At 52.7% G+C, this 57,671-nt stretch carries 49 protein-coding genes (2 of these 49 running past the window's edge); 9 read left to right on the top strand and 40 right to left on the bottom strand.

Annotated features, from left to right (window positions below; translation table 11 throughout):
- The 5 genes from CCY01nite_RS13810 to CCY01nite_RS13790 form a co-directional block, all read right to left on the bottom strand.
- On the bottom strand, window positions 1-340 hold the start of the coding sequence (locus CCY01nite_RS13810; RefSeq protein ID WP_146862557.1) for a SusD/RagB family nutrient-binding outer membrane lipoprotein. It extends 1,358 nt beyond the left edge of the window; the window shows 340 of its 1,698 coding nt (coding positions 1-340); the start codon lies at window positions 338-340; its stop codon lies off the left edge, out of view.
- 18 nt (window positions 341-358) lie between these two features.
- Window positions 359-3,661, bottom strand: a complete 3,303-nt coding sequence (locus CCY01nite_RS13805) for a SusC/RagA family TonB-linked outer membrane protein (protein ID WP_186831046.1) — start codon at window positions 3,659-3,661, stop codon at window positions 359-361.
- 569 nt (window positions 3,662-4,230) lie between these two features.
- Window positions 4,231-5,811, bottom strand: a complete 1,581-nt coding sequence (locus tag CCY01nite_RS13800; RefSeq protein WP_146862551.1) for a SusD/RagB family nutrient-binding outer membrane lipoprotein — start codon at window positions 5,809-5,811, stop codon at window positions 4,231-4,233.
- A gap of 27 nt (window positions 5,812-5,838) precedes the next feature.
- On the bottom strand, window positions 5,839-9,144 hold the full coding sequence (locus CCY01nite_RS13795) for a SusC/RagA family TonB-linked outer membrane protein (RefSeq protein ID WP_146862548.1): 3,306 nt from the start codon (window positions 9,142-9,144) through the stop codon (window positions 5,839-5,841).
- 790 nt (window positions 9,145-9,934) lie between these two features.
- Window positions 9,935-10,966 carry a LacI family DNA-binding transcriptional regulator gene (locus tag CCY01nite_RS13790; protein WP_146862545.1) on the bottom strand — a complete coding sequence of 344 codons (1,032 nt, stop codon included), beginning with the start codon at window positions 10,964-10,966 and terminating at the stop codon, window positions 9,935-9,937.
- A 302-nt stretch (window positions 10,967-11,268) separates the two neighbouring features.
- Between CCY01nite_RS13790 and CCY01nite_RS13785 the strand changes: the two genes are divergently transcribed.
- The 4 genes from CCY01nite_RS13785 to CCY01nite_RS13770 all read left to right on the top strand — a co-directional run bounded on the left by CCY01nite_RS13785 (window position 11,269) and on the right by CCY01nite_RS13770 (window position 14,551).
- A complete protein-coding gene (locus CCY01nite_RS13785) occupies window positions 11,269-12,144 on the top strand; it encodes an AraC family transcriptional regulator (protein ID WP_146862542.1) in 876 nt (291 codons plus the stop codon).
- Window positions 12,145-12,367: 223 nt separating this feature from the next.
- Entirely contained in the window at window positions 12,368-13,237 is an 870-nt protein-coding gene (locus tag CCY01nite_RS13780) for an SPFH domain-containing protein (RefSeq protein ID WP_146862539.1), read from the top strand.
- Window positions 13,238-13,283: 46 nt separating this feature from the next.
- Window positions 13,284-13,469 (top strand): type II toxin-antitoxin system antitoxin, encoded by a 186-nt coding sequence (locus tag CCY01nite_RS13775; protein ID WP_146862536.1) that lies wholly within the window; start codon window positions 13,284-13,286, stop codon window positions 13,467-13,469.
- A 347-nt stretch (window positions 13,470-13,816) separates the two neighbouring features.
- Window positions 13,817-14,551 (top strand): SMI1/KNR4 family protein, encoded by a 735-nt coding sequence (locus tag CCY01nite_RS13770; protein WP_146862533.1) that lies wholly within the window; start codon window positions 13,817-13,819, stop codon window positions 14,549-14,551.
- A gap of 10 nt (window positions 14,552-14,561) precedes the next feature.
- Here the strand turns inward: CCY01nite_RS13770 and CCY01nite_RS13765 are convergent, their stop codons facing one another.
- Together CCY01nite_RS13765 and CCY01nite_RS13760 are read right to left on the bottom strand one after the other, a co-directional pair.
- The gene (locus tag CCY01nite_RS13765; protein ID WP_186831045.1) at window positions 14,562-16,877 is read right to left on the bottom strand and encodes a M1 family metallopeptidase; all 2,316 of its coding nucleotides are present in this window, start codon (window positions 16,875-16,877) and stop codon (window positions 14,562-14,564) included.
- A 19-nt stretch (window positions 16,878-16,896) separates the two neighbouring features.
- Window positions 16,897-17,469: a HupE/UreJ family protein gene (locus CCY01nite_RS13760; RefSeq protein ID WP_146862530.1), complete on the bottom strand. Its 573-nt coding sequence runs from the start codon at window positions 17,467-17,469 to the stop codon at window positions 16,897-16,899.
- Between the two features lie 46 nt (window positions 17,470-17,515).
- On the opposite strand from CCY01nite_RS13760, the gene CCY01nite_RS13755 reads away from it, so the two are divergent.
- Window positions 17,516-18,004: a DUF6702 family protein gene (locus CCY01nite_RS13755; RefSeq protein ID WP_146862527.1), complete on the top strand. Its 489-nt coding sequence runs from the start codon at window positions 17,516-17,518 to the stop codon at window positions 18,002-18,004.
- A 30-nt stretch (window positions 18,005-18,034) separates the two neighbouring features.
- On the opposite strand, the gene flxY is transcribed toward CCY01nite_RS13755, so the two are convergent.
- The 30 genes from flxY to CCY01nite_RS13605 all read right to left on the bottom strand — a co-directional run bounded on the left by flxY (window position 18,035) and on the right by CCY01nite_RS13605 (window position 49,001).
- On the bottom strand, window positions 18,035-19,324 hold the full coding sequence (flxY, locus tag CCY01nite_RS13750) for a flexirubin biosynthesis putative acyl-CoA ligase FlxY (RefSeq protein WP_146862524.1): 1,290 nt from the start codon (window positions 19,322-19,324) through the stop codon (window positions 18,035-18,037).
- Window positions 19,325-19,333: 9 nt separating this feature from the next.
- Window positions 19,334-19,705, bottom strand: a complete 372-nt coding sequence (gene acpS, locus CCY01nite_RS13745) for a holo-ACP synthase (protein ID WP_146862521.1) — start codon at window positions 19,703-19,705, stop codon at window positions 19,334-19,336.
- A gap of 46 nt (window positions 19,706-19,751) precedes the next feature.
- The gene (locus CCY01nite_RS13740) at window positions 19,752-21,428 is read right to left on the bottom strand and encodes a C45 family peptidase (protein WP_146862518.1); all 1,677 of its coding nucleotides are present in this window, start codon (window positions 21,426-21,428) and stop codon (window positions 19,752-19,754) included.
- Between the two features lies 1 nt (window position 21,429).
- Complete coding sequence (locus tag CCY01nite_RS13735; RefSeq protein ID WP_146862515.1) at window positions 21,430-22,938, bottom strand: phytoene desaturase family protein; 1,509 nt, start codon at window positions 22,936-22,938, stop codon at window positions 21,430-21,432.
- Complete coding sequence (locus CCY01nite_RS13730) at window positions 22,931-26,791, bottom strand: trifunctional MMPL family transporter/lysophospholipid acyltransferase/class I SAM-dependent methyltransferase (protein WP_146862512.1); 3,861 nt, start codon at window positions 26,789-26,791, stop codon at window positions 22,931-22,933. The genes CCY01nite_RS13735 and CCY01nite_RS13730 overlap by 8 nt, the downstream gene beginning before the upstream one ends.
- Entirely contained in the window at window positions 26,791-27,966 is a 1,176-nt protein-coding gene (locus tag CCY01nite_RS13725) for a DUF2062 domain-containing protein (protein ID WP_146862509.1), read from the bottom strand. The genes CCY01nite_RS13730 and CCY01nite_RS13725 overlap by 1 nt, the downstream gene beginning before the upstream one ends.
- A gap of 3 nt (window positions 27,967-27,969) precedes the next feature.
- Window positions 27,970-28,332, bottom strand: coding sequence for an ApeI family dehydratase (locus tag CCY01nite_RS13720; RefSeq protein ID WP_146862506.1), 363 nt, complete (start codon window positions 28,330-28,332; stop codon window positions 27,970-27,972).
- Complete coding sequence (lolB2, locus tag CCY01nite_RS13715) at window positions 28,332-28,958, bottom strand: flexirubin biosynthesis protein LolB2 (RefSeq protein WP_146862503.1); 627 nt, start codon at window positions 28,956-28,958, stop codon at window positions 28,332-28,334. The genes CCY01nite_RS13720 and lolB2 overlap by 1 nt, the downstream gene beginning before the upstream one ends.
- Window positions 28,936-29,565 carry a flexirubin biosynthesis/transport protein LolA2 gene (gene lolA2 / locus CCY01nite_RS13710; RefSeq protein WP_146862500.1) on the bottom strand — a complete coding sequence of 210 codons (630 nt, stop codon included), beginning with the start codon at window positions 29,563-29,565 and terminating at the stop codon, window positions 28,936-28,938. Before lolA2 ends, lolB2 begins: the two co-directional genes overlap by 23 nt.
- Entirely contained in the window at window positions 29,558-30,346 is a 789-nt protein-coding gene (locus CCY01nite_RS13705) for a polysaccharide deacetylase family protein (protein WP_146862497.1), read from the bottom strand. Before CCY01nite_RS13705 ends, lolA2 begins: the two co-directional genes overlap by 8 nt.
- The gene (locus tag CCY01nite_RS13700) at window positions 30,340-31,401 is read right to left on the bottom strand and encodes a beta-ketoacyl synthase N-terminal-like domain-containing protein (protein WP_146862487.1); all 1,062 of its coding nucleotides are present in this window, start codon (window positions 31,399-31,401) and stop codon (window positions 30,340-30,342) included. The genes CCY01nite_RS13705 and CCY01nite_RS13700 overlap by 7 nt, the downstream gene beginning before the upstream one ends.
- A gap of 5 nt (window positions 31,402-31,406) precedes the next feature.
- On the bottom strand, window positions 31,407-32,600 hold the full coding sequence (locus CCY01nite_RS13695) for a beta-ketoacyl-[acyl-carrier-protein] synthase family protein (RefSeq protein ID WP_146862485.1): 1,194 nt from the start codon (window positions 32,598-32,600) through the stop codon (window positions 31,407-31,409).
- Entirely contained in the window at window positions 32,597-32,857 is a 261-nt protein-coding gene (locus CCY01nite_RS13690; protein WP_146862482.1) for a phosphopantetheine-binding protein, read from the bottom strand. Before CCY01nite_RS13690 ends, CCY01nite_RS13695 begins: the two co-directional genes overlap by 4 nt.
- A gap of 20 nt (window positions 32,858-32,877) precedes the next feature.
- Window positions 32,878-33,495: a beta-ketoacyl synthase N-terminal-like domain-containing protein gene (locus CCY01nite_RS13685; RefSeq protein ID WP_146862479.1), complete on the bottom strand. Its 618-nt coding sequence runs from the start codon at window positions 33,493-33,495 to the stop codon at window positions 32,878-32,880.
- The gene (locus CCY01nite_RS13680) at window positions 33,488-34,738 is read right to left on the bottom strand and encodes an NAD(P)/FAD-dependent oxidoreductase (RefSeq protein WP_146862476.1); all 1,251 of its coding nucleotides are present in this window, start codon (window positions 34,736-34,738) and stop codon (window positions 33,488-33,490) included. The genes CCY01nite_RS13685 and CCY01nite_RS13680 overlap by 8 nt, the downstream gene beginning before the upstream one ends.
- A gap of 20 nt (window positions 34,739-34,758) precedes the next feature.
- On the bottom strand, window positions 34,759-35,826 hold the full coding sequence (locus CCY01nite_RS13675) for a methyltransferase (protein ID WP_146862473.1): 1,068 nt from the start codon (window positions 35,824-35,826) through the stop codon (window positions 34,759-34,761).
- A gap of 165 nt (window positions 35,827-35,991) precedes the next feature.
- On the bottom strand, window positions 35,992-37,125 hold the full coding sequence (locus tag CCY01nite_RS13670) for a beta-ketoacyl-[acyl-carrier-protein] synthase family protein (RefSeq protein ID WP_146862470.1): 1,134 nt from the start codon (window positions 37,123-37,125) through the stop codon (window positions 35,992-35,994).
- On the bottom strand, window positions 37,122-37,547 hold the full coding sequence (locus CCY01nite_RS13665; RefSeq protein WP_146862467.1) for an acyl-CoA thioesterase: 426 nt from the start codon (window positions 37,545-37,547) through the stop codon (window positions 37,122-37,124). The genes CCY01nite_RS13670 and CCY01nite_RS13665 overlap by 4 nt, the downstream gene beginning before the upstream one ends.
- A 20-nt stretch (window positions 37,548-37,567) precedes the next feature.
- Window positions 37,568-38,203, bottom strand: a complete 636-nt coding sequence (locus CCY01nite_RS13660) for a hypothetical protein (RefSeq protein WP_146862464.1) — start codon at window positions 38,201-38,203, stop codon at window positions 37,568-37,570.
- Window positions 38,204-38,216: 13 nt separating this feature from the next.
- Window positions 38,217-38,651 (bottom strand): hotdog family protein, encoded by a 435-nt coding sequence (locus tag CCY01nite_RS13655; RefSeq protein WP_246129929.1) that lies wholly within the window; start codon window positions 38,649-38,651, stop codon window positions 38,217-38,219.
- A gap of 1 nt (window position 38,652) precedes the next feature.
- Entirely contained in the window at window positions 38,653-39,333 is a 681-nt protein-coding gene (locus CCY01nite_RS13650) for a lysophospholipid acyltransferase family protein (protein WP_246129928.1), read from the bottom strand.
- Between the two features lie 200 nt (window positions 39,334-39,533).
- Window positions 39,534-39,791, bottom strand: a complete 258-nt coding sequence (locus CCY01nite_RS13645; RefSeq protein WP_146862459.1) for an acyl carrier protein — start codon at window positions 39,789-39,791, stop codon at window positions 39,534-39,536.
- A gap of 132 nt (window positions 39,792-39,923) precedes the next feature.
- Window positions 39,924-41,144 (bottom strand): beta-ketoacyl-[acyl-carrier-protein] synthase family protein, encoded by a 1,221-nt coding sequence (locus tag CCY01nite_RS13640; RefSeq protein WP_146862456.1) that lies wholly within the window; start codon window positions 41,142-41,144, stop codon window positions 39,924-39,926.
- A 78-nt stretch (window positions 41,145-41,222) separates the two neighbouring features.
- On the bottom strand, window positions 41,223-41,951 hold the full coding sequence (gene flxB, locus CCY01nite_RS13635) for a flexirubin biosynthesis SDR family reductase FlxB (RefSeq protein ID WP_146862453.1): 729 nt from the start codon (window positions 41,949-41,951) through the stop codon (window positions 41,223-41,225).
- Window positions 41,952-41,993: 42 nt separating this feature from the next.
- A complete protein-coding gene (gene flxA, locus CCY01nite_RS13630; RefSeq protein WP_146862450.1) occupies window positions 41,994-43,565 on the bottom strand; it encodes a flexirubin biosynthesis tyrosine ammonia-lyase FlxA in 1,572 nt (523 codons plus the stop codon).
- A gap of 37 nt (window positions 43,566-43,602) precedes the next feature.
- Entirely contained in the window at window positions 43,603-44,889 is a 1,287-nt protein-coding gene (locus tag CCY01nite_RS13625) for a hemolysin family protein (protein WP_146862447.1), read from the bottom strand.
- A gap of 23 nt (window positions 44,890-44,912) precedes the next feature.
- Entirely contained in the window at window positions 44,913-45,644 is a 732-nt protein-coding gene (locus tag CCY01nite_RS13620; protein ID WP_146862444.1) for a ZIP family metal transporter, read from the bottom strand.
- A complete protein-coding gene (locus CCY01nite_RS13615) occupies window positions 45,641-46,216 on the bottom strand; it encodes a phosphatase PAP2 family protein (RefSeq protein ID WP_146862441.1) in 576 nt (191 codons plus the stop codon). The genes CCY01nite_RS13620 and CCY01nite_RS13615 overlap by 4 nt, the downstream gene beginning before the upstream one ends.
- A complete protein-coding gene (locus tag CCY01nite_RS13610) occupies window positions 46,209-46,964 on the bottom strand; it encodes a class I SAM-dependent methyltransferase (protein WP_146862438.1) in 756 nt (251 codons plus the stop codon). The genes CCY01nite_RS13615 and CCY01nite_RS13610 overlap by 8 nt, the downstream gene beginning before the upstream one ends.
- A gap of 9 nt (window positions 46,965-46,973) precedes the next feature.
- The gene (locus CCY01nite_RS13605; protein WP_146862435.1) at window positions 46,974-49,001 is read right to left on the bottom strand and encodes an LTA synthase family protein; all 2,028 of its coding nucleotides are present in this window, start codon (window positions 48,999-49,001) and stop codon (window positions 46,974-46,976) included.
- Between the two features lie 142 nt (window positions 49,002-49,143).
- Between CCY01nite_RS13605 and glmM the strand changes: the two genes are divergently transcribed.
- The 4 genes from glmM (at window position 49,144) to CCY01nite_RS13585 (ending at window position 52,797) form a co-directional block, all read left to right on the top strand.
- Entirely contained in the window at window positions 49,144-50,526 is a 1,383-nt protein-coding gene (gene glmM / locus CCY01nite_RS13600) for a phosphoglucosamine mutase (protein WP_146862432.1), read from the top strand.
- Window positions 50,527-50,636: 110 nt separating this feature from the next.
- Window positions 50,637-51,089: an Xre family toxin-antitoxin system antitoxin gene (locus CCY01nite_RS13595; RefSeq protein ID WP_186831044.1), complete on the top strand. Its 453-nt coding sequence runs from the start codon at window positions 50,637-50,639 to the stop codon at window positions 51,087-51,089.
- Window positions 51,089-51,553 carry an RES family NAD+ phosphorylase gene (locus CCY01nite_RS13590; RefSeq protein ID WP_146862426.1) on the top strand — a complete coding sequence of 155 codons (465 nt, stop codon included), beginning with the start codon at window positions 51,089-51,091 and terminating at the stop codon, window positions 51,551-51,553. The genes CCY01nite_RS13595 and CCY01nite_RS13590 overlap by 1 nt, the downstream gene beginning before the upstream one ends.
- A gap of 116 nt (window positions 51,554-51,669) precedes the next feature.
- On the top strand, window positions 51,670-52,797 hold the full coding sequence (locus tag CCY01nite_RS13585) for a cysteine desulfurase family protein (RefSeq protein WP_146862422.1): 1,128 nt from the start codon (window positions 51,670-51,672) through the stop codon (window positions 52,795-52,797).
- 279 nt (window positions 52,798-53,076) lie between these two features.
- On the opposite strand, the gene CCY01nite_RS13580 is transcribed toward CCY01nite_RS13585, so the two are convergent.
- From CCY01nite_RS13580 to CCY01nite_RS13570, 3 genes are all read right to left on the bottom strand, one after another.
- A complete protein-coding gene (locus tag CCY01nite_RS13580; RefSeq protein ID WP_146862419.1) occupies window positions 53,077-55,023 on the bottom strand; it encodes a PAS domain-containing hybrid sensor histidine kinase/response regulator in 1,947 nt (648 codons plus the stop codon).
- Window positions 55,024-55,135: 112 nt separating this feature from the next.
- Entirely contained in the window at window positions 55,136-57,172 is a 2,037-nt protein-coding gene (locus tag CCY01nite_RS13575) for an ATP-binding protein (protein ID WP_146862416.1), read from the bottom strand.
- 72 nt (window positions 57,173-57,244) lie between these two features.
- Window positions 57,245-57,671, bottom strand: the end of a protein-coding gene (locus tag CCY01nite_RS13570; protein ID WP_146862414.1) for an endonuclease/exonuclease/phosphatase family protein. The gene runs 491 nt beyond the window's last position; only the last 427 of its 918 coding nucleotides appear in the window; its start codon lies beyond the right edge, outside the window; the stop codon is at window positions 57,245-57,247.

Genomic DNA, 57,671 nt, shown 5'->3' with positions numbered 1-57,671 from the left:
CATTGATCATCTTTTCGATCTCCACCAGGTTGCGGCCGATGGTCGTATAAAAAGCGTTGTAGTACCCGTTCACGTTCTGCGGGCCGTACATGCCGGCGGTGTTGCCGTCCGGGTACGCCACGGTGAACTGCATCCAGCGCATCAGGTATTGATAGTTATCGTAGAACCATTCAAAATCCCTGTCTACCATCGCTTTCTGCGAAGTGGTGATCATATACTCCGGCGGCAGCGTGGGCGCCACTTCCGGGTCTGTATTATGTTCGGCAAAATCCTTGGTACAGGCGCTTGCAAAGGTTGCCATCGCCAGTACACCGATCCCTATTTTATGTTTAGTGTTCATTGTCTTCTTTTTGATGAATTAGAAACCAAGTTGTACGGTCAGCGCCATGTTGCGCACAAAGGGAGCGCCGCCATATTCGGAGAAGGCGCTGGTCTTGTTGTTACGCAGGCTTTCCGGGTTGATGTCGTCCGGCAGGTTGTTGTACAGGTAACCGAGGTTGCGGCCTACCAGCAATACCCGCGCTTTGGTCAGCTTCCAGCGTTCCACCATTTTGGTGGGGAACGTATAGCCGATGGACACTTCGCGGAGCGCCACATAAGACGCATCAAATACGGACGCCTCGCGGATACCGATGCCCCACTCCCCGATCATGCTGTAATAGTTGTAGGGTGACAGCGGTTTCACATAACCGGCTTCATATGCTTCGCGGTACGTCATGCCACCCACTTCCTGCTCTGCGCCGGCGGGGGTTTTGATCGTTGTGCCGTCCGCAAATACGCCGTCCGGGATCATCCCGTCGTTACGCTGGCGGCCTTCATTGTCCGTCCACGCAAGACCGCCACTGGCGGCATCACGACCGGCAAGCGTGCTTTCCACCGTACCACGGCCTGTGCCGTATTGATGGGAAGCGGAGAAGATATCTCCACCAATGCGTGCCTGCAGCAGGAAGCCGAGGGAAAAGTTCTTATAGCTGAAATTGTTGCTCAGCCCCAGGTTGAAGTCAGGCGTGATATTGCCGACCTCGGCATAGCCGCGCTGGAACTGGTATGGGAAAGAGCTGGAAGCAGTGATCACCGGCTTGCCGTTCTTGGAAGGATCGGTGGATTGATAACGCGTATAGCCGTAATTGGTAGTGATCACGCCGTAAGGTTTGCCCACCTGCGCGATCACGCGCACATCCTGGTCATTGCCCATTTCGTAGGTGCTGATGCCTTCGCCGAGGGAGATGATCTTGTTGGTGTTGCGGCTGCCGTTCAGGTTCACGTCCCAGGAGAAATCCTTTCCTTCAATGGGCCGCGCGTTGATGGCGATCTCCACACCCTGGTTCTGGAAGTTGCCGGCATTGATGAAGCGCTTGGCCACACCGGATTCGATGGCTACGTCCAGGTTCAGTATCTGGTTTTTGATGTTCGTTTTGTAGTACGCTACGTCCACGCCCAGCCTGTTATTGAGGAACCGTACGTCCGCGCCGAACTCGATGGAGTTGGCCATGGAGGGTTTCAGGTTTTCGTTCGGGTAGATGTCCTTGTTATACAGGTAGTAGAGCGGCATGCCGGTGGAGAGGCTGCCACTGTTCCAGAGCTGTTCCATCTGGTAGCCGGAGTTCAGCTGGTAGGGGTCCGTATCCCCGCCCACTACCGCGTAAGATGCGCGCAGCTTACCGTAGGTGATGAATGCGGGCAGCTCACCCTTGAAGGTTTCGGTAAATTCCCAGGCACCGCTCACAGAGGGATAGAAGTAAGAATAGTTACCGCCGCCACCGGGGTACATCAGGGCGGAAGACCAGTCGTTACGCCCTGTCACGTCCAGGAAGAAGGCGTTCTTGTAAGACAGGCTGCCGGAAAGGAACAGCGAGTTGATCTGCTTGCGTGGCAATATCTTGTTGTTGCTGGCGTCAACGGGGCCAACGCTGTTGGTAATGGTGTACTGTCCCGGTATGCGCAGGCCGCCGTTTGTGCGGGCGCTGTACTGGTTGCCGATGCCGGAGTTCCATGTTTCCGCGCCGAGGTTCACGTTCAGGGTAAAGTCGTCGTTCCTGAGCTTTGGAGAGAACATGGCCATACCGGTGAAGGTGTATTGCGTTCTGTTGGTGCCGGAGATCGCGTAGAGGCCGCGGGAGCCGCCGAAGTTGGGGCCCCAGCCGAGCTCGCGGCGGTCGTCCGTATTCTGTTCGTTACTGAAGTTACCGCGCAGCAGGAATTTCAGCCAGTCGTTCGCCGTAGCGGTCAGCGACAGGTTACCCATGAGCAGTTTTTCGTCACGTTCCCAGCGGTCGTTGTCCAGGCTGAACCAGTAATCCGCGCCGGGATGGGTGGGATTGATGTCGTTCAGGAGGTCCTGCTGCAGGGTGGTCCTGCCCAGGCCGCCGAGATAGCGGGCGCTCCAGTAGGCGGGATCGTAGTTACGCGGAAAAATGTAGATCCATTTTCTGCCGGCGTTCTGCGTGGTGTAGTCACCGCCCTGGCGGGTAGGGTTTAGCGTATTGCTGAAAGCATACGTGATGCCGCCTTCGGCGGACAGCCATTTGGAGATGATAGCGGAAGACCGCAGGGAGAATGAATTACGGGAGAATTTATTGTTCGGTTCAACGCTGTTATTGTCCAGGTGGGAATACGAAAAACGGAAGTTCGCTTTATCCGTACCGCCTTCTACCGCCACGTTGGTGTTGAAATATTTACCGAGCTGATAGTTGTACATCTGATTGTCCGGCATAGGGCTGTAGGGCGCGAACTCGCCGTTGGGGAGCTTTGCCATCTGGCCTTCCATTTTCGGGCCGAAGCTGTTGCCACTCCACTGCACTACATCCCGTCCATCTCCATCTTTATTGAAAAAACCGGTAGTACCTGCGCCGTAGACATTCTGCAGGGCGATGGGTGCGCGGTAAGCGTGCTCGAACTGCACCGTCTGGCTGACATCTACGCCAAGACCTTTGCGGGTAATCCCTTTCTTGGTGGTGATGAGCACCGCGCCGTTGATCGCGCGGGAACCGTACAACGCGGTAGCGGCGGCGCCTTTCAGGATGGAAACGCTTTCGAATTCATCCTGGTTGAAATTCTTCAGCACGTTGCCGAAGTTCACAGCATCGTCGGCAGCTTCGTTTTCAAAGATCACGCCGTCGATCACAAAGATCGGCTGGTCTTTTCCGTTGAGTGACTTGGCGCCGCGCAGCACAATGCGGTTGGCGCTCTGCGGGCCGCCTGCCGCGCCGGAAATGTCCACACCCGCTACCTTGCCCTGCAGGGCGGCTACGGGGTTGATGGCGTTCGTTTTTGCGAGTTCGGAGCCTTTCAGCTCCGTCATGGCGTAGCCGAGCTTGCGGGTCTCGCGTTTGATGCCGAGCGCGGTGACCACTACTTCATTCAGGTTTTTAGCATCTTCCTGCAGCACAATGTTGAGTGCGCCCTCGCCGGCCTGCGCTTCCTGTGCTACATATCCCATGAATGAAAAAACCAGTGTTGCGGAGGGTTGCACACTGATCCTGAAAGAACCGTCAGCGGCGGTCATTGCGCCGTTCTGTGTTCCTTTTTCCTTTACCGTTACGCCGGGCAACAGGGTGCCGTTGGCATCCTTCACCGTACCGGTAACTACTTTCTTGTCCTGCGCCCACATGCGGGGAACAAAGAAAGTCAGCAACGTGGCGAGAAAAAGAATTCTTCGCATAGCTTCCTTAGATTTTAATTTGATGAACGTGAATTGATAGTTATCCTTTATTGATTGAATGACAATCCCTGTCCGCAGATCTCCTGCAGAAAAAATTGCCCGCAACATGCAAAGCCATGCTGAACCGGAACCCTGTAATTAGTCCGGACTACATACCCGTTGGCTGATAGATGGAATGAATTGATTGCTGTTCACTGCTACCTTCTTCGTTCATAAGCAAGCAAGTCTACGTTTATACTCCGTTATTCATCAAGCCGGAAAATATCAGCAGTAAAACGATTTAGCGTTTTATCCAATAAAAAAATCTGTATATCCATCGACAACATTTTCATCTACACGTACAGATTTGGCTCTTTGAAAACGAACAGCTGCAACTTACCTAATCCTGTTAAATAGACAAAAGAAAATTTAACTTTTTTTTCAGGTTATGTTCATATTCCGTTAACGATCCGCAAAATAATATCAGGTTATGCTGATTTAGTATTCATCATTGTTCATCGGCACAAAAAAAGCCCCGGGCAAAAATACCCGGAGCTAAATCTAACTATTCAACGTTCAGCAAAAAAACCTTATTGTGTATCCCAGAAGAGCTTTGTTCCCAGTTTGTCGTTTGCCTGCACGGCCTCGTAATTGGCGGTGTTGTAGGTGGCTTCGGAAGCGGGGTACTGCCAGCGCATGGGCGGCTGTTTCTGCGCGTTGGCGTTGTCTACTTCAAAGCTGAAAGTAGGCGCGTCCAGCCGGCGGATCTCCGCCCAGCTTTCCGTGGGCTGCAAAACGCTGTAGTGCAGCCATTTCTGCCGCGCGATCAGCTTTAGCTTATCGGCATCCGTGAGGGCGAGCGTCCAGTTCACGCCGGGCGCCACCAGGTAGGCCGCTACTTCCGGATCGGTGTAAGGCGTGAGTGCGCCGGCGGTATTGTCGTTGCTCAGCGTGCGGAGCCAGTAATAATATTTGATGGATTCCTTGATGCCGTCTTCATACGCCGTCCGGGCGCTGACGGGGTTTCCTGCTTTCAGGTAATATTCGGAGAGCATGAAATTCACTTCCGCGCCGGTCATCAGGATGCCGGGGAAGAATTCGTTGCGGCTGAGGGTGGAGCGGTTGTAGATGGCCATGGTGCCTCCCGCGATGAGCGCATTCTGCGTTGATCTTGCGGCCATCGGATCAAGACCGTTATATACGCCGCCGGCATTAGCGCCAGGCTCAAACATGGCGCGGAGCCTGGGGTCGCTGTTCGCCTTCATGTGATCGATCATCACTTTGCCGGCGATGTTGCCGTTCCAGTCTTCCAGCCCCGTTCTGAATCCTTTGGCATTGAGATCGGTGTTCAGGTCGAAGATATCGATACGGATATTTTCTGCATTGGTTTTCGGCAGCGGGTAAGACGCGGCGTTGCCGAGTATCTGCGCGATCTCTGTGCCGGCCCTCGCCTGGAAGTTCGCCGCACCGGACACCCTGGTCAGCATCCGGAGGCGCAGGGAATTGCAGTACTTCTTCCACAGCGTCAGGTCGCCGTTGTTAACAAGGTCCATGCTTTCAAAACGCGCAACCAGCGCCGCGGGAATGGTCACCGTGCCCAGCTCGTCCGCAAAGCCCTTGAGGTCGTCCAGCATTTTTGTGTATATCGCAGTAGCATCGTCATACTTTGGATAAGAGTTCTGATAGTTGCCGCCATTGGTGCTGAGCATGCCGGCCTCAGACCAGGGAACACCGCCGTGGAGGTCTACCACGCGCTGTGTCAGATCGTAGAAATAGATGGTTGCCGTAATCATGTAGATCCGCATGTTGGACTGGTCTTCCGCAGGCAACGCATTGTAAACTTTCTCCAGTTCCCGGTATTGCGCGAGCACATTGTAATAATTGTTCCAGCGGTCGGTCACGGCAGCTGCGCCGGGTACGTACTGGTTGTCCACGTTCTCCCACCCTACGGCCTGCGTAAAACGGTTGAGGGTGATGCGAAGTATAACGAAGTAGTTCCAGTAAGAGGGCACTACATATTCCCTGCTGGCGTATATCATGCCCGCATATTGTTTCTCCACGGAAGAGGTCGCTACCTTGGAGGGATCGGTATAGCTGTCGCGGAACTCCTTTTTAGAGCAGCTTGTGCCCCAAAGCGCTATCGATAACAGAATGAATAATATCTTTTTCATAAAAATTCTTTTTGTGCTGAATGAGGATTAGAAATTGGCCCTTACCATAACGCCCATGGTCCTGGTGCTTGGGTTCGTTCCGGCATTGGTCAATGTCTGATGCCATCTTGAACCGGCCGTGGTCTGTTCAGCATCCAGGTCTTTCAATGTGCGGTAGAGGTAGAAGAGGTTCCTGCCGAAAACAGACAGCTGAAGCCGCTTCGCCCCGATCTTGCCCGCAATGGCGGTCGGGAAATTATAGCTTAGTGAAAGCTCCCTCATTTTCACGTAAGAGTTCTTCTGGATATACAGCTCGTAACGGGATTTGCTGTATTGCGGGCCACCCCAGTTGTAAGTGTTCCAGTAGTAGTATGCCTGCGAGATCACGTTGGTGTTCGTCTGGCCGTCGTTCGTCACACCTTCCATCAGCATGCCGTCGTTGAATACCTGCTCGCCATTGGGGCCTTTGGGCTGATCGGTGAGGATGCCTTTGCCGCCTGCGTCCCGGTAATAGCTGAGGCCGCCGTGCGCTTTGTCCATATAGTTCAGGCTTTCTTCCAGCAGGCCGCGGCTGATCATCCAGTTAATGCCGGTAGGCATCACATATCCGCCGAGGCGGTAATCCAGTACAACTTCCAGGGCAAGGGATTTGTAGGTGAATGTATTGATGAACCCGCCTACTACTTTCGGCATGGCATTCCCTACTTTCACCATTTTTTCATCCAGCTTGTACAGTCCGTCCGGGTCCACGATTGGATTTCCGTTGTCGTCCCTTGCGATGGGATGCGCATAAAAATCACCCATCGGCTGGCCTACTTTGGAGATCAGCTGTGCGGCATTACCATCGTAATCCGCGTGCAGCAATTCATCTGAACCGGTAGCCAGCTTTTCCACTGTATTCCTGTTCAAAGCGAAGTTGAGGTTGACATCCCATCTCATATCCTTTGATTTTACAGGAGCACCTTTCAATCCCACTTCAATTCCGCGGTTGCGAAGGGTGCCAATGTTGGTCAATACCGAGGTTGCGCCGGATGATGAAGGAATGGTCAGCGGCAATATCTGATCAACGATCCTGGCGTTATAATACGATACGTCCAGCCCTATCCTGTTGTTAACAAAGCTCATTTCCAGGCCGAACTCATATTCTTTTTTCACTTCCGCCCTGATGCCATCATTACCGAATGAAGAGGGGATCGTGGTATAGATAACAGGCTGACCACCTGATTTCTGCACACCGAGCGTATTCTGGGTATAGGCAATATTGGCCTGATAGCGGTCCGGATAGTTACCCACCATGCCCCAGGAACCACGCACTTTACCGTAGCTGATGAAGGCCGGCATTTTCCACGCATCGGAGAAAACAAAGCTACCGTTTACAGACGGGTACAGGAAGCTGTTCTCGCTCGGATGCATGGTAGAAGTGCGGTCGCTGCGGAGTGTAGCTTCCAGGAACAGGTATTCCTTGAAAGAGAGATTGGCAGTGCCGATAAAAGCATCTCTTACGACGGAATAACGTGTAGCACTCCCGCCAGGTGTATTGACGGAGGCTGCTACATCAAACCAGTTCTCCACACTGAGGCCGCCGTTGGTTTCCCTGGCCACCGTGGAACCGGTTTCCTTGGTAGCAGTATAACCGCCCATCACGTTCAGCTCCAGGTCAGAAGAAAGCTTCCTATTGTAAGTCAGCAGCACGTCTCCGTACAGGATTGCATTTTCATAGTTGGAGATTTTGAAGAAGCCCGAATTGCCGAATGCCAACGGTATCTCTGTGGACTGGCGACTTTCCGTTTTCATGGAAGTGAAGTCCGTAGCGAGCCTTGCCCTAAGTTTAAGATCGCGGACAATTTGCCAGTTATTCGTCAGGCTGGCGATTACACGGTTGCTCAATTCTTCTTCGTTGTGTTCCTTCACCCTCCAGATATATTCTCCAATATCACCTCTGAACCCTGGATGGATGATATTTTCATCCGGCGTGAGACTTTGTTCTGTACCAGTCCTGTAGCGGTACCCTTTGCTGGTCTTGTAATTGTCTAAGTACCAGTCCGCGTTGTCGAACCGACCGATCATACCCGTGAAGTTGTTGATCATCCGGTCTACAGAATACGGACGGTTCTTGGTTCGCTGGTTGATGAAATTCACCAGCAGGTCTACATTCACTTTGTTGCCTAACCGCAGGCTGCTGTTCAGGTTAGCGATGTTCTTGGAGTTATCCGCTCCAAGGCTCACGCCCTGGTTATCCTGGCGGGTGAGTGAGAGCCGGACATTACTGTTGTCGCTGGCTTGGGAAACAGCAACCGTTGCGGCAGAGTTATTCGCTGTGCGGAACAATCCTTTGTAATTATCTTTCTGCGCTTCGTAGGGGATCACGCGCCCGTCCCAGGCCAGCGTGGGCTTTCCATCGAACGGTGCGCCGAAGTTGATCGTAAAGTTGGGAAGACCGCGTGTTTCATTTGTACCATCACCATCCAGGTCAAAATACACGAAGCCTTCCGCATCCTGACCGCCGTTGCTCACATGTATGGGAGCGCCGGGCCCTCTTACATTTTGATAACGTGGCAGGAACGCCACCTGGTCAAAGTTGTAGTTGGCGTTAAAGTCCACACTGAACCCTTTTGCTTTTTTAGTGGTTACGAGCAACACGCCGTTCACCGCTTCGGAGCCGTACAATGCTGCGGCAGGAGCGCCTTTCAGCACGGAGATGCTTTCAATATCTTCCGGGTTGAGGTCCAGCAGGCCGTTGCCCCTAAGACGCTGGTCACCCCAGTAGTCATTGTTTTTTACTTCGCCATCACGAATAGGTACACCGTCCAGCACGATCAGCGGCTGGCTTTTGCCGGTGATGGAGTTAATGCCTCGGACAGTAATATTGGCTGCGCTGGTGGCCCCGCCGGGGGTAGCGCCGATGCGGACGCCGGGCGCTTTACCATATAACGCCGTCGCGAAATTGGGAGAAGCCGTTTTTGTAAGGTCTTCCCCTTTTACGGTGCTTACCGCATATCCCAGCGCTTTCTGCTGCCGGGTAATGCCGAAAGATGTTACCACCACTTCCTGCAGATCGCCCGCGGAAGGTTCCAACAGAATGGTCAGATCATCGCCGCTGGCGGTCAGGGATTTTGATTTATAACCGATGAAAGAAACTACCAGGGTTGCATTGGGAGGTACTTTCATGCTGAAGCGGCCGTCCTCTCCCGTAAGCGTTGCGTTGGTCGTTCCCTTTTCAACGACGGTAGCGCCGATCAGCCCTTCACCCGTTTCGTCCCGTACCACGCCCCTGATTGTTTTTTTCTCCTGCGCCATCAACATGGTACTGCATGCGAACAAGCACAGAAGCACTAATAGTAGTGATCTTTTCATTGTTATCTGATTTAAGAATTGAAATAAACTAAGCTGTTGAATGATACATGTACGCAACGTCACAGCACAGCGGTGCCTGTACCGGGAGTGGCGGATGCACAGGCCCGATAGCATGAGTTGATCCTGCTTTACATGTCTGAATAATTCACTGGTACAGCCACAGCCTACATACGGGAATTGCACAAGAGATCGTGCGCGACCCTGTAAGCCGGACTGATGCTGATTCTGGTTGAGTGTTTACGTTTTGCTGAATGTTTTTTTGTTAAAAAATCTGTTTCGATTTTTTTGCTGAGAACGTCGTTAGATTTGGAAAAAACAGTCGACTGAAGTTGAAGTGTTAGTTAGACTTAAGTTTAGTTTACATGAATTGCTGAATAATGCTACCTCGATTTAATTGCGTTTACGTTTTTGTCAGATTAAAAAATGATCCCGGTTGCTGATTGCCGGCCTACGTGAAATTCCTTCTCAATTTAGTCCTGCACATCGTCTAAAAGTGAGGGCCTGCGACTATTTGGCCCGGCGGCGAACTACTGCCGATCCTGTTTGCATATCGTTAGGTATAATTAATAATCTTTGCTCACTGAAATGTTTACCTGTCGGAAAAGAACCGCTGCGGATTCCTGATGTTCTAATGCCGGTTCAAAAATTCACTGTTCGATTTTGGCTCATAATCACAATTCAAACATAGCCAACTTTTTGTTAAAAAACAAAACCTCGGGCAGCTTTTTTTAAAAAATGTAGAAACTTTTTAAAAAATGATAAAAGTAGACCGACTTACTGCAAAATAATATTACCGGGCAAGGGTTGCTTTTCCGCAGGACTCCCGTTTGAGCAGCGTTGCGGGCAGGATGACCTGGTTGATCTGGCTGACGTTGCCGTTCAGTTCGCCCATCAGCACCTGGATGAGGTTCCGGGCAATGTCGTTGATCGGTTGGGCTACGCAGGTGATGCCGGGCGTATGCAGCCGGAAAAGATCGTGATCGTCGAAGCTGATCACGGCTACGTCCTCTCCTATCTTCAGGCCCAGTTCCTTGATGCTTTCAATGCCGTAGATGCCGAGATAGTTGGTGCTGAAGAATATCGCGTCCAGGTCGGGAATGCCTTTGATAAAGGATTTGATCTGTTCCAGCGCTTCTTCCTTGGTAGCGGTGAAGGGGATCTTTTTCAGCATTTTCCGGGGAAAGCTGGCGTTATGCGCTTTCATGGCGGCGGTGAAGCCGTTGAGGCGCTCCTTCATCTGTATCTGTTCGGAAGTGGTGGTGACCAGCGCAATCTTTCCATAACCGAGGTTGAGCAGGTATTCGGCGGCGTCAAAAGCGCCCTGGAAGTTGTTCACCATTACATAATTGGTGGGGATCTGCGGAAGATAACGGTCCATCAGCACCATGGGCTTGCGGGCGTTCTTGAGGGACTCGATCTCTTTGTCGAGATTCGGTGTAGGCGTGATGATATAGCCGTCTACCTGCCGGTATTCCAGCACTTCCAGCAATCCTTTCGCTTTGGTGAGATCGTCTTCCGTGCTGCCGTACAGCACTTTGTATCCGAATTTGTCCGCTTCTTCCTCCACGATCTTTGCTACGTTGGCGAAGAAGTGGTTGGCGATGTCTTCCACGATAAGGCCGATCGTTTTGGTCTTGCCGGTTCGTAATCCCCTGGCGAGCTGGTTGGGCTTGTATTTCAGCTTGCTGGCCAGCTTGAGTATTTTCTTGCTGACCTGGTCGCTGATCCTTTTTTCTTTTGCTTTGCCGTTCAGTACGAATGACACGGTGGTTGGTGAAACACCGGCTTGCTTCGCGATATCTTTAATGGATACTCCTTTCATATTGTGGTTCGAGGGTCGTGCTAAAGCTTAATCGATTTAGCAAACGACAAGGTACATAAAATATCATAAATCTGAAAGAAATCCTGCCGGAACGCCTTCGCACAGTGCGTTTGCGCGAAAAATAGCCACCGGCAAGAGCTTAAACGGGATTTGCTAAAATTATGCTAAAACTTTGAGAATTCGGTCAAGATATTTATTCCGACTTGTACTTTTTTAACATAAATTTGATAATTTGGCAAAATAGAATTTAAAATGGCAGACGTTCAGCCAGCTTTTTCATAGGACTAAAACAATAAGGAAGCATGAAACCCATTCTTATTAAAGTGGGGGCCTTTGCCGACAACCAGATCACCATTATTGAGCGATGCGATCCTTTTTTTAATACACCTTTCCATTTCCATCCCGAATGCGAGCTGGTGTATGTTACCGAGAGTCATGGCAAACGAATTGTTGGAGACAGCATTGAAAGCTTTGATGTAGGCGACATGGTGTTCCTGGGGCCTAATATCCCGCATGTATGGTACAATGATGAAGCGTATCATCATCACAACGAAGCGCTGAAGGCGCGTTCCGTTGTTATCTATTTTCCGAAAGATATTTTCGGCGACAAATTTTATGGTCTTCCCGAAACCAAAGCGCTCTCCGATCTCTTTCACCGTGCGCAGCGCGGCATGAAGGTCATCGGCGACACGCAGGAAAAGCTGAAGGAAGAAATTCTCGAGCTTCCCAAAAAAGAGGGACTGGAAAGGATCATTTCGCTGCTGAACATTCTCAAGACCTTGTCCGAGACCAAAGACTGCTACTACCTTGCCAGCACCGGGTATTCACATGCCTACAATGTAAAGGACAATCACAAGATCGACGAGGTATTCAAATATGTGATGAACAATTTCTCCAAGGAGATCTCCCTGCAGGACGTGGCGGGCATTACCAACCTTTCGCCGCAGTCATTCTGCCGGTTCTTTAAAAACCGTACGAAGAAATCCTTTGTACAGTTCCTCAACGAGGTGCGCATCGGGCATGCCTGCAAGCGCCTGACGGAAGAGGACTGGTCTATTGCGGAGATCGCTTATTCCTGCGGGTTCAAGAATCTGTCCAACTTCAACCGCTTCTTTAAAGAGATCGTTGGGAAAACGCCGAAGGAGTACAAGAATGAATTACGATTGAAAGAAAACTGATCTGACAGTCTTCAATAATAACCGGAAGCCGGCCCTCCCACGGGCTGGCTTTTTTTTATGGTTCCCGCGATTTAATCGTTTCCCCCGATCCGGCATTAGTACCGGCGGCGCCGGCATGTTTCTGTGTGTATGGGTTTTTCGCTTTAAAAAAAATATGTTTTGAAATCCCGAAAAGAAAATTATATTTGATATCAAATTGATATCAAATTAAAATATCCCCATTATGGAAAAGATAATCAGGCCGATGTCCGGCTACCTCGCTTTTGTATTATCCATTCTCAGTTTTTTTGGCGGCATTTACGCCGTGGTGCAGGCTTCGCGGTATGACAGCGGGGGGTGGACGGTCCTCGCCATCCTTCTTGCCATTGCGTTCATTTTTATTTCCAAAGGCATCATGATCGTGAACCCCAACCATTCCCGCGTGCTTACTTTCTTCGGCAAGTACGTAGGCACGGTAAAGCAGAACGGGCTGCTGTGGGTGAACCCTTTGTACCGTTCGCAAAACATCTCGCTGCGCGCGCATAACCTGAACGGACAAACGCTGAAGGTGAACGACAAAATGGGCAATCCCATCGAGATCGCTGCGGTGATCGTATGGCAGGTAAACGACACGTACAAGGCGGCGTTTGAAGTAGAAGGATTTCAGCAATATGTACAGGTGCAGAGCGAAGCGGCAGTCCGCCATCTCGCCACCAGTTGTCCGTATGACCGGATGGAAGACGAAACAGCGGAGATCACGCTGCGCGATGGCGGGGAGAAAGTGAATGAGCTGCTGGAACAGGAGCTGAACGAGCGGCTCTTCGCTGCGGGCATTATGGTGCGGGAAGCGCGCATCAGCCACCTGGCCTATGCTCCTGAAATTGCGGGCGCCATGCTCCAGCGCCAGCAGGCCACCGCTATCGTGGCGGCGCGCAGCAAGATCGTGGAAGGTGCGGTAGGCATGGTAGAAATGGCACTGGAACAATTATCGCGCAAGCAGATCGTAACGCTGGATGAGGAACGCAAGGCGGCCATGGTGAGCAACCTGATGGTGGTGCTTTGCGGTGAGAAAGCGGCAACGCCCGTGTTGAATACGGGATCATTGTACCAGTAAACGATCACCGGAAATCAGAAAAAATAATCTATATCAATAAACGTTCATGGCTGCGAAAGAAAAAAAATCATTTGTGTTGCGGATAGACGGCGCTACTTACGATGCGTTGGAGCGGTGGGCGGCCGATGAGTTCAGAAGCGTGAACGGACAGATGGAATGGATCGTGGCGAAGGCGCTGAAGGAAGCGGGGAGGGTGCCGAAGGGGAAGGATAAGAAGGATGAGAAAAAATAGCGTTGTTCGATCAAACAGAGGTACAAAATAAGAATGGTTAAACATACTTATTTATTAGGTACTTCAAAACAAGAGTATTTAATTGTTCTTATTTCCCTTATTGGGGGCACAATAAGGGTGGATAATGTACTTAATCCGGGGTTCTTGATGTTTCCGGGCTTTTTGAAAGTTTTTAGGGAGATTTTAGTGCTTTTCAGGATTAAAACAAGGGGTTTCTAAGGGATATGAAGTACTTCGGAGGCGGTAAAAAGGGGTTCGTAAAGAGAAGAAAGTACTTCGGAAGTGATAAATAAGGGATTGAAAGTATAAAAGATGCCTGTATTTACTTATTACCTAAACCTAATGATATGACTGCACTTGAAACACTCAAATCCATCCTTCCGGAAGTATACATTTCCGAAGACGAAGATGAATATCAAATTGAGCTAAAACCGGGTTTGACAGATCAGCAAATTGAAACACTCGCCCGGCAATTTCCAACGGGACGAATACCAGACGATATTCGCGAGCTTTTAAAATTCTCCGCCGGATTTGAGTTTTTCGGGCTTGATGGAATAACGTTTGACGGAATCGGGCAATTCGGTTTCGAAACGATTTTCCCTGTTTCCATTCAACTGGCCGGAGACGGATATGGAAATTTCTGGGTTTTGGATATCGACAAGAATGGAACATGGGGACGTGTCTTTTATGTATGCCACGATCCTGCGGTTGTAGTCAGGCACTCCGACAACCTGGCTCAATTCATCGGGCACATACACGAGTTCGGAAAGCGCGGCAGTAACTCTCACCTCGATATTATCCACGAAAACAACGTAATAAAAGTATGGAGAAAAGATACTTGCCTTATTGATATTGAAACGGCCAGACAATCGGCAGATATAGTGTTGAAGAATTTTGCACAATCACTACCTGATGGTTTTGTAGTAGCTGACCTGCGTAACAAGCCTAATGGGAGCGGCTTTTCCTGGGGAAAACCCGGGATGAACGTTGACAAAACAGTCAAGCATGCAACGGAACTGATATGGGGAATAGAAAAGCCCTATAAAAAAGGGCTTTTCTCAAGATTATTCAGATGGAAATAGGTTTGCAATGCTATTGCCTGGCCCGCTGCATCGGGTTCCCACCACTGGAAGTCCCCCGCGCCGGCGCCTGCATCCTGAACAGCTCAAACTTTGATGGCACCGCCTGCCGCGGCCAGGAGTTATTCAGCTCATCAATGTCCGCGGTTTCCCTGTAGGGGTCCAGCCGGATGGACGCCACCTCTTTATCTTTGGCAAATACTTTCGTTACCATGTTCTCATTATGCCGCCAGATGTAAGCGGAAATACGGTCTACTTCCTTGGTACCGTCTGCATACGTCCATTCAATGATCAGCGGCATCACGTTACCGCCAACATTGGAGAAAGTCAGCTCGTAGAAATTCTTTTTGCTTTCATATAAACGTTTCTCTTCGGGCGTCAGCGATGCCTGCAGCTTCTTGTAGGCGTCTGTCTGGTCGGGGGTTACCGCGTAGCGGTCCCATTTGTTGTAGAAATCCTGCAGGCTGGTATCCTGCTCTACCGCGAACTTTACGCCTGCGGCTTTGTTGCGTTCCTGCGCAATATGTTGGCTGCTTTGCCCGGCGGCGCTTTGTGCTGCGGGGTTTTCAACAGCCGGATTTTTAGAATCCATCCGGTACCATTTCACGCTGTCCAGCGAAATATCCACCGGCTCCGTGCCAAAGAACCACCCGCGCCAGAACCAGTCCAGGTCCACCGCAGAAGCATCTTCCATGGTGCGGAAGAGGTCTGAAGGAGTGGGATGTTTGAAGGCCCAGCGGCGCGCATATTCCTTGAATGCATAATCGAACAGCTCGCGGCCCATGACCGTTTCGCGCAGGATGTTCAGCGCGGTGGCGGGCTTCGCATAAGCATTCGGACCGAACTGCACGATGTTCTCCGAATTGCTCATGACGGGTTCCAGCAGGTCTTTCGGCATTCGCATGTAGTCGGTGATCAGATGCGCGGGGCCGCGGCGGGAAGGATAATTATTGTCCCACTCCTGCTCTGCCAGGAACTGACAGAAGGTATTCAGCCCCTCGTCCATCCAGGTCCACTGCCGCTCGTCGGAGTTCACGATCATGGGAAAGAAGTTATGCCCTACTTCATGGATGATCACGCTGATCATGCCGTATTTGGTGGCTTCCGAGTAGGTGCCGTCTTTCTCCGCGCGGCCGTAGTTAAAGCAGATCATCGGGTATTCCATGCCGTTCGCGGCTTCTACGGAGATAGCCACGGGATAAGGATATACGATGGTATGTTTGGAATATACTTTCAGCGTGTGCGCTACCACTTTAGTGGAATACCGGCGGTACAGCGGATAGGCTTCCGGGCCGTAATAGCTCATCGCCATTACCTTTTTGCCTTCCACATTGGTAGCCATGGCATCCCAAACGAGGCGGCGGGAAGAAGTCCATGCAAAGTCGCGCACGTTCTCCGCTTCGAATACCCATGTTTTTTTGCCGGAGGCTTTTGATTGCATAGCGTTTTGCGCTTCCGCCAGCGTCACCACTTCCACCGGTTCGTTCGCGTTCTGCGCCTGCTGCCAGCGCTGGAACTGCGCGGGCGTCAGCACCTCTTTATAGTTGCGGCATTCGCCGGTACCGCCTACAACGTGGTCCGCGGGCACGGTCATCTTCACTTTAAAATTGCCGAAGGTGAGCGCGAACTCTCCCCTGCCGGTGAACTGTTTGTTCTGCCAGCCCTGGAAGTCCGAATACACGGCCAGGCGCGGATACCACTGCGCCATGGTGTAAAGCGCGTTGCCATCTTCAGGGAAAAACTCATATCCGCCGCGGCCGCCGAGCGTCATGCGGTTGGGGATCTTGTACCACCAGTCCACATGAAACCTGATCTTCTCACCGGGCATCAGTGTTTTAGGCAGATCGATCCGCATCATGGTCTGATTGATGGTATAGGGCAGCGCTTTGCCGGAAGCATCGGTCACTTTCACGATGTTCACGCCATGTCCCTGCTCCATGCCGAGCAGGCTATTGACCTGGCGGGTGCTCATCCGGTCGTTCATTTTGCTGTCGTTAAAGCTGTTGTTATCGCTTTTCGGATCATGTTCATTTTCATCCAGCTGCAGCCAGATATAAGTTAACGGATCGGGGGAATTGTTATAATAGGTGATCGCTTCCGAGCCGGTCAGGCGTTGCTGCTGCTCGTCCAGTTCCGCGGAAATATCATAGTCCGCCCGTTGCTGCCAGTACTTCGGTCCCGGCACGCCGGAAGCGGAGCGGTAGATATTCGGATCTGCGAGCAGGTAACCCAGCTGCTCAAAACGGTTCCCGTGATTGGAGCCGGGATTCTGCCCCTGCGCCAGCATTGGAGCCGCTGCAAACAGGAAAAGCAAAATTTTGTTCCTCATAATCGATTCAGATTTTTATTTATATTCTATCGATGCACATCATAAAAGCAATACCAAAAATGGCGGCAGACACGAACTTCGTCCATTCCCGCCTGTTGACGCCTGCTACCCGTACGATCAGCTGCGCAAGCAGGAGGATGACCAGCACGATCAATATCTGCCCGAATTCCAGCCCGAGGTTGAACGCCAGCAAAGGCTCCACGACGTCCGCTTGCGAACCGAGCATGCTTTTCAGGTAATTGGAAAAGCCCATGCCATGTATCAGCCCGAAGAACAGCGCGAAAAAGTAATTGAGCCGCATGCCGGCGGGTTCGTCGGATTTTCTGAAAACGTTACCCAGTGCGGTAATTACGATGGTAACCGGGATCAGGAATTCGATGAGCGCCGAAGGTACTTTGATAATATTCAATACACTCAATGCCAGTGTGATGGAATGCCCGACGGTAAACGCCGTTACCAGCACCAGCACTTTCTTCCAGTCTTTCAGCAAGTAAATGGCGCACAGCGCAAAAACAAATAATATATGATCGTATCCGTTTAAATCGACGATATGTTGCCAGCCTTCCTGAAAATACAAGCCGAATTCCTGCATGGAATAGATTTTTGTAACTTCGTAAATATAAAATTTTAGCGGGCAAATGGGTGTATTTTTATGTAAATGGTTACTGCCGGTGTGGATGAGCGCTGTTCACCCGTTCTATCTGAGCGTTACGGAGATCCGCTATAATGGCCAGCGGCAGGCGCTGGAAGTAAGCTGCCGCATCTTTTCGGACGACCTGGAAAATGCGTTGAAGAAGTACAATCATGTAACGTTGGACATTATCCGGCCAAAAGACCGTCCCGCCGCGGACTCCATGGTATCCCGGTATATCCGGCAGCATTTGCATATCAAAGCCGACGGAAAACCCCTCTCCCTCCAATACCTCGGCTACCGCATCGAGGACGATGCCACTTGGTGCTTCCTCGAAGTGCCGGCGCTAAAACCGCTGAAGCAGCTAGACCTGCAAAATGATATCCTCTATGCGGAGCACGACACGCAAAGCCACATGATCCACGTCATCGTGCAGGACAAACGGCAAAGCACCAAGCTGGACAATCCAAAGGCTGAAGCGAGTTTCCGGTTCTAGTCCGCTGCTCCCAAAGAGCAACCTTTTGGGCTACCGGTTATCCAAAAACTTCACCGGCTTCCTGCTCCCCTCCGGGAACTGCATCTTCAATATCTCCTGCACGCTGCCGTATTTCACCTGCGGTATCACCCGCAATTTCGCCTGCAGGTAGGATTTGATCCTCCTGTCGATATCCTCCGATTCCTCCACCGGCGCTACATGCAGCAATATTTCATCCGTGCCGATCTCGTTGGAGAACACCTCCACCACGAACTCCTTCACTTCTTCCATATCGCTCAGCAGGTCGTACAGCGCGGGCGGGTACAGTGTGGTGCCTTTGTATTTGATCATTTGTTTGCGGCGGCCTATGACGGGGGACAAACGCTGGGTCTGCCGGCCGCAGGAACAGGGTTCTTCGTAGTACTGGCAGATGTCGCCGGTCTTGTAACGCAGCAGGGGCATGGCTTCCACGCCTAAGGTGGTGATGGTCACCTCGCCGGGCGTGCCGGGCGGTACAGGCTGGTCCTGCTCGTCCAGCAGCTCCACGATCAGCAGTTCGGGGTGGTGATGGCCACCCTGACCGGCTTTGCATTCCGTGAAGGCGGTTTGCATTTCGGTGGATGCATAGGTGGAGAACAGTTGTATATTCCATTTATCGGCGATCTTTTTGCCGAGGAGGTTCAGCGAAAAATCCACGTTGCGGATGTTCTCGCCGATGCAAACGGCTTTTTTTACTGAAGAGGCATTGATATCGATCTGATGCTCTTCCGCGAAAGCGATCAGTTTGAGTATAAAAGAAGGTACGGCCACGATGACGGTCGGCTGAATGCGGCGGATGTTCTCCCATTGCAGGGAAGGCACCCCCGGCCCCACGCGCAGCACGCCCGCGCCGAGCTTCCGGATACCGGAATAATACGCCATGCCGGCCATGAACTGCCGGTCCAGCGTAAGCATCAGCTGGTAGATATCTTCATCCGTGCCGCCGGCGCAGGAGAAGGAAATATATTCATTGTACGTGAGGCGGTCGAGGTCCTTTACCGTCAAAGGAATGATCACCGGCTTGCCCAGCGTGCCGGAAGTGGTGGTATATTCCGCGATCTTGCTTTTGTGCACACACAGAAAATCCCAGTTCCGCTGCTGCAGGTCTTCCTTGCTGACGGTCGGGATGCGGCTGAGGTCTTCGATGCCGCGGATCTCGTCCGTATTCACTTTATGCAACGCGAACCATTCCCTGTAAAACGGTGAGAACTGCCGCAGATAGCCCAGCAGATGCCGCAGCTCCTTTGCCTGGAATTGCCGGATAGCGGCGGGGGATTGCAATTCGATGTCTGGTATGTACATAATATCTGGTTACAGGATCACCACGGTGGCCATGGCGACGGATTTCACATGCGAAAGGGAAACGAGCACCGAGGCTATCTGGCGTTGCGACAGCAGCTGCCGGGCTTTACCAAGCAGGTATATCTCCGGTTTGCCGGCTTCGTTGTTGCGGATCTCTATTTCGTGGAACTCCGCGCCGCTGCCGGCCCACCCGGTGCCGAGGGCTTTGAGGAACGCTTCCTTCGCCGCAAACCGCGCCGCGTAGCTTTCGTACTTGCTGGCCTGCTTTTCACAATAGGCGATCTCCGCCGGCGAAAACACCAGCTCCCGGAAGCCCTGCCCTTTCTCGATGCTGCCGGCTATGCGGTCTACTTCAACGATGTCAGTTCCGATGCCTTTCATGCGTATTCAATTTTCAAATGCATCTTCGATCTGCGCGTACGAAGCTTCACAACTCCTCCTCACACTGCGCGATCCGTTTTATTACATGATCCTTCTCCGCTTTCGTCGCGATCTCCTTCGTCAATGCCTGCTCGTAATATGTTTTAGCCTGCCGGTAATTCTCCTGTTTGTAACAGTAATCGCCGGCCAGCACATAAGCGTGGTAATACTGCGGGTTGTCCGCGATCATGCGCTCCACGTCCACCGGGCGTTTCTCCGCAAAAGCGGCCTTCCACGCCCTGAAATCCCTGAACTTCCGGTATTCATCGGTCTGCAGAAAAGTATCCGCCGGAATGATGTTCGCGCTGTCGTATATCTCGCGATCTGTCTGCAAGCCGTTCATCGAAAAGACCTTGTTCAGGTCGTACGACACAAACGCTCCCAGTTGCCAAGGCGCGGTAGACACCCATACTTTCAGCTTTTTTGGTTCGAAAACGATGGAGTGATGCGCGATCAGCTGGTTGATGGCTTTCTCGTTGCCCATCCCGATGTCCGCGCCATGCAAACCTTTCTGGTCACGGAGGATCGCCACGGTTTTCTCCACGGTGTTCTTTCCGTTCTGTTCCAGCAATTCCTGCAGGCGGGCGTAGCGGTATGGCGATGCGCTTTCCGCCAGCTGTTGCTTGTTCGCTTCCGAAGCGCCGAGGGTCTTGCCCTGGAAGTGGTTGGCGCAGGATATCTCGTTGCTCCGGGGATCGTAGAGGTCCAGCGTTTCCGGCGTTTTCTCGATGAGCGCCGCGCGGTTGTCCAACGCGGAGCCGATCAGGAAAGATTCGGACACGAACATCTTCCTTTTCTTCGCAATATCGTACGCTTCCTGTATGTTCTTTGCGTATTGCAGTATTTCCCGCGCCACGAGCGACACCGGCGTGGCCGAGCCGGAAGGCATGTCCGTTTTCGCGGCATTGATCGTGACGGTCAGGCCCTGGTCGTTCATGCCGGACACAACGCCGGTAAATCCCGCCCAGGTCACCATCATGAAACGGTAGCCTTTGTCCGGCTTATAAAAAGCAATGATCTTGTCTTCCGCAAATTTATCCCCCACATAAAAATCAAAATTACGCCCGATGATCAGGTTACTGTCCGCCGAACGATCGTTCCAGGTGCCGAAAGACGTACAGCCCACCAGCGCCATGCTTTGCAGGGCGTGACCAATATCGTGCGCGGCATGATAATTCATGATGCGCTGGTAATTGGTGCCGATGAAATCATATTTATCCGATGCGGCGAAGGATACGCCGTAGATCTCTTCCTTGAACTCCTGCGGCACGTTCTCCGCGAGGTGGCGGTTGAACCAGCCGATGAAATACTTCAGGAAGTGCTGGTAACTTTTAGAGGGGATCATCTTGCCGATCTGTTCCGTAAAATGGTCCTCCTGCCGCTGTACCAGCTCCTGCGTCAATTTTCCATATACCACGCCCCTTTCAAAAGGTTTTCCTTCCACATACAATTCATACAGGCCGCTGCGGCTTTTACGGAACCAGTTGTTCTTCAATGTAAAAGCGGTACTATCCAGCTGGGTGCGTTTCCATTGCAGGCTGCGCTGGTCGGCTATTTTCGGCGGCTGCATCCTGGCTACGCTGTACAGATAGATGAACAGGCCGATGATCAGCAGTATAAAAAAGCCGGTCAGGTATAAAAAGCCTTTCCATATTCCTCTCCAGATTTTCTTTACGAATGCCATATTACGCTGTCTTGATCTCGTGCAACAATTTCTCCATGTCCAGCAGCTCCGCGCAGGTGACCACGGCGCTCATCGTCACGCCCAGGATGCCGTGCATGTTCAGGTTCTGGCCTGTAAGATACAAATTCGAGAGCTTTGTGCGGGCGGCAATAAATGTCCGCAGCGGGTCCCTGCTGTCTTTCATCACCCCGTACATCGATCCGTCCGCCGTGCCGATGTAATCCCGGAATGACAAAGGGGTGGCTACATAATAATTTTTGATGCACTGGCGGAGCACGGGGAAGCGCTTCTCCACCATGTCCAGCACCTTTTCGGCTTTCCGCTGCTTGAAGGCTTCGTAGTCTTCACCGCGAGGGGCTTCCTGCGAAGCGGTGTTGAAAGTATCGGCCCAGGGCGCCACTTCGCGGATGTTCATATACGCCATGATGGACAGGCCGTTGGCGTAGCGGTGGTCCCGCGGGTCCGGCGAGATGAACATGGAATAGTTGCGCGGCCAGGTGTCTTCTGTGTATTCGTGCCCGCTCCATACATCTTCCACATCGTGATAATAGTAGTTATAGTTCATGTGCGGGAACATGCCGGGTTGGAGGGCCACGTTCACCATCAGCGTGGAATTGGAGTTTTCCAGCGATTTGATGCGGGTACGGTAGGCGTGGCGGATCACATCGCTTTCCAGCATGTTCAGCGTGTTCGCGGGATGCATGTTGGAGATGAAGTGTTTTGCCGTAAAACGCTCTCCCTTCGCGGTTTCCACATACTGCACATCATGCCCTTCCGCCACGATGCGTTGTACTTCCTTGTACCGCAGCAAGGTGCCGCCATTCTCCGTAATGGCCCTTGACAGCCATTTGCCGATCTGCGATCCGCCGTTCACGCATTTCCAGGAGCTTTCTATATAGCTGTTCAACACGAGCGCATGCACGTACATCGGTGTTTTATCTTCCACGCCGGCATACAAAGGATTATTCGCGGCCAGCACCTGCGTCAGCTTACGGTTGCTGGTCAGACTGTTGATGAATTCGGCGGCGTTGATGCTCAATACGGATTCTTTTTCCTCGAAGCCGCCCATCCGCAGGTTGTACAGCGGGAATTTATCGCAGATATGCCGCAGCATGGCGCAGTATTCTTTCAGCGCCTTTTCCTCACCGGGAAAATCCGCCAGCAAGCCCTGTATGAACGCATCGTAGCTCTGCGCCATCTTGTATTCGCGGGGATCGCCGGCGAAGGCAATGCGATCGAAGCAGTCCATATCCAGGCGCTTGAGGTTCAGCTTGTCCATGATGCCCAGGTATTTGAATATCTGGTGGAGGTTCTGGCCCGGAGCAAGCCCGCCCACATAGTGCACGCCGGAATCGAAAACGGTTTTATCCCGACTGAAAGTTTGCAGGCAGCCGCCGATCTGCTGATTTTTTTCCAGCACACATACCCTGTACCCGTTCTTTGCCAGGATCGCACCGCAGGTTAATCCGCCGAGACCGCTACCGATGATCACTACGTCGTAATTATGCATACTGCTCGCTCAATGAATGTTTGATAATAAAGATCACGTTGGATGTATACCTGGTATTGTCGATCTGCTCTACGGTGGCGCCGTTCCGTTCCGCAATGCCGCGCAGGGCGGAGGAGGAGAAGAACGACAAAGGACCGTTGGCCGTTTTGTTGAAGCCGAGCAAACGGGTGCTGAACAGCTCCGTCAGCTTTGTGCCTTCATGCCGCCTGCCGAGGTCCGCATCGCCGTCCCGCACAATGATCACGCCACCGGGGTTGAGCTTGCGGATACATTGCTGCAACAGCTGCTCCTGCGCAGCGGCGGGCAGGTAATGCAGTACGTCCAGCAGCACAAAGGCGTCCTGGTGCCCGAGGGTATACTGCGTGATGTCCGCCGCTTCGAATTGTATCATCTCATTGCGAAGATAACAATGCTGCGCCGTGGCGATCTTTTCTTCGTCGTAATCCACGCCTTTGATCTGGCGTTCTGGCGCAAGGAAATGCAGCATATAGCTCATAAAGCCGTACCCGCAGCCGATGTCCATGATCTTTCCTTTTTTCGGCAGCAGCTGATGGAACAGTTCATAGTTGTTTTCCATCTTTGTTTTGATGCGCATATACCATTCCAGCACGGGACCTTTGTAGATGTAATTGTAGATCAGCTGTTCGCGGAAGTAGGCCGGCGTTTCCTCGTCACGGCGCAATGCTTCATATTCCTGCCGGAAATAACGGCTCACCAGCTTCGTACGCGCGCTGTAGTTATCTCCCCAACGTTTGTCGTCCGGCTTGATGCGGGGCAGGAACTTCAGGGTCATGGTGCCGTTCTTCAGCAGGAAATCGCCTTTCGACATCGTGTAGGCGGTGCCGTGAATAACGGCCGGCAGAATGTCCAGCCCGAGTTCTTCCGCCAGGTAGAACGCGCCCTTGTGAAAGCGCTTGATGCCTGCATCCGGGGAACGTGTGCCTTCGGGGTATATCACAATCGAATATCCCTGCTCCACCCGCTCCCGCAGCTTTTCAATGCTGCCTTCCACGCCTTCCGCCACCGGGTAATAGTCCGCCATCTTCACCACAGAACCGAAAACAGGCGAATTGTACACCCACTGGTTCGTGAGCAGCACCACGTTCGGGTGCATGGCGGTGGACATGAGAATATCGAGGAAAGACTGATGGTTGCTGATGACAACGGCGGGCTTTTTAAAATCCTCGCCGGTGTTATTGATCGTGGTCTTTTTGGTGTTGACCATCACGTGCAGGATGCTCCAGGTAAACTTTGAGAGTATTTTATGGTAGATCCGCTTGCCTTTTTCCAGGTTGAAGGGATTGATCTTCACGAGGAAAAATCCCAGGAAAGTGAGCAGGAAAGCGCCAAAGGTAAAATAGGAAAAGGCAAAGACGGAGGTCGTCCAGCCGAAGAGCGTCCACGGCGCGTACTTTTTCTTTACCCGGTTGGTGATCAGCCAGTTGAAAAAGAACGGAATGAGTACCTGCGACGTGAGCACCACGCAGCTGATGCCGATCACCGCGATCAGCGCAATGGAGCGCAGTGAAGGATGTTTGGCGAAAATGAGCACGCCCAGCCCGAGTATGGTGGTGATGGCGGAAAAGAAGATCGATGATTTGAAGGACGGCAGGTGCTTGCTGCCGGTTTTGTATTCCTGTTGCAGCCCGTCCATTGTGAAAATGCTGTAATCATCACCCAGACCGAATATGAAAGTGGAGAGAATAATGTTCACGATATTGAACGGTATGCCGAACAGCCCCATGATGCCGAGTATCCACACCCAGCTGAACAGCATGGGAATGAAAGTGATCAGAGCCAGCTCTATCCGTCCGTAAGACAGTAACAGCGCGGCGAATACGAGCAATGAGGTCATCCAGGCGATGGTACTGAACTCGTCGCGGATGATCTCCGCCAGCCGGTTTGCGGTGTATTGTTTGTCGAATATCACCGTTTGCGGCTGGCTATCCAGTGCGGCGTAAACTTCGTCTTTGCGGTCAGGGGCTACTTTCAGCAGGCTGATCACCGCGGAGGCGCCTTCTTTGATCGTTACAAAATCGCTCAGCAACCCGGCTTCCAGCAAAGCGGAGCGTTCCGGCGGCAGCGCGGTATAATCTTTATGGAGCAGTGTTTCAAATGGCGCAAAGGCGGTGCTCCTGAATTTGTACACGGCGCCTTCCTGCTGCAGCACGCGGATCAGCTGTTCCTGTTTTTCCGGCGTCCAGTAAGCGTTCCAGCGGCGGATGCGCGCGGCCTGTTCTTCTTCGGACAATAACAGGCTACCGGCGCCGGAGACCTTTTTGATAGCGCCTTTGTCTACCAGCGACTGTATTACCGGCGCCGTTCTTTCGCGGCTTTGGAGTGCGGCGTTGAGATTGTTTCCTTCCGATATGAGGTACACGGATTGCGCCGTGTAGGCATTGATGTTATTCAGCTTTTGCTCTGCTTTCTGCAGTCGGTCGGACATGTAGTTCATCCGCATCATGTCGCTTTCGAATGTAACGTTCCTTGCGGTGAAGAAGAACACTGCGGTGAGCAGGAGGATGCCGCCTACGAGGTATTTGTTGCGCTCCGGCCGCCAGTTGGAAAGTTTGTCCAGCCAGCTGTTGGCGCGATGCAGCGCAGCCGCGGGGCGTTTGCCCAATACGATCAGGTGCGGCAGTACGATGAGCGAGAACAGGGCGGCGCCTACCAGGCTGAAAGCGGCGAACAGCCCAACATCCCTTAACATGGGCGATTTCACGAACTGCAGGCAGAGAAAGCCGCCGACCGTTGTAAAGCTGCCTACGGTCATGGGCATGGCCAGGTCTTTTATCACCTGCCGGATGTCCGGCAAATGGCGATAGTGGTTGAACACATGCAGCGAATAGTTCACCGCAATGCCCAGCACCACACACCCCGCGCCCAGCGCAATCACCGAGATGCCGCCTTTGAAAAGGTATACGATCGCCAGGGAAAACAGCGCGCCGAACACTACCGGCAGCATCACCAGCAGCGGCGCGCGCTTCTTCCGGAAGAACAGCGCGATCAGCACGATCAGCAGCAGTACGGTAATGCCTTGCGTAAAATAAGTGTCCTGCCGCAGCTGCATGGCATTGCCCACCGCCACGGCGGTAGCGCCGAAGTAGCTGATATCGCTGCCTTTGTGTTGTGACTGCACCGTATCTACCCAGGCATCCAGGTCAGCTAAAAAACGTTTGTTCTTTCCCGTTTCATTGGGCGGATGCAATGGTGTGATGAAGAGCAGCAGGTTGCGCTGGTCTTTGCTCATCACATATCCATCGTACAGTTCAAACTGTTCATCCACCTGCAGCTGCTGCAATTTTTTCATCGCGATCCATGAAATACCAACGGGATCGGCCTGGATCATTCTTTTCAGCACCAGCCCCGCGGGGGAAATCAGTGTGTTGTAGTTGGATTCCATCGTCTGTTTCACGCGCGCCGGCGTGATCAGCGAATCGATGGACGCATAATCTTTTCCCTCGAGGAATACGGGCAGATGATCCTGCACGGCCTGCAGGAGGTTCATCATCATGGCGTCGTCCGCCTGCGCCTGTATGCTTTTAATATGCTGCTGCAGCTGCGGTTGCGCCAGCCCTTCCGTAAAATGCTGCGCGGCGGCCACCAGGCTGTCCGGCTCCGCATCTTCGCGGGAGAGCATCACCACCAGCTTGTCCGCAAACTTTGCGCTTTGCAGGAATTGCTGCAGCCGGTCGATCTTTTTGTCCTGCGGCAGAATGCGGGTAATATCCTCTTCCAGCCTGATCCGCGAGGCCAGCAGGCCCGCAATGACGAAGCTCCCGAGCATGAAAGCCCAGAGCAGCCATTTGCGTTTTGCAAAGAAGTTATAAACCGATATGAAGATGGTACCCATTAAGCTGCGATTCGTTTCTTACGGAAGACGGCAAGCAGCACCCACGAGGTGAGCGCCGCCACGGCACCGGCCACCACGGCCAGCGTCAGGCTTCCGGTGATATACTGATAAATGTTCTGCTGCATGGATGCGATGCTCAGGTCTTTGCTGAACAATATCCATGTAGCGTCTTCCGACACGTACATCCTTCCCATCAGGAAGCTGAGATATACGATGACGGGTATCATGGGCGGGATGCTGATGTTCGACGCGATCAATACCAGCGCTTTGTTCAGCCGCAAAAAAGCGGCCAGCACTACAGCCGTCAGCATCTGGAAGCCCCAGATGGGCACAATGCCCATGAACACGCCGAAGCCGATGGACAGGGCTTTGCGGTGCGAGGGCTCATCCGGATTAAAAAGATGTTCGCGCAACAATTGTTTAAATCCGCCTTTGCTGAACAAAAAACGGATGAAGTTACGCGGATGGATATACGCAAACGCGATCGTTACCAGCACGGTGTTAAGCACGCTGATGCGGGAAAAATCGCGGAAGGGGCGGAAGTGGGACACCCGCTCCTCCGCCGGCGGGTAGTAGACCTGCACGGGCACCCAATCGATACGGATGCCTTTCCAGGCGCTGCGTACCAGCACTTCTATTTCAAATTCGTATTTGGTACAGAAAAAACGGGTATTACCAATGGCATGCAGCGGGTAAAGCCGGAAACCGGATTGCGTATCAGGACCTTTCAACCCCGTTTCCACATAAAACCAGAAGTTGGAAAACTTGTTCGCGAAGGTGTTCTTCCCCGGCATGTTCTCCTGCTGCAGGTTCCGGGCGCCGATATAAATGGCGGGGCCGTCCGTCTTCAGCTTTTCCATGAACACGGCAATGTCGCTGGCAAAGTGCTGCCCGTCGGCATCCATGGTGATGGCATAATCGTATCCCCGTTCGCGCGCGAACTGAAAGCCTCGGCGCAGCGCGATGCCTTTGCCGCGGTTCGGGGTGTACGACAAAACGGGCACCTCCGGAAACTGTTCCAGCACTTCCGCGGTGTGATCGGTGGCGCCGTCGTTCACCACGAGCACGTCGCTGGTGTGGGACAGCGCGTCCCGCAACACCTGGCCCAGTGTAGCCGCATTGTTGTACGTCGGGATCAGCACGCACACCTTGCCGTATGTTGGTGTTTCAGCCATCGTTCATTTAAAAAGCCCCTGGAATTTCAGGAACACGGTGGCCTCGTGTTTGATCACGGCGGTAGCCTTGTAAGCGTTTTCCTGCGGCGTGTAGGAGATCTCCACGTTCACTTCCGGCTGTTTTACCGGGTCGATCATGTTCAGGAACTTCATGTTGGCCGCTTTTTCGATCAGCAGCTTTTTACCGACAGCGCCGGATAAAAGCTCCTGGATGATCTGCATCATGCAGACGCCCGGCACTACGGGCTGATCGGGAAAATGACCTCCAAAAATAGGATGCTGCGCATTCAGGGCGATAGTGGTGTGCACCGACTGTGCGTCCGGCTGCTGTTGTGTGACGATCGTATAGAATTTTCCTGCTAACATTATTTTTCCGCGCGTTGTGATGAAATATTGAATTTAACGTTTTTATGCTGTATCAGGATGCTGTCCGGCACGCCGTTCGTGTAGTGCGACAAAAACGCTTCCACTACCGGTTTGCGGCGGGAGCCGTTCTCCACGCGAACGAACGTTGAACAGTCTTTGCTGGTGATATAATATATTTTTCCCTTTTTGAGCGGGAATGCGGTGTAACGGTTTTCGCCGTCTGTCAGCACTTCCGCGGTGGCGGGGTCCTGCCGCATGAGGATCATTTCGAAATCTTTCTGCAGTGTTTTGATGACGGCTTTTTTATCCATCTTCGGGAGGATGTAGTGTTTGGTGAACGTTCCATCCTTCGCAAATTCAAAATCGAAAAACTTCAATCCCATTTCACTGGCAAACACCACCCGCATGCTGCTGTCTTCCATCGGCTTGAACAACAGCAGGCCGGAGAAATGATGTTTCAGCACATCCACCTGCGTGCTGTACAGCACCGTTTGCGTGATCTTCGGCCGGAACTGCTGAATGCAGGCGGCGTCCCCTTCCATGCGTTGCAGGGAACGGTAAGCGGAGCTGCAGGACGCGAGCAGGCAGCACAGCAAAAGGATGCTATTTAAGCGCAAAGATGTCATCCGGTATGGTAATGTTCACTTCTTTATTGGTAAAGCTGATGGAGGTATCGTCGCCGGAGCGTTCATGCATGACCATCTTTACCACGGAAAGGTCTTTTTTATCCACCAGCAGCTCGATCACCGAAAAGAAATCCTTCAGGTTCTTTGCCACGGGCGTCATTTCCAGGCGGTAGAACGCTGTGTTTTCGGATACCTTCGTGGTAAAATCCTTGTTGTTCAGCACGTTCCCCTGCACGCAATCCGCCGTGATCTTGCTGATCTGCTCGAACAGCCTGTTATTGCGGGCGGAGAGATTGCGGTCCGTCTTTGTATCCTTGATGCGGAAGTCCTTTCCGTTGATCACCATCAGGTAATACGAAGGAGAACTGTATTCCATCCGCACCTTATTTTCTTTTTTGAACCAGAACTTTCCTTTGCTGATGATCTTTTCAGCAAGCATGCCCAGGTTCTTTTCCTGTACAAAATCACTTTTGATCGTGTTCGTTTGCTGCGCGGTCTTCGCAAACTGCTGTTTAAACAACTCGAGGTTAGCCACGGGCTTGAAGTTTTGCTGCGCGGTGGCATGCAGCGTTACCAGGCAACAGGCTAAAAAAATCCATCTACGCATAAGCTGGTACGTTTAATAAATGATCGATCCGGCGGATGGCGAAACCCTGCTCCCGGATGTGCCGGATGAGCGCGGGCAATATCCGCACGGTGGCGGCGCTGGTGTCGTGGAACAGGAATATGTCGCCGGGGCGGATGTTCCGGGTCACTCTTTCCAGCAGTTTATCTTCTTCTTTGATCACGGTGTCGAGGGAGCGGATGCTCCACCCTACCGGGATGTAATCTCCTTCCCTGATGGCTTTGGCGAGATTCGGATTGGTGACGCCGTAAGGCGGCCGGAACAGCCGGGGCTGCAGGCCGGTGGCGTTGATGATCATTTCATCCGCCGTTTGCAGGTCTTTGATCATGTTCCCGGATGATTTCAGATCAAACCAGAAATTATGTTCATAGCTGTGATTGCCGATGAGGTGGCCATCTGCGTGTATACGTTTCAGTAAGTGCGGCTGTGTTTCGGCGCGGTGGCCGATACAAAAAAAAGCAGCCGGCACTTGATGCTGCTGCAGGATGTCCAGAATCTGGGGGGTGTAATTTTCTACCGGCCCGTCGTCAAACGACAGCGAGACGGCTTTTTCCTGCGTAACGCCTTTCGTATGTACATCAATGAAATAGTTGGAATCCACGCGCGTGGCGCCCCAGATGGCGAGGCCAATATAGATCAGCAGTCCCGCGATAATACCGGCGATCGTTCCGGCCGGCGGCAGCGGGTGTACAAAGTAATGTACCAGCAGCGCGGCTGCGATGATGAAATAGATGATGATCCATATCGTCCGGTATTTCAGCATGCCGATAATAAAATAAATGAGTGATGCGTGGTATGCTGATGGTTCCAGATCAGTATTCTTTTCACCGCTGCGGGCGCCGCTCCTTTGAACATGGCGGCGGACGGCACCTGCTGGTCCCGGAGCATGCCGGTAGCCATCCACATGGCGAAGGCCGCTGCCGTGGGGTATTCTCCGCAGAGGTGCTTGAATGCCGCTACGGGCTTGCCGGCGAATGATCCGCTTTCTATCGTTTCGTAATAGGCGTCTTCTTTTACATCTCCGTTCCGACCGGTGATCAGCAGGTCAATGTCCTGCGCCTGCAGGCCGTGCCTTTGCAGGAACTGTTCGAGGCGCATGGCTGTTTCCTGTGCGGAGCGGGGCTTGTAGAGCATTTCCAGCCCGGTCAGTTCCGCCTGGGATTGTACGTCCTTTTCTTTGGCGAGCACAAAAAAGGCGGCGCCTTCTCCGGCTACGGTGCCGGCCGTACGGGATTGCAGCAGGGCGGTATTTTTTACCGGCGCTGATTTGTACAGGCCGAAGCGGGAAAGGATGGCGTGGCTGTAATCGGTGATCTCGTCTACCGCGCCGGCCAGCACTTTCCGCGAGGGTTGTTCGAGGAGGAACAGGAGGCTGTCCTGCAGGGCGTTTTCAAGCGAGAAAGCGCCGTGCACGAAGGTATTGTTATAGGCGTGGCAGCCGAGCAATAAAGCGATCTGGCCGCCGACGGTATTATGCGTGCTTTGAATGAAAGCGGTGGGCGTGAGCATGTCTTCCTTTTGCGTGACCAGCTTGTTGAGGAAAACGCCGGTATCGGCAAGGCAGCCATACGCCGTGCCCATGATAATCGCATCGGGCATGGTGATACCGGCATGCTGCAAGCTGATGTGCGACGCGGCCACGCCCATTTTGATCACCCGGCCCATGCGGCGGATCTGTTTGATATCGATCCACTGCTTGTAATCCGGGTCCGCTACGGGCAGGCGGATGCTTTCATATTCCCGGATAGTTCCGGGGAATACGTTGCTATCCTGTGCGGATACAGCGCCTGTGCCTTGTATGTACGCTTGCGGTTTCATTCCTGTCATTGTTTTGAAAAAACCAGGCTCGAGCAATTGCCGCCAAACCCGAAGGAGTTAGACATCACATGCTGCAACGCATGCCCGCGGGAAAAGGCCGTAACCGGACTGAAGGGCAGCTCTTTCATCTGCGTGGCGAACTGCGCATTGGGATAAATGATCCCTTCTTTGAGGGCGCAGGCGGACAATACCGCTTCTATCCCGCCGCTGGCGCCCAGCGTATGCCCTGTAAAACTTTTTGTAGAGCTTACAGGCGGATAATCCTTTTCAAACAACCTTACGATCGCCAGCCCTTCCGAACTGTCGTTATTCTGCGTGCCGGTGCCGTGCAGGTTGATGTAGCCGATATCGGCGGGCTGCAATCCGCTCATTTGCAACGCGCCCTGCATGGCGAGGTAATTACCGGTGCCATCGGGCGATGATGCGGTCTGATGATAGGCATCATTGGCATTGGCGAAACCGCTCAGGCGGCACCAGGGTTTTATTTTCTCCGCCAACCTGTCCGCTACCAGCACCACGTAACCCGCGCCCTCTCCGAGGTTCAGGCCGGTGCGCGTATCATCGAAGGGGCGGCATTTCTGCTGATCGAGGATCATGAGCGTGTTGAAGCCGTTGAGCGTGAAGCGCGTCAATGCGTCTGTTCCACCGGCGATCACCACGTCCAGCAAACCGTTGCTGATCATACGCGCGCCATACATCAATGCGTTGGCGCCGGACGAGCAGGCGGTGCTGATGGTGGACACATGATGGCGGATACCCATTGCATCGGCCACCAGTTCCGTGATGCTCCCGCATTCATGGTGCACCACTTCTCTTAACCGCCCTTTGCTGTTATCTTCCACGAACGCTTCAAAGAAATGTTCCGTTTTGTCCATTCCGCCAACGGTATTCGCGGATACGAAACCGGCGCGGTACTGCGCAATATCTCCGAGCCCCGTGCTGTCCCACGCTTCCTTCGCGGCGATCATGCTCAGCAGGGCGGTGCGGCTCAAGTGGGCGGGCAATCCCGCGCGCTGCGCCAGCTCATTGTTGTCCGCTTTTACTTCCACTACGGGAAACGTCTGCGCGTGTACGGAATGCAGATGCCGCATGGTGCCCATTCCCGGCTGCATTTTCTCAAATGCGTCCAGGCACTGCGCCAGGTTTTGCCCGATGCCGCAGATCACACCACCGCCTGCTATCCATACATTTTCACTCATGCATTCTTCTTTTGCTCCGTAATGTATTCCGCCATGGTACGAACGGAATAAAAGATGTTCGGCCCGTCTTCCGGATTGGCGACGCGGATGTTATGATGTTGCTGCAATAACACGATCAGCTCCAGCGCATCGATGGAATCCAGCCCCAGCCCTTCTTTGAACAAAGGCTGGTCATCCCCGATATCTTCCGGTTTTACTTCCTGCAAATTCAATTGCTGAATGATCTGGGCTTTCAGATCTGCCATCAACTTTTCCATAATATATTTCAAATACAATTTTAAACTTCCTTTTGCTGCCGCATGTTCTTTTCATCAAACGGCAATGCCATACCACGCGCTTCCTTTTCTACGAGGAACAAGGCCGCTTCGTACTGCTCATGATACTGTTCCACCCAACCGCAGATACAGGCATTGATGGCGCCGGTATTGAGCAATTGCGTTACATATCCGCTGATCAGCCCCGCATCGAAGGTATCTGATACAAAGAACGCATTTTCTCCCTTGAAGCCGTGGCGGATGCTGATCTCCCCGATCACGATGTTCGGCAAGGTATACACGAACAGGGCTGGACTGGCGATGTCGCTGACGGTTTCATAATACCGTTCGTCCGTATCCAGGCTGCTGCTTTTATTGGCAAGGATCACGCCGGTTTCTTCCGGGCGATAGCCGTCCATTGGCATGTCCTGCAGTAAAATTTCCGTGGCGGCCCATCCCAGTTTACTGAGCAGGTCCATTTTGTGGAACTTCTGGTACTGCCCGCTATACCGGTCATACAGGCTGCGCAGGAACTCCGGCAGTGCGGCGTTTTCCGCCGTAAATACCGTAGCGCCGTTCTTCACCACCGTTTGCCGGCGGATGATGCAGCTGGATGTGATATATGCGTTCCCGTTATTCAACCGTTTTTATTTTTTCTGTCAGTTCGATCAGGCGGGCAAGGCGTTTCAACGCTTCTTCGTGATTGCTCACGAAGGGATTGCTCTGGTCCCACACATACCCTGCCAATACGGAGCAGATCTGCTGTTTGACGAGCGGATCGGGCTTTTCGCTGAAGAAGATCGTGTCCAGGGTGCCTTCATACCATGCCATCACGTACGAACGGAATACGTTCACGCCCTGCATGGTGGGTTCCATGTAATCTTTTTCCCAGTCTACTTCCTCTCCCTTCAGCTTTTTGATCACCAGCTTCGCGGCCGTTTGGCTGGATACCGTGGCCAAAGTTACGCCGGAAGAAAAAATCGGGTCCAGGAACTCGGTCACATTGCCGGTGAGCACAAATCCATCTCCATAAAATTTATCGGTGGTGGCGGACCATGCTTCCAGCACTCTCGGCTCGAACACAAATTCCACATCGCGGAAACGCTCGGCGGTATGCGGCTCTGATTCCAGCATGGCGCGGAACTGCTCTTCGCGTGTACCGGGGAAACCATCATGGAAGGAAGGTTCTCCCACGAAGCCTACCGAAGTAATGCCGGTGGAGAACGGGATGATCCATATCCAGACGCCTTTCTTGTGCACCACGGCGGTGATCCTGTTCGGCTGGTCCCTTACCATGGAACGGCGAATGTCTTTTGTATGTGCAAAGAGCGCCTTGCGGGATTGCAGCACGGAGGGCTTATCCAGGCCGAACAGCTTGGGTATCACCCGTCCATATCCACTGCCATCCACAATAAAACGCGCTTCGATCTGCTTTTTATTGCCGTGAATATCTTCCACGGTGGTCACGGAATCCGATCCGTGGAATTTTATGTCCGTCACGGTTGTTTCGTATGCTATGGGCACGCCCATTTTTTCGACGGTGTCGGCGAGCGTTTTGTCGAAGTCCGCGCGCTGCACCTGCCAGGTCCAGGTCCATCCCTTCGTATGCTGCTCTTCAAAAGTGAAGTCGCAGATGGCGCCGTTCTTCACGAACTTGGCGCCAAATTTTTGCTGGAAGCCTCTTTCCGAGATGGCATCAATGAAACCGGCTTCTGTGAGGGCTTCCATACAGCGGGGCAACAGGCTTTCCCCGATCACGAACCGCGGGAATTTCAGTTTCTCCACCACTTTTACGGAATAACCGGCCTTGTTGATAATGGATGCGGCGACTGACCCTGAAGGCCCGGCGCCGATCACTAATACGTCCACTTTTTCAGTTTGCATATTTTTTGGGATTTGGATTTTTATGCTTTCACACATCTGAGCAGCGTATAGCTCAGCCCTACGTTATTGTTTTCGAGCACTACTTCCAGGCCGGCGGCGCGGATGCAGGCGAAGAAGTCATCGGTATGGTACATCTGGCTGTTACCATTGGCGATGGCGGTAAAGTAGAGCGAGGTTTGCTGCAGGCAGAATGCGGCTGACTTGAACTGTTGTTTATTCCAGAAAGGCTCCAGGATGAAGATGCTGCCGCCTTCATTCAGCGCTTCCCGGCAGCGGCGCAGGATGCTGATGATCTCGGTTTCGGAAAAGCAGTCCAGGAACTGGCTCATCCAGATGGCGTCGAAGCCTTTCGCGAAGGGCAGGCTTTCATCGAGGATGTCTGTTTCAAAAAATGAAACACGGTCCTGCAGGCCGGCCGCTTCAATATTCTTACGGGCTACATTTACCTGCACGGGCAGGTCCATGATGGTGATATGTACATCGGGATCATGCTTTGCGCAGGCCATGGACCATTTGCCGGTGTTGCCGCCGATGTCCAGCAGTGTTTTGGGCTGCTGTTCGAATACGATGGGCAATACGCCGGGAAAAGCAAGATCAGAATAGTAGTGATCGAAGTTGAACCAGCTGGTGCGGGAGGGTTCGGGGAGGATGGACAGTCCCTGGTAGATGGTTTCCCAGGGGCCGAGTTCTTTCAGTCCGCGGGGCTTGCCGTCGGTAAGGCTGTCCTGCAGATGATACATGGCGTTATAGCAGACATCATGGGAGAAATCCATGTTGATGCGCGTCAGCGTATCGCTCAGAATGAAATACCCTGTCTTTGTCAGCGTATATTTTTTATCGTTCACGATCAGCATTTCGAGGCCGAGGCCGGCTTCGAGCAGCACCCTGGCGGAATAGCGGGAGAGCTTCACTTTTTCGAGCACGTCTTCAATTGTAACGCCGCGTGTGCCGCTGTCTGCCACTATCTGGAGGATGCCCATGTCGCGCAGGGCTTTGGCGGCCTGGAAGGCGATCGGTGCAAAGGCCAGCCACAAAGCCTGTTCCTTGGCCTGTAACGCTGTTTTCGTTTCCTTGGTAAAAAAATTCATCTGCGATCTGCTTTTAAAAAATGTCTTTTGCGGGAATACCGGGATGCCGGCATTTTCCAATTTTGTTATATGCTCATCTTGCTGAACATTGTCTCCGGGTTGATCCTCAATCCGGTTAGATATTCATTTTGCTGAACATTGTTGCCGGGTTGATCTTCAATCCAGTTATACATTCATCTTGCTAAATACCATCGCCGCATTACACCCGCCAAAACCGGAAGTGGTCTTGAGGTAATGCGCCATCTGCCTTTGCTCCGGCACGTTGCTCAGCTTCAGCGGAACGCTGACGCCGGATGTTGAAAAGCCCGCGGTGGGTATCACCACGTTCTCCATCATGCCGCGCATGCCAATGATGGCTTCGATCAGGCCGGCCGCGCCGAGGGTGTGCCCGTAATATCCTTTGAGGCTGTTCACCGGCACCTGCTGCAAGCCGGACAAATGGAAGGCTTTTGCTTCCATTTCGTCGTTGTACAGCGTGGCGGTGCCATGCGCGGACACGAAACCCATATCCTCCGGGCGAAGGCCGCTTTGCCACAGCGCCGTTGTGATGGCGGCGGACAATTCGGCGCCCGTGCGGGAAGGGCCTGAAATATGATTGGCATCATTGCTGGAAGCGCCTTCGCCCAGGCGTACGGCGGTGTTTCCTTTCAATGATGTACGGTCCTTTGTGATGATGACGGTGGCGGCGCCCTCTCCCAGCGTGATGCCGTTGCGGGCGGCGTCGAAGGGCTTGCAGGGCTTGTCGCTCACAGCCAGGAATGACTGGAAGCCGGACAGCACGAATTTCGTGAGCACGTCCGCTCCGCAGATCACCGCATGGTCATATTGACCGGCGCGGATCATCCGCTGCCCGATTAGGATGGCCAGCAGTCCTGATATACAGGCGTTGCTGATGACCAGCGGTTTATTGGCGCTGCCGAAATACGCAGCTACCCTGTCCGCCGTGGCAAAAAGCTGCAAAGGTAGCGGGCCCGCTGCGGCTCCCTGTTCCAGCAGGGCAATATTGCCTTTGGTGGTGGAAACGATGAAAGCGGTGCGTTCATCGCGGAGGCTGATGCCGGTGTGTGACAGCGCGTCCTGCACGCTCAGGATCAGCAGCTGTTCAAATTTCGTATAGCCGTTCAATTGATATGGCGCGGTCCAGGCGTTCAGGTCTTCTTCCGCGATCACAGCGCCGAAATAACCTTCCGGCTGCAGGCGGATGCCGCTAACGCCCCGGCGCACCTGCTCATAGTTGGCAACTGCCGTAGCTCCCAGGGGGGAAACAATATTATCTGCTGCTACGAACACGTCCATCATACCAATCCCCACATTTTTTTCCACTCCGCAAAGAAGGGCGGAATGGTCAGTTGTAAAGCCGACTGCTCCTTGTCCAGGAACACCTGCACGGAAGCGCCGGTGCATACTACTTCCCGGGTGGCGGCGTTGTAAAGCGTATATTCAAAACGGATCTTCGCGGCTTCTGTAGGCACATACCGTGTTTCTATCAACACCGTGTCCCCATACCGCAAAGAGCGCTTGTAATTACATTCCACATTCACTACCGGCACGGTGTAGCCGTACTCAAAAATATCCAGGTAACGCAACCTGTATTTACCGCCAAAGGCTTCCCTTCCGTCTTCAAAATACCGGATATAATGGCCGTGCCAGACAATGCCTAACGGATCTGCTTCATTAAACCGGACTGTTACTTCAGTGCTTTCGCTCAATACAGGTTGCATGTAGATTTAATATTGATGAATTATCCGCCGTGGGTGGATTTCCATTCTTTGTATTTTTTCTTTTCGATGTCGTCCACTACTTTCTTGACGCCGGTGAGGTATACGTTGGCATAGCCGAAAGCCATGCCCAGCTTACCTTCCATGCGTTCGGTAAACAGCACTTTTTTCGCTTTCATGTCTACCAATGTCACGTACATGGATATTTCCTTTTTCGTTTTGTTAAATCCTTCCATCACAAAGAGGAGGCCGAGGCCGGTCTTGCCTTCGAAGTCGAAACCTTTCACCAGGGCGGTGATGTCTTCCGGTTTCAGTTTCTGGTAGTCGTCGGAATCATCGGATTTGATCTTGTCCGGATCGATCTTGTTGTTCCTTTTGTTGACGGGACCGATGGCGGTGCTCACTTCTTTTCTTTTGAAAGCGCCGGCGAGATCGTATTTTTTCGGTTCGTTGACAACTTTCTGATTGATGTTAGCGTACTGGTGCTCCACGATATCGTCTGTGTTGGCACCGGCGTCGCCGATGATCCTTGCTTTTGTGAAGTCAATTCCCAGGTAGGTGAGCTTGGCTTCCGGGTCAAAAACATCTTTCGCGGTTTGCGCGCTGGCAGCTGAAACGCTGATAAACATGGCCATCAGGGGCAGTACAAAATGCTTCATTTTCATTCTACGTTTATTTGTTTTGGGATACAAAAATTTTCATGTCGCATTGCGCCAGCAGCTTTCCCTGCTGTTTAACGGTGCCTTTCACCACGGTGGCGTTGAACACTTCGTGTTCGATGACGATCTCTGTTTCCACGGTGGTGGAGGCGGCGGGATAGCCGATGATCTCAAGATGCTGGATGGCGCCGATGAAGCCCAGCGGCACGGGAACGTTCTGTTGTTTGGCGAGGTAGCCGATCCTGGCGGCGGCGGTCTGCGCGATGTTCTCTACGAGGCCGGGCGCCTGGAGCTTTCCGTCTTCCACGAATACGTTATCCTCCGCAATGTCCAGTTCCGTGCGGATGTTCTTCTCCCCTGCTTCCAACAGGCGGCTGATCATAACGATCGGCGGGCGTTGAGGGATATATGCCGTGATGTCTTCCTTGTTGATCATATTGTTATGCATGTCAGTCTTTCGACCAAAAATCGTAATAATTGAACCATTGCAGCGGATACAGCTTCACTTTTTCTTCCATGACGGTGACGAAGTCCTGCATGGACTGCTCCAGTCCGCCCTGTTTGGCGCCCTGGTACACTTTCGGCTCCGTGGCATAGAGATGATAGTGCCTGCTGGTTTCCTTGAAAGCAAATACGAGCGATACCGGTACCCTGAACGTGGACGCCAGCAGGAACGGGCCTATGGGGAAACGCGCCGTTTCTCCCAGGAAGCTCATGTCCGCTGTTTTGTTGCCCTCCATGAACCGGTCCGCATGCATGCACACCAGCTCCTGTTTGCTCAGGGCGTCATGAATAGCGTAAATATGCGATAAATCGTCTTTTAAAACAATCACATTCACATGCCTGCCGCCCGTGATCCCCGCCAGGTAGTCCTTGATCCGCTGGTGCTCGCCGTCGAACATCACGATGTTGATGCGGGTTTGCAGGCGGGTGAAAAGATGACCGGCCACTTCCCAGTTGCCAAGATGCGCGCTCAGGAGGATGCCGCCGCGGCCGCCGGCCACCATTTGATGGAGATTTTCCTCTCCGTCGAAGTGGAAGGTGAAGCGGTTGGGAATCCCGGCCATGACCACGATCTTGTCGATTAGCGTCTGCCCGAAAACATAATAGTTGCGGTATACGCTGATCAACGCACGGAAACGGGTATATCCTAACTTACGGTGAAAATACTGAAAAATGGATTGGGATGAGCGATAAGAGAACAGGCAATAATAGGATGCGACAAATGCCAGGAGAAAATAAGCCGGTCGCACTCCTCCTAATCGCAATACTCCTATAAATATCCTGTACCCGAGCTTATTTCCTTTGGACTTTCCCTGCCAGGAAGGCATTATACCAGTTCTTTTTGTTTGATACGGCCGGTGACATAATCATAAAAGTCCTGGAAGGTAACGATGCCCTGAAAATCTTCGGGTTTTACCTTAAAACCGAGGTTATTTTCGATGGCAACAACCAGGTCGATATAATCCAGGCTATCCAGGTCCAACGTGGCCTTCAGGTCAGCTCCGGGGGTAATGCTTTCGGGGGCGACTTCAAACTCCTCCGCCAGGAAAGCATTCGTTTTTTTGATGATCTCGTTAATTTCCATAAAAAAAGTGTGTTCCAGATATAGGTTGTTACAAACCAGCACCCTGTTTCCTTCTTTGGGGGCTGATGCAAAATTATGCATAAATCCTTTAATGACACCTATATATGCAATTGCTATACGTCCACTTTGCCATTACTGCCATTTCCTGACGATCAGGGAGGAATTGGTGCCTCCAAAACCAAAGGAATTAGACAAAAATATATTAAAGTTTTTATTAATTGTATCTGTAATGATATTTAATTTGGCCGAATCTTCGTCGGGGTTCTCAAAATTAATATTGGGGGCCATGAACCCGTGCTGCATCATGATCATGGAGTAAACGATCTCGCTGGCGCCGGCCATCCAGCATTCGTGGCCGGTCATGCTTTTGGTGGAGCTGACGGGTATGCTGGCGCCGCCGAATACGGCATGCAGCGCCCTGGCTTCGCTGGCGTCGCCGGCGGGCGTGGAGGTGGCGTGGGCGTTGATATACCCGATCTCCGAGGGCTGAACACCGGCCTGTTTCAGGGCCATTTCCAGCGAACGGGTGGGGCCTTCCACGCTGGGGTTGCTGATGTGCGCACCATTACTGGAAAAGCCGTATCCCAATACTTCGCCGAGGATCACGGCGCCGCGGCGCTGCGCGGATTCGAGGCTTTCGAGGATCACGGTGGCCGCTCCCCCGCTCGGCACGAGGCCGTCGCGGTCGCGGTCAAACGGGCGGGAGGCTTTGGCTGGCTCGTTTTCCCGCACAGAAAATGCGGCGATCGCATCAAAATTGCCCATGGCATAGCGGTTCACTTCCTGCGCGCCGCCACAGATCACCACGTCCTGCAACCCGTTCTGAATGAACATATAACCGAGGCCGATGGCGTGGGAGCCGCTGGCGCAGGCCGCGCTTACGCTGAAGTTGATGCCTTTCAGCCGGAAGATGGTGGCGAGGTTCATGTTCACGGTGGAGTTCATCGTCTGGAACACGGAGCCGGAACCTACCAGCATGGTATCTTTTTTCTCGCGGATGATGTCTGTCGCTTCAATAGTGGGTTTGGCGGAACTGTCGTTACCGAAGAGCAGGCCCACTTCCCGGCTGTCCAGGTAATCCTGGTCGAGCCCCGCGTTAGCTAATGCTTCGCGGGTGGACATATAAGCATACTCTGCCTGTTCGGGCATCATCAGCCGCGCTCTCCTGTCCAGCAAGCCTTTCAGCTCGGGACGGGCGATATTGCCGGTGAGCCCGGAACGGTAGCCGAATGCTTTGCGGTCTTCATCCAGCACAATGCCTGAACGCCCGTGGAACAGGGATTCCCGGACTTCCTCCAGGTCCTTTCCAATACAGGAGTAAATGCCGATGCCTGTGATCACTACTCTGTTCATGCGCTATATCTTAAAAAAACCGCCTTTCAGCGGTGCGACAGTTATTATAACGTTTAATTGCTGCGGTCCCCCTATCCGTCAGGAATAAAGGCCGCCGTTGATGTTCAGCACTTCCCCGGTGATGTAGGAGGCGCCTCTGGACGCGAAGAACGCTACTGCTTCGGCCACTTCTTCGGGTGTACCGAAACGCTGCATGGGCACCATGGCGGACAGCTCTTTCTCCGGCAATCCTTCCGTCATGTCCGTTCTGATGAAACCCGGCGCGATGGCGTTGACGGTCACGTTCCGCTTGGCGACTTCCTGGGCGAGGGCTTTGGTAGCGCCTATCAGCCCCGCTTTGGCGGCGCTGTAGTTCGTCTGGCCGGGGGTCCCTTTCAACCCGGACAAAGATACCATATTAATAATGCGTCCGTAGCGTTTCAGCAGCATGCCGGTGAGCACCTGCCGGGTTACGTGGAAAAAGCCGTCCAGACTGGCTTCTATCACATTTTTCCATTGATGATGGCTCATCTGGAACATCATCATGTCTTCCCGTATGCCTGCGTTATTAACGAGTACTTCTATCTGTTTGTCTTTGTTGGCTTCTATCCAGGCGCCGAGTACGTGCTGCACTTCATCGGCGTTGCCGACGTTGAATTGCAGCAGGGTGCCATCTGCCCCTTTTTCGCGCACGGCAGCGAGGGTTTCCTCCGCAGCGGCCGTATTGCCTTTATAGTTGATCAGGATGTGATATCCCTGTTCCGCCAGCCTGATGCATACCGCCCTGCCTATTCCCCGGGACCCGCCTGTAATCAAAGCACATTTCATCTTTTTGTCTTTTTAATAGCCGGATAAAACCGTTTAGCCGTTTCAGTGAACCGTGGATTTTTTCTTTTTCTCCACTGTTTCCACGATCACCGGCTCGTTCCGCATGAGATATGCTTTTATCTGCTGCATATCCGCGTAACGGGGTGCATCCTCAATAAATTTAGGGAAAATCGCCCGCACGTCCTGATAGATCTTCGCGGTGAAGGGCGCCAGGCGGTCCTGGCAATTCAGGTAGTCCACTGCCTGCAGCAGGGTCATCACCTGCACGGACAGTACTTCAAAAGTGTTTTCGATCACCTTGTAGGTCATCTGCGCGGCATTGCAGCCCATGCTCACAATATCCTGGTTATCATTGTTGTTGGGAATGCTGTGCACGTACATGGGGAAGCTGAGCGTCTGATTCTCGGCCACGGTTGATGTAGCGGTGAACTGTACGCCCTGCATGCCGAAGTTGAAGCCCAGCTTGCCGAGGTTCATGAACGGCGGGAACTTGTGGTTCAGCTTGTCGTTCAGGAGGTAATTGAGCTGGCGCTCGCTGAGCATCGAGAGCTTGGTGACGGCGATCTTCACTTTGTCCATTTCCAGGGAAATGTAATCTCCGTGGAAGTTGCCGCCGTGGAACACGTTTCCGGCGCGGTGGTCCACTACCGGGTTGTCTGAAACGGAGTTCAGTTCTCCTACCACGATGCCTTCGGCATGCACCAGGGTATCGTAGATGGGGCCGAGCACCTGGGGCACGCAGCGGAGGGAATAGTATTCCTGTACTTTATCCTTGAAAATTTCTTCTTCCAGTTCTTTATAAAGATGATCGGGGCGATGGCGGATCATCTTGCTGTCCCGCAGCATGCCGCGCATCATTTCCGCCACCTTGTTCTGGCCGTTGTGGCGCTTCACAACGTTCAGCTCATAGCTGAGGTGGTCGTCAAAGGCTTCCACCACTTCGTTGATCATGGAAGACAGCGCGCAGCTCCACAGGAGGAGCTTCTTTGCTTCGATGATGTTCACCAGGCCGATGCCGGTCATGGCGGAAGTGCCGTTGATGATGGCGAGGCCCTCGCGTACATGCACTTCAATGGCCTTGAGGCCGAGCCGCTTATACACTTCCGCGGCGGGACGGATCTCTTCTTCATACAGCACATTGCCCTCACCGATCAGCGCGTGGGCCAGGTGCGCCAGCTGCACGAGGTCGCCGCTTGCGCCAACGCCGCCGTGTTCATATACACAGGGGTACACGTTATGGTTGATCAGGTCCCGGAGGAGAACCACCACTTCCTTATGCACGCCGGAAAAGCCCTGCATAAAGCTGCTCAGGCGGGCGATCATCAGGCTTTTGGTGAGGATCGGGGCAAGGCATTTGCCCGCGCCGGAGCTGTGGCTGCGGATGAGATTATACTGTAACTGGTGAGTATCTTCCTCGCTGATACGGTATTGCGCCATCGGGCCAAAACCGGTATTAATGCCGTAGATAAGTTTTTTTGCGGAGAATTTCCTGAGAAACTCGAAGTTATCATTCACCTGCTGTACGGCTGTTTCGTCCAACGTCAGTTCCTCCCCTCCAAACAGCACCCTATGCACTTCATCCAAAGAAAGCATCTTACTTCCTAGTACGACCATTAGTTTAGATTAAATTATTTATTGTGGTGTAAATTTATTACTCTTCTTCAATATTCGCAGGGGGCGTTACCAATATTTTATCGATGCGGTGGGCGTCCATGTCTACGATCTCGAAGGTGAACTTCCGCCATTCGAGCCTTTCCCCGGTCTGCGGGATGTGCTCAAGATGGTGGAGAATGAAACCGGCGAGCGTATCGAACTCCTGCTCAAATTCCGCCATCATGTCTTCCATATCAAATTCGCTGAGGAAGTCATAAAAGGGTATCTGGGCGTCGATCAGGTAGGAGCCGTCTTCCCTTTTCACCATGTTGTAGTCGTCCTGCCCGGTTTCCGGCATATCTCCCACGATCGCTTCCAGGATGTCGTTCAGGGTGATCATTCCCAGGAAGGTGCCGTATTCATCCACGATGAAGGCGGCGTGTATCTGGGTTTCCTTAAACTTTTCGAGTACCTGGTACGCGGTATTGTTATCGGGAATGAAAAGGGGCTTCTTCATCACGTCTTTCAGCACGGCTACGTTACCGGCGGCATAGAGGTCCTTGATGGTGAGGATGCCTTTAATGGAATCTATCTGGCCTTCGCAAACGGGGTAAACGGAATGCGGGGATGCTTTTATTTTGCGTTTGTAGCTTTCCACGTCTTCGCTGACATCCAGCCATACGATGTCCGTGCGGTGGGTCATGAGGGACGTGATGTTGCGGTCGCCGAGGTGGAACACCCGTTCAATGATCTCCTGCTCGGTTTCCTCGATGGCGCCGGAAGTAGTGCCTTCATTGATGATGGCCTTGATCTCTTCTTCCGTCACATTGCTGTCCGACCCTCTTTTCAGGCCGAAAAGCCTGACCAGCGCGGCGGTGGAACGGCTCAGCAACCATACGAAAGGGAAAGTGATACGGGAAATAAAGTTCATCGGCTGCGCAACGGCTTTGGCGATCCGCTCGGGATTGGCGAGACCGATGCGCTTGGGCAGCAGCTCCCCCAGCACCAACGTAAAATAGGTGACGCAGATCACGATGATGGCGGTGGCGATGCCGTTGCTGTAAGGAACGAGAAGCGGGAATGTATTGATGAATCCCTGTACATCCTCCTTTAATTGCTCACCGGAGTACAAACCTGTGAGGATACCGATGAGGGTGATCCCGATCTGTACGGTGGACAGGAATGTATCCGGATTGTTGGATAATTTCAGTGCTGCTTTGGCTTTTTCGTCCCCTTGCCTGGCTGCATTTTCGAGTCGCACTTTTCGTGCGGAAACCAAGGCTATCTCCGCCATTGAGAAGATACCGTTGAGCAAAATAAGGACGAGGATAATGACGACTTCCATAATATAAGCCTAAAAATAAAAAATTATTCAAATATCAGTGTAAGAAATGCCAGCGTAATGCCAACAGCGATCGCCAGCACCTTCTGGCGGCTTAGCTCATGGTGTTTTGTTCCGCTTTCGTAAAAGATGGTGGTGGAAATGTGAAGGAAGGCACCAACTACCAGCGCCACGAGGTATACCAGCGAATCGGTGATAACATGAAAGCGGTCCCCCAACTGCGCGGCCAGCACGGCTGACAGCGGCGTTACCAGGGAAAAAAGGATGAGAATGCGCCACAGGCGGGCCCTGCTTTGCCCGGCATGCAGCATAACGGTGATCAATGTGAGTGCTTCCGGCACTTTATGCGCCATCACGCCCAGCATCAGCGAAGGCAATGCGGACTTGTCCTCATAATGAAACCCCAGCGGAATGCCTTCCATGAAAGCGTGAATGGACAAACCGATGAGCAGCGGCAGGATAGCCACGTGCTGATGGTTTGCGCCGGGCACATGGGTATGGCCGTGTTCCATGCCGTGGCTCAGCTGCTGCAGGAATACCTGCAAAAAGAAGCCCAGCACGATATAGATGCCTGCCGAATGGTCCAGCGTATGGAACACTTCGGGCAGCAGATGCAGGATGGTGACGCCAAAGAGAAACGCGCCGGTAAATGCCAGCAGGTAGATGGGCAGGTTGGGGTGAATCCTTTTGAATAACATGGGAATCATGCCCCCGCCGATCGTGGCGGCCAGTATAAGTATGAGGTATGTCAAGTTCATGATGTCTGTTCCAGTTCCAGTCTGATCCTTCGTTGAAAAAAGCCGCCGCTCAGCAAGCCGGCCATAATACCCAGTAACGCCCCGCCCAGGATGTCCAGCGGATAATGCACGCCCACGTAGACCTGCGCATATCCGATCACCGCTGCCCAGACGAAGAATAACCAGGCCCATTTACCGATCTGCGGCTTTAAAGATAAAAAAGAAAACATCGCAAGCCCAAAATGGTTGGCCGCATGGGAAGAAGTGAAGCTGCCGCTGCCCGGGCAATAAATGACCATGACGCGCACATATTGCGCGATATTGGGGTCGCGGCAGGGCCGCAGGCGGCCTACGAGCTCTTTGATGAATCCGCTGGACTGGTCCGTGATCGCAAAAGTGAGAATGAAGAACACGATCCAGAAAAAGCCTCTCCATTTATAGTTGTATGTGATAAATACGCCCAGGAAAAGATACAGCGGCGCCCAGAAATAGGGTTCCCGCATCCAGGGCAGTACAAAGTCCAGGAAAACGTTGGTCAGCCTGTTGTTGATATAAAAGAACAGCTTCAGGTCCCATAAAAGCAGGTCATTCATGCGCTGACAGTTTTTGTGCGATGAGGATCAGCCGCGGCGAGTGCTGCCCGTCAAAGTTATTGAAATGATAATCCCCGAAGATATCGGTAATGGCAAGCCCCTGCATGGCGAACATTTCTTCAAAGTCCTGTTTGCCGAACGCGCTCACACTTTCCGTATAGCTGAGGCGTTGCAGTTGCTTTTTATCGAGGATATTGATCTGTTTGAGGAATTTGCCGTTTTGCATTTCCCTTTCTATCTCGAATACGACCTGGTCTTTTTCCTTCACCTCATGCCGCACGAGGTGGGCTGCCACATAGGTGCTGTTGAGATAGTCCAGCACCAGCCTGCCGCCCGGTTTGAGGCAATTGGCGAGGGTGCGCAGGGCATTTTCGTTCTCGTGGCGCGTTTCGAAATAGCCGAAGCTGGTGAAAAAATTGAACACCACATCAAAATAATTGATGCGGAAGGGCAGGCGCATATCGTGTTGGAAAAAGCTGAGGTTTTCGTTTTCCAGCTTGCGGGCGGCGGCGATGCTTTCTTCCGACAGATCGATGCCGGTGACGCAAAAGCCTTTATCCGCCAGGTATTTGGCATGCCGCCCCCGGCCACAGGCCACATCCAGCATCAGCGCCCCGGGAAGGGGATGCAGATAGCCCACCAGCTTGTCGATGAACGAAGCCGCCTCCTTCTCATCGCGGTTGCTGTACAGCAGGTGATAATAAGGAGAATTGAACCAGTCTTTGAACCATTGTTTCGCTACTTCCATCCCCGGTTGCTAGTATTTAGGCTTTTTGTTATTGAACATCAAATATCGGGTGCTTTCGTAAAATCCCCGCGTTAAGTTCTCCAGATCGCGGGAAAGCTCCGGCAGTTGCTGTTTTATGTTTTTCAGCGGATCGCCTTTCAGATCGTACAGCATGCCTTCATCGGTACTTTGGTCCACTTCGAAAAGATAGTGCTCATTGATGACGGCCATATGGCCCGCCATGTTCTTTACGTACTGCACAAACGCATACCGGGCGTGGGTTTGCGTGGTATCCAGCAGGTCCATGCCAAGGGTGTAGTTCCTGAAGGGAATGCCGGTGAGTTTTGCCACGGTGGGATATACGTCCAGCAGGCTGCCCGCGCGCGTAACCTTGCGAGGCGCCAGCAGGCGGGGATTGTAGATGATGCAGGGCACATGGTCCACATACGTTCCCAGCTCAAATTCCGGGATGGGCATGAAGCTGAAAGCATTGAGCCTTGCGCTGTGGTCGCCGAAGAATACGAAGATCGTATTGTCCAGGTACCCGGATTTCTCCGCCTGCTTCATCAGGTGGCCGATGTTATAATCGAGGTAGCGGAGGGCGTTGAACTGGTCGATGTTCACAAAGCCGGAGGCTTTGAATTTTTCCGGGTCGATGTCTTTTTCCGTGAGTTTTTTAAAATCTCCGGCGCCTTCCGTCGTCGTATACGGTTCATGGTTATCGGCGGTTTGCAGGAAGGCGATGAACGGCTTGCCGCGATCATGCGCCGCTTTGAATATCTCGTCCGCTTCCGTGATCAGGTCGTAGTCGGATACGCCCCATACGTCCGCTTTCGGAGCTTTATAATATCCTTCTTCATAGATCCGGATGCTGTCCACATTATTGGTAAACACCGCGCGGATATTGGCCCAGTTGGTATTGCCGCCCAGCAGGTAATATTTTTCGTAACCGGTAAACTGGTCGAATATGATGCGCTGGTCCACGATCGGCGGGTGGCGGGAGGCGGTTTTGCTGCGCACTACGTCCGGCAGGCCGGTGGTTACGCCGAATACCGTGCGGGCGGTGCTCATGGCGGGCACGTAAAAATTCTCGAACAGCACGCCGTTGTCCGCCAGCGCCTGCAGGTTGGGCGTGGCCTGCATGGGATTGTTGAACATGCTCATCATGGCCGCGCCGCCGGATTCCATCATCACGATGATGACGTTCTGCCGGGGTTTGGTGGGGTCCTCCGGCACGGTGCGCACGAAGTTCAGCTGCTGCGGGTCGGACTGGTCCACTCCCAGGTAGCTGGCCATGTAGGGATAATATTTGCGGGTGCTTTCCTTGTCGAACGTATCCTCCTCCATGTTCATATTGGTAGCGTAGAACAGCACGGGGTTGAGCGCCAGGCTGGTCACGGCATTGTCGCGGGTGAACATGGCCTCGCTCCAGCGGAGCGGAAACCAGGCGAAATTACCATAAATGCCGCCGGCAAAGAGCAGCACCAGCAGGAAGACCCAGGCGGCGAAGCCCCAGGGGCGTACATACGTCCCCTCCTTCTGTGCATACCACTGAAAAATGCGGCGGTATGAAAAACGGACGAGGAGCAACAGCGCCACCATCCCCAGCAATCCCCACACAACGGGGTAACTTTCCCACATCATCCGGGCATTGGTCATCCGTTCGCCGGAAGCGAGGAAACGGGTAACGGAGGGCTCTATGCGAAGGCCCAGGTAGCTGTAGTGGCCCAGGTCCACCACATAAAATACGGTCAGGAAAAGATATACGAGGAAAAAATAGCCGTAGTTGATCTTCCGCAGGATGCTCGTGCCGAAAAGGCGGTCACGCGCGATCACCGCAATCAGGCCGATGGGGATCATCAGGATGAGCGTCAGCCGGAGGTCGAATTTGAGCCCCAGCCGCCACGCCTTCAGGATAACGCCGGTATCTTTAACCGGACTGGCAAAAAAGAAGCCGTAGAAGATAAGCCTGAAAAATATGAGAAAGCAAAACAGGTACAAGGTTTGCATGAAAATATACCGGATATACCTGGGAATGCGCGACCAAATCGGACTCATTATATTCTCTTAAAATTTTATACGTAGCTGCAAAGATAGTCTAAATGCAACAATGAAGCAGTCCGCATTTCGGGGCGCCAAATTAACAGGGTCGATAATTTTCGAATCAGTTATCTTTGCCTTCCTAAAAAATTCAACAATTGTGGCACTGATTAAATCAATTTCGGGTATTCGCGGAACGATCGGCGGCAAACCTGGCGAGGGGCTCTCACCCCTGGACGTTGTGAAATTCACCGCCGCGTATGGCACATGGCTGCTAAAGCAGAATGCAGAGAACAGGAAAGTGGTGATCGGCAGGGACGGGCGCATATCCGGAGAAATGGTCAAAAACCTGGTGGTTTCTACATTGAACGGGCTGGGTATTGACGTGGTTGACCTGGACCTGAGCACGACGCCGACGGTAGAGATCGCCGTGAAGCTGGAACAGGCTGCGGGCGGGATCATTCTCACAGCCAGCCATAACCCCCGGGAGTGGAACGCGCTGAAGCTCCTGAACAAAGACGGCGAATTCATTTCCGGCGCTGACGGCGCGGAAGTGCTGGAGCTGGCTGCCAATGAAGATTTTGTATTTGCAGATGTTTCAAAGTTGGGCACTTACCGGCGCGACGATTCCTATTTGCAGAAACATATCGACCTGGTGGTGAACTATCCGCTGGTAGACGTGAAAGCTATCCGCGAAAACAATTTTTCCGTAGTGGTGGACGCGGTGAACTCCACCGGCGCCATTTACGTTCCCGCCCTGCTGAAAGCACTGGGCGTGGAAGAAGTAACGGTGCTGTTCGGGGAAGTGAACGGCAAGTTCTCCCACAACCCGGAACCGTTGCCGGAAAACCTGACCGCACTGTCCAATGAAGTGAATAAATCATCCGCCGATTTCGGTATTGCAGTGGACCCGGATGTGGACCGCCTGTGCTTCGTTTGCGAGGACGGCAGCATGTTCGGCGAGGAATATACGCTGGTGGCGGTGGCCGACTATGTGCTGAAGCACCGCAAAGGCAATACGGTGTCTAACATGAGCTCCACACAGGCGCTGAAAGACATCACACTGAAAAACGGCGGGGAGTACCATCCTTCCGCGGTGGGAGAAGTGAACGTGGTAACGAAGATGAAAGCGGTGAACGCGGTGATCGGCGGTGAAGGCAATGGCGGCATCATTGTGCCGGACCTGCATTACGGCCGTGATGCGCTGATCGGCATCGGGCTGTTCCTGAGCCACCTGGCGCATTCAAAGAAGAAGATGAAGGCGCTGCGGAATTCCTATCCCGATTATTTTATATCCAAGAACAAGATAGAGCTGGATAAAGGCATTGATGTAAAAGTTATTTTCGAGAAGATCAAGGGCAAATACAAGAACCAGCCTTTGAATTCCGAAGACGGGCTGAAGATTGAGTTCGACAAGGACTGGGTGCATCTGCGCACGTCCAACACCGAGCCTATTATCCGTATTTATGCGGAAAGCCAGAATGAAACGACGGCGGACAATATTGCGCGGAAGATCATGCAGGATATCAAGGAGTTCATTTAAGCCGGTTTGATAAAGTATGTGGACCGTACGGAGCGATCTGTGCGGTCTTTTTTTTGGGAGGGATTTTTTTGTACGACAAAATACCCTTACCTTTGGGTAATATGTCCAGAATGAAGAATGCTAGTCAATACGAGGCACCCGGTCTTGTGCACTTGCTGGGCGGGGCGGGGCTTGTCAACCGGCGGATCAGGTCTGAATTTGACCTGATAGCGCTGAGTAACCAGGGTGTTAAAAAGGCGTCGTTAGATGCATTAATTAATTATATGGGTATGACTAAAAAGAACTTTGCGGAAAACATTCTGAACCTTTCGGTAAAAACGCTCGAAAGAAAAAAAGACGATGAAGTGCTGGACAGGCATACTTCGTCGCATGTAATTGAAGTGGCGAAAGTGGTGAACCATGCCTTTGAGGTATTTGAATCGGAGGAAAAGGTGAAGGGTTGGCTGAATGCCAGCAACCGGTCGCTGAATAACACGAAACCCGTAGACCTGTTCTATATTCCAACCGGGCTGGCCATGGTAGATAATATTCTCGGCAGGATCGAAGAAGGCGTGTACTCGTGATGAAGCTCTATCGAATTGTCAAATCGGCGAAACGGGCGGAAGACCTTTCGGGAACGGGGGCCTACAAGGAGGGCGGGCGCTGGAACAGTGCGGGAACGTACATGCTGTATACCAGCGAGAACAGTTCACTGGCCTACCTGGAAAACCTGGTGCATTTTGAGCAGCAGTTTACGCCGCCGGCGCTTTACACCGTAACGATTGAGATGCCGGCGGATAAAAAACTGGTATGGGAGCTGCCGGAGCAGGATTATCCCGAAGACTGGCTGGAGATCAGTAATCTCGCGAACAAGAAGATGGGCGACCAGTGGATGAAAGACCGCAAATACCTGGCGGTAAAGGTGAGGTCGGCGATCAATCCGTCAGACAACAACTACCTGCTGAATCCCTTGTTCCCGGGGTTCCACGAGCTGATACGGATCGTTTCGGTGGAGGAATTGCCGGTGGATGTACGGCTGGTCAAGTAATTGGTATTATCAGGGACTGGTTGGAAAAGGATGCCATTCCTCCTGATTCTTCTGCTTGTTTGTGCTGAAATCCCTAAATTTGTGACACTTTTTATCAAAAACCAAACCACCACCACTTGGAAAGAATTTACTTCGACAATGCAGCGACCACCCCGCTGGACAAAGCAGTATTGGATACCATGCTGCCCTATATGACCGATAAGTTCGGCAATCCATCCTCCATTTATTCGTACGGAAGGGAATCCAGGCTCGGTATTGAATCCGCCCGCAAGAGCGTAGCAAAGATCCTGAACGCCCATCCCGGAGAGATATTTTTTACTTCCGGCGGCACTGAAAGCAGTAACACGGCCATCAACGCCGCGGTACGCGACCTCGGCTGCCGTCATATCATCAGCTCTCCCATAGAGCATCACGCCACCCTCCATACCGTTGAACACGTGCATTGCCGGGATGAAGTGAAGCTTTCATGGGTAAAGCTGCTGCCGGACGGACATGTGGACATGGACGACCTTCGCCGCCTGTTATCGGAATCCAAAGAAAGATGCCTCGTGAGCCTCATGCACGCGAACAACGAGATCGGCAACCTGCTGGACCTCCATGCAGTCGGCAACCTTTGTAAGGAGTTCGACGCCATTTTCCACTCGGACACTGTGCAGACAGTCGGCCACTACCCTTTTGACCTGCGGAATACACCGGTTCATTTCATCAACGGCGCCGGGCATAAATTTCATGGTCCCAAAGGCGTAGGTATCCTCTACATCAACGAGAACGTAAAGATCACGCCCTATGTGCAGGGCGGCTCACAGGAACGCAACATGCGCGCCGGTACTGAAAACCTCTACGGCATCGTTGGCTTCGCCAAAGCACTGGAGCTGGCCACACAGCACTATGAAGAGCACAGCCGCTATATCAACGAGCTGCGGCTTTACATGGCACAGCAGCTGGAAGCCAGCATCCCCGGCGTTACTTTCAATGGCGACCTGCATGGACGCAGCCTGTACACCGTACTGAACGTATCTTTCCCGAAATCCGAGAAAAGCGAAATGCTGCTGTTCAACCTGGATATCAACGGCATCTGCGCCTCCGGCGGCAGCGCCTGCACATCCGGCGCAGACGCAGGCTCACACGTGATCCGCGCGATCAATAATGATCCGAATAAAGTGGCCGTGCGGTTTTCGTTCTCGAGGGACAATACCCGTGAGGAAGTAGACAAAGTGGTGGAGAAACTGAAAGAACTGATCTAAAATATTCACGGAAAATATAAAAGGGTCTTATCAAAAGCAGCTGCATCTGGTAAGACCCTTTTTCTTTTCAGCCATTTTTCTTCAATGCCGGCCTCATCAACATCAGCAGCATTTACCAACAAGCGCCGCAATCATCCCAGGTGAAGCGACTTCATCCCCGCGATCCTCATCAACATCAGCAGCATTAACCAACAAGCACCGCCGATCATCCCAGGTGAAACGACTTCATCCCCGCGATCCTCATCAACATCAGCAGCATTTACCAACAAGCACCGCAGATCATCCCAGGTGAAACGACTTCATCCCCGCGATCCTCAATAACGTATGCAGCATTTCCTGCGGCATAAATGGCTTGCTCAGTATATCGTGAATATCCATCGCCGCCAGCCTCGGCCGCACCTCCGGCATGATGTCCGCCGTAAAGATCACGATATGCACATCCGGGTACTCCTTGCGGACTACGTCCGCAAGCGCATATCCGTCCATTTCCGGCATGTGCAGGTCGAGCAGGGCCATATGATAGGAATGGCGCTTCAGTAGTTCCAGCGCGTCGGCAGCGTTTTCCGCGCAATCGGGTATGATCCCGAAATACTCAAGCTGCCGTTTCGCTACGATCACATTCACACGGTTATCTTCCACAAAAAGCACCTTCATCCCGGCAAATTTCTTTTCATACCCGGCTATGGCCGAAGACCAGCCCGTTCCGCGCGAAGCGCTTTGCTGCACGGGAAGATCGAACGTCAGATCAAAATAAAACTCCGCGCCTTCGTTTGCTTTGCTGTTGATGAAGATCCTGCTGTTATGCAGCCCGATCAGCTTTTTTGTAATCGTAAGCCCGAGGCCGGTGCCCGGATGTTTCCGGAAAGAAGCCTGCTGCGCCTGCCGGAAGCTTTCGAAAACAATTTCATGCAGCTCTTCCGGAATACCGATGCCGGTATCTTTCACAGAAAAATGCAGTGTGGCTTTATGCGGCGTAACGGACAGCGGATGCACTGCAACAGTGACCGCCCCTTCTTCCGTATACTTCACAGCGTTGCTGACGAGGTTATGCAGTATCTGGCCAAGCCGCAGCGGATCACCCAGCACCTGCGCGGGAACGCCGGGGTGGATGCCGCTGTTCAGCCGGATGTTCTTTGCTTCCGCCAGCGGCCTGAACTCCCCGAAGATCTTTTCCAGCAATTCCCGGAGATCCGTTACCGTATTTTCAAGCCGCATGTTCCGGCTTTCGATCTTGTGAAGGTCGAGTATGTCGTTAATGAGCTGCAACAAATGGTTCGCGGAAAAGGAAAGGTTGCTGATATATTCGGCCTGCTCAGGCGTGTGGTCCCGCTGCAGCAGCGAAGTAATACCAATGATACCGTTAAGCGGCGTTCTCATCTCGTGGCTCATTACGGAAAGAAATTCCGACTTCGATTTTGCCGCATCTTCCGCTTTGTCTTTCGCCCGGATCAACGCCAGCTCATCTTCTTTCCGGTCCGTAATATCCATAATGGCGCCACGCACGCGCAGCACCGCTCCATCTTTCACAAACGGCACACCGATCACCCGCACCCACTTCCTTTCGTCCGCCGGCGTGGTGGTTTTTGCTTCAAAAATGAACGCCGTCTTTTCCTGCATGGACTTCGCGAGTGTAGACCGGATCAGCGCGCTGTCTTGCTCATCAAAGAAATCAAGACTGGTATCCAACGTCGGCACGTAATTCCCCGGAAGCCCGTAAATGGCATAGGTTTGCCGGGTCCAGAACACTTCTCCGGTAGCGATGTTCAGCTCCCATCCGCCGGCCTTGCTGATCTCCTGGCTGATGTCCAGCAGCTGGTTCAGCCGTTCAAGATTGCCCGCCAGCTCCTGCAATCCCAACATATTGAGCCGCTCTTCCGTCACGTCCTGCACATAGCCGGTCACAAAAAGCGGCTGTCCGTTTGCGTCCAGCGGTATCCTTACTTTCACCGTAAGATGCCGTATGCCGCGTTGCGGATGCAGTATCCTGAATCCGTTATCCGGCACATCAAAAGGATGCCTGAAATGCTGCCGCATGAAAGCTGCCAGCTTCTCCCGGTCTTCCACGTGAACAACGTCGAGCCAGCCTTTGCCGAGAGAGGCATCAAAGCTGAGGCCGGACATGCACATCCATTCCCTGTTCACAAAAAAACAATTTCCTTCCAGATCAGACAGGAAAGCTCCCATCGGGGCCAGCTCAAGCACTTCCCGCATATGCCTATCGTCCATGCAAAATGTATTTCATTCGTTAGTGGAATGTTAACCGGTACAAACAACCTGCAGCATAAAGCTGCAAACATGAGAGAAGCTAAATATTTTTTTGAAAATAAACAAGATGCCGTCAGGCAGAGGCTTTCATTTCGATATGGAATGTGGTGCCCTTTCCCACTTCTGTTTCAAACCATATTTTTCCGTCGTGCGCTTCGATGATCTGTTTGGATATGCTAAGGCCCAGCCCGAAGGATTCTTCGCCCTTCGTTCCCTTTCTTTTCGCTTCGGCGGACAGGCTGAATATTTTGTCGCGCAGGTTTTGCGGAATGCCGATGCCTTCATCCTGCACCGAAATCCTGACCGTTCCGTTCTGCCGTTTCAGGGCGATAACGATGCTGGCTCCTTCGGGACTGAACTTGATGGCGTTGTTAATGAGATTGCTGAACACCCGCCATATTTTGTCGCGGTAAGCCAGCACCTGCACCGGCTCCACATGGAGAATAAGGCATTGATTCTTTTCCGTGGCCTTCAATTGCAGCAGGTCCACGCAGTATTTGAGCGCGACGTGTATCTCCACGATCTCTTTTTCAAGGCCCTGCATGGAGGTATCCAGCACCAGCAGATCGGAGATAAGGTTCATGGCACGGGCGCTGGACGAGTGAATCAGCTCCAGCAGCTCCGCATCCCTTTCTTCCGGCTGCCCCTTGTCCAGCATGAGTTCGGACATGGCATGAATGGCGCCAACGGGACTGCGAAGGTCATGCGCCACGATCTTCATGATCCTTGAGTTGTCCTGCTGGCTTTGCTCCAGCGAAGCGAGGCTTCTTTTAATATTTTCGTGCTGCGTAACGATCTGCTGGTTCAACCGCTTCAAATCTTCCACATGTCTGCGTGATTTCTTCCAGTTCTGCCATATCATCAGCGCGATCAGAACCAGGGAGACGGATAGAAAGATCATAATGATGAGGTACGCGGTTTTCAGCTCGTTGTTCTTCTTCAGCACTTCCAGCTGGTACTCCCGCGCCATACGCTCGAACTCCGTGCGGATGTCCGCTACCGGCGGCGTAATGGCAACTGTGTTCAGGGAATCTTTCAGTTTCGTGTAGGATATCAGCGTCGCATAAGCGGGGCCGGGCTTCCCGGCTTTTTCATAGTACTGCCACTGGAGGTGAAGCCAGCGCAGCTCTATATCCGTACCCGGCACCTTATCCAGCGAAGCCCTCATTTCCTGTAACACATTGCGGGCGCCCGCCAGGCGGTTACTGGCCAGGTAAAGCCCCGCGAGCTTGGCCATGGTCAGCTGGGCATCCACTTTCTCATCTTTTCCGGAAAGGTTAATGTCGATGCTTTTGCGGTAGAGCGTTTCCGCGCCGAGGGTATCTCCGAGCTTCAGCAAAATATTGCCCTTGTTGCCGTACACCACGCCAATAGCGGCGTCTATCCCGTTCCGGTATTCCGGGACATGCAGGAACTTCGCGCCGTATTTGTCGATGAACCGCAGGGTGCTGTCATAAAATGCCAGCGCATGGTCCGTTTCACCGGCCCGTTCATAACTCAGCGCTATATTGTCCAGCGTGCCCTGCCGGGTATAAAAAGTACTGAAACTGCCCGTATCACAATAGGAAAGCCGCTGAAAGGTCTCTATAAAATAACGGGCGGCCTCGGAGAATTTTCCCTGCCGGTAGTAGACCAATGCAAGACGGCTGGCATATTCATGGTACAGGCAGGTATCGTGCAGCTTTTGAATGACTTCGCGGCCACGGTAATAATAAGGATAGGCATCGTTGTACTTTTTCTGGTCCCGCAGCACATCTCCCCTGGCAAGCAGGGCGCGGCCGTAATACAGCGGATAACGCTCCTGCACCGCCTTGTCGCGGAGCACATACAGCATGCTGTCCGCATACACCATTGCCTGGTCAAGATCTTTTTTCTTGCTGATCAGGTACATATGTTTGTATTCATATTTCCGGAAGAGATCAACATTCGTGGAACGGGGGAATGTGGCGTAGGCAGTTTCCAGATAGGCGAGCGATGCCTCCGTGTCATGCAGCCCGATGCTATCCGCCCGGTGAAAGACAGTATCGAAATAACCTGGGTGCTCCAGTATTTCACGATCCGGCGAAGTGCAGGCGGCCAGGGCGATAACAGACAACAAATGTATACGCATATTCAATGGGATATGGACTTCCCTTCCTAAATATAAGGAAAACAGGGATTTCAGCCATTCCCATGTTATAATTCAAATCGCCAGGTCTGCCGAGAGAAAATAATGGTCGCTCGGGTATTTTCCGTTTACGGTATCTTTTATGATCCTGCCGGCGAGCGCCTTTACAGGACCTTTGTAAAAAATAAAATCGATCTTTCCCTTGTTAATGCCCTTCGCATAGTTCGCGCCTTCAAATGCGTGCGCGGTATATCCGGGGTCTTTATCACCATGAACGGCGGCATAACTGTCCGTCCATGCTGCGGCTCTTACCGGTTCAAATACGCGGCCGGATGCGCGTGAATTGAAATCGCCTGCCAGCAGCTGGGGGAAATCAGGCTGATATTGATTGCATTCTTCCACGACCATTTTTGCCTGCTGCAATTTGGCTTCCGCCGACACATGATCGAGATGCAGGTTGATGACGCGGAATTCCTTACCTGTTTTCCGTTCCCGCAAACGT

Source organism: Chitinophaga cymbidii, assembly GCF_007992715.1.
Classification (GTDB): domain Bacteria; phylum Bacteroidota; class Bacteroidia; order Chitinophagales; family Chitinophagaceae; genus Chitinophaga; species Chitinophaga cymbidii.
The sequence above is the reverse complement of the archived record's forward strand: the minus strand, read 5'-3'. Positions and strand labels throughout refer to the sequence as shown.

Excerpts from the sequence above, each read along its gene's own strand:
- flxB (WP_146862453.1), bottom strand. The coding sequence starts at position 41,951 with ATGAAATGTGCTTTGATTACAGGCGGGTCCCGGGGAATAGGCAGGGCG.
- CCY01nite_RS13800 (WP_146862551.1), bottom strand. The coding sequence starts at position 5,811 with ATGAAAAAGATATTATTCATTCTGTTATCGATAGCGCTTTGGGGCACA.
- CCY01nite_RS13760 (WP_146862530.1), bottom strand. The coding sequence starts at position 17,469 with ATGCAGGAATTCGGCTTGTATTTTCAGGAAGGCTGGCAACATATCGTC.
- CCY01nite_RS13615 (WP_146862441.1), bottom strand. The coding sequence starts at position 46,216 with ATGAATGACCTGCTTTTATGGGACCTGAAGCTGTTCTTTTATATCAAC.
- CCY01nite_RS13580 (WP_146862419.1), bottom strand. The coding sequence starts at position 55,023 with ATGGACGATAGGCATATGCGGGAAGTGCTTGAGCTGGCCCCGATGGGA.
- CCY01nite_RS13590 (WP_146862426.1), top strand. The coding sequence starts at position 51,089 with ATGAAGCTCTATCGAATTGTCAAATCGGCGAAACGGGCGGAAGACCTT.
- CCY01nite_RS13735 (WP_146862515.1), bottom strand. The coding sequence starts at position 22,938 with ATGCATAATTACGACGTAGTGATCATCGGTAGCGGTCTCGGCGGATTA.
- CCY01nite_RS13605 (WP_146862435.1), bottom strand. The coding sequence starts at position 49,001 with ATGAGTCCGATTTGGTCGCGCATTCCCAGGTATATCCGGTATATTTTC.
- CCY01nite_RS13790 (WP_146862545.1), bottom strand. The coding sequence starts at position 10,966 with ATGAAAGGAGTATCCATTAAAGATATCGCGAAGCAAGCCGGTGTTTCA.
- CCY01nite_RS13670 (WP_146862470.1), bottom strand. The coding sequence starts at position 37,125 with ATGATGGACGTGTTCGTAGCAGCAGATAATATTGTTTCCCCCCTGGGA.
- CCY01nite_RS13795 (WP_146862548.1), bottom strand. The coding sequence starts at position 9,144 with ATGAAAAGATCACTACTATTAGTGCTTCTGTGCTTGTTCGCATGCAGT.
- CCY01nite_RS13780 (WP_146862539.1), top strand. The coding sequence starts at position 12,368 with ATGGAAAAGATAATCAGGCCGATGTCCGGCTACCTCGCTTTTGTATTA.
- CCY01nite_RS13785 (WP_146862542.1), top strand. The coding sequence starts at position 11,269 with ATGAAACCCATTCTTATTAAAGTGGGGGCCTTTGCCGACAACCAGATC.
- CCY01nite_RS13725 (WP_146862509.1), bottom strand. The coding sequence starts at position 27,966 with ATGGCTGAAACACCAACATACGGCAAGGTGTGCGTGCTGATCCCGACG.
- CCY01nite_RS13755 (WP_146862527.1), top strand. The coding sequence starts at position 17,516 with ATGGGTGTATTTTTATGTAAATGGTTACTGCCGGTGTGGATGAGCGCT.
- CCY01nite_RS13730 (WP_146862512.1), bottom strand. The coding sequence starts at position 26,791 with ATGGGTACCATCTTCATATCGGTTTATAACTTCTTTGCAAAACGCAAA.
- CCY01nite_RS13660 (WP_146862464.1), bottom strand. The coding sequence starts at position 38,203 with ATGAAGCATTTTGTACTGCCCCTGATGGCCATGTTTATCAGCGTTTCA.
- CCY01nite_RS13705 (WP_146862497.1), bottom strand. The coding sequence starts at position 30,346 with ATGCTGAAATACCGGACGATATGGATCATCATCTATTTCATCATCGCA.
- CCY01nite_RS13645 (WP_146862459.1), bottom strand. The coding sequence starts at position 39,791 with ATGGAAATTAACGAGATCATCAAAAAAACGAATGCTTTCCTGGCGGAG.
- flxY (WP_146862524.1), bottom strand. The coding sequence starts at position 19,324 with ATGTACATACCAGACATCGAATTGCAATCCCCCGCCGCTATCCGGCAA.
- flxA (WP_146862450.1), bottom strand. The coding sequence starts at position 43,565 with ATGGTCGTACTAGGAAGTAAGATGCTTTCTTTGGATGAAGTGCATAGG.
- CCY01nite_RS13775 (WP_146862536.1), top strand. The coding sequence starts at position 13,284 with ATGGCTGCGAAAGAAAAAAAATCATTTGTGTTGCGGATAGACGGCGCT.
- acpS (WP_146862521.1), bottom strand. The coding sequence starts at position 19,705 with ATGAAAGGCATCGGAACTGACATCGTTGAAGTAGACCGCATAGCCGGC.
- CCY01nite_RS13595 (WP_186831044.1), top strand. The coding sequence starts at position 50,637 with ATGAAGAATGCTAGTCAATACGAGGCACCCGGTCTTGTGCACTTGCTG.
- CCY01nite_RS13680 (WP_146862476.1), bottom strand. The coding sequence starts at position 34,738 with ATGCAAACTGAAAAAGTGGACGTATTAGTGATCGGCGCCGGGCCTTCA.
- lolB2 (WP_146862503.1), bottom strand. The coding sequence starts at position 28,958 with ATGACATCTTTGCGCTTAAATAGCATCCTTTTGCTGTGCTGCCTGCTC.
- CCY01nite_RS13640 (WP_146862456.1), bottom strand. The coding sequence starts at position 41,144 with ATGAACAGAGTAGTGATCACAGGCATCGGCATTTACTCCTGTATTGGA.
- CCY01nite_RS13575 (WP_146862416.1), bottom strand. The coding sequence starts at position 57,172 with ATGCGTATACATTTGTTGTCTGTTATCGCCCTGGCCGCCTGCACTTCG.
- CCY01nite_RS13625 (WP_146862447.1), bottom strand. The coding sequence starts at position 44,889 with ATGGAAGTCGTCATTATCCTCGTCCTTATTTTGCTCAACGGTATCTTC.
- CCY01nite_RS13675 (WP_146862473.1), bottom strand. The coding sequence starts at position 35,826 with ATGAATTTTTTTACCAAGGAAACGAAAACAGCGTTACAGGCCAAGGAA.
- CCY01nite_RS13765 (WP_186831045.1), bottom strand. The coding sequence starts at position 16,877 with ATGAGGAACAAAATTTTGCTTTTCCTGTTTGCAGCGGCTCCAATGCTG.
- CCY01nite_RS13770 (WP_146862533.1), top strand. The coding sequence starts at position 13,817 with ATGACTGCACTTGAAACACTCAAATCCATCCTTCCGGAAGTATACATT.
- CCY01nite_RS13805 (WP_186831046.1), bottom strand. The coding sequence starts at position 3,661 with ATGCGAAGAATTCTTTTTCTCGCCACGTTGCTGACTTTCTTTGTTCCC.
- CCY01nite_RS13700 (WP_146862487.1), bottom strand. The coding sequence starts at position 31,401 with ATGAAACCGCAAGCGTACATACAAGGCACAGGCGCTGTATCCGCACAG.
- CCY01nite_RS13695 (WP_146862485.1), bottom strand. The coding sequence starts at position 32,600 with ATGAGTGAAAATGTATGGATAGCAGGCGGTGGTGTGATCTGCGGCATC.
- CCY01nite_RS13720 (WP_146862506.1), bottom strand. The coding sequence starts at position 28,332 with ATGTTAGCAGGAAAATTCTATACGATCGTCACACAACAGCAGCCGGAC.
- CCY01nite_RS13610 (WP_146862438.1), bottom strand. The coding sequence starts at position 46,964 with ATGGAAGTAGCGAAACAATGGTTCAAAGACTGGTTCAATTCTCCTTAT.
- CCY01nite_RS13665 (WP_146862467.1), bottom strand. The coding sequence starts at position 37,547 with ATGCAACCTGTATTGAGCGAAAGCACTGAAGTAACAGTCCGGTTTAAT.
- CCY01nite_RS13655 (WP_246129929.1), bottom strand. The coding sequence starts at position 38,651 with ATGCATAACAATATGATCAACAAGGAAGACATCACGGCATATATCCCT.
- CCY01nite_RS13620 (WP_146862444.1), bottom strand. The coding sequence starts at position 45,644 with ATGAACTTGACATACCTCATACTTATACTGGCCGCCACGATCGGCGGG.
- lolA2 (WP_146862500.1), bottom strand. The coding sequence starts at position 29,565 with ATGCGTAGATGGATTTTTTTAGCCTGTTGCCTGGTAACGCTGCATGCC.
- CCY01nite_RS13740 (WP_146862518.1), bottom strand. The coding sequence starts at position 21,428 with ATGGCATTCGTAAAGAAAATCTGGAGAGGAATATGGAAAGGCTTTTTA.
- CCY01nite_RS13690 (WP_146862482.1), bottom strand. The coding sequence starts at position 32,857 with ATGGAAAAGTTGATGGCAGATCTGAAAGCCCAGATCATTCAGCAATTG.